Raw genomic sequence first — 55488 nt, 5'->3', positions numbered from 1 at the left:
GGTACGGGACGGACGGTGTGGTGGTCGCCGTGTGGGTGTGGACAGGCCGCGACCCCGGCACCAGGTCGGTGCCGGGGTCGCGATGAGGATCAGTCCTGCTCACCCCGGTAGGTGTAGAAGTCGTCGACGAACTTGCGCCGCAACCGGGGAACCCGGCTGGTGACCCGGAAGTATCCCCGGGCGCCGAGCAACGCGAGCCGTCCGAACACCGGCTGGTACATGCGATCGTCACCGTTGGTGCCGCTACGCCCCAGCGAGTCGGCGACCCGGGCGAAGCCGTACGGCACCATCGCCGCCTCGTAGTCGGCCACCGCCTGCACCAGGTTCTTCTCGCCGGCGGCGGCGAGGATCAGCTGCCGCCGCAGCAGATTCGCGTCGCGCAATGCGGTGTTGGCTCCCACGCCGCGGCCCGGCGTCATGGTGTGGATCGCGTCGCCGAGGAGGGTGACGGTGCTGCTCTTCCAGGGTGGCACCGGTTCCGAGGTGGACACCCGGATCGGCAGGGCGCTGTCCGGGTCCGCCAGGCTGAGCAGTTCGCGCAGGTGGGGGTGCCAGTTCGCGGTAAGCTCCCGGGCCACTTCGATCAACTCCGTGCCCCGACGCCGCATCACGTCCGACGGGAACCGGCGGGCCGTACTCCACACCACCAGGTTGATGTTGTCGCGGGTCGGGTCGTGCCGCAGTCCCGGCCAGTCGGTGAGCAGTTTCGCGTCAGCCGAGCTGGTTTCCGGCTTGAGGCGGCCGTCGCGGTCCCACTTGAACTCCATCACATGCAGTACGCCCATCACCCCGCCGGTGCCGAAGATCAGCGAGATGCCCCGCTGCACGCTCTCCGGCAGCAGGGACCGGGTGTGCGCGGTGAGTGGTACCCGGGTGGCGATGTTGACCGTGCCGGCGTCCCGGATGACGGCGTGCGGCAGGTACTGGCGACGGACCGCCGAGTGCGTACCGTCCGCCGCCACGAGCAGGTCACCGGTGGCGGTGCCGCCGTCGGCGAAGTGGGCGGTGACCGTGCCGTCGTCGTGCTGTTCGTACCGGGTGAAGGTCCGGTCGAAGTGCACCACGTCCTCCAGCCCGGTCAGCAGCACCTGGCGCAGCGTCATCCGGGCCACGGACCGTTCCGTGTCGACCGGGTGGGTGTCCGGTCGCAGCGCGAAGGACGCGGTGTGGCGCATCTTCTCGCTGAGCACGTTGAAATAGCGGGGCGAGCGGGCGCAGGTGGCCAGGTAGATCTCGAACAGCTCGGGCGGTAGGCAGTCACGCAGGGCCCGACTGCCGGTGGGACCGATGCCCACCCGGTAGCCGAGCAGTCCCTCGCCCCTGGCCCGGTGTCGTTCGTAGACCTCGACGCCGATTCCGGCCCGGCGCAGCCCGTGGGCCAGGCAGAGGCCGCCGGTGCCGGCACCGATGACCAGGACGTGCGGTGCTCGGGTCGTCATGTTTCCCGCCCGGTCAGCCGGCCACACGCGGCGCCGGAACGTCCGCGCCGTCCCAGCGGTAGAAGCAGTTGGCGATCGCGTCGCGCGGCGAGCGCCAGGTGGGCAGGTACGGCGAGGTGTGCGCGGACAGCCGTTCGTTGACCTGCTGGAACAACGGATGGTTGCGGGCCGCCGCGAGGGCGTCGGCGCCGACGTCGTCGGTCTCCATGAGGTGTACGCACAAATCGTGCAGGCAGTACAGGGACCGGTGGCGGACCCCGGTCAGGCTGGGCAGTTCGGTCTCGTCGGACTCGGCGAAGATCTGCGCCACGCGACCCTCCGCGCCCGGGATGATTCTGCTGACGATCACTAGACGGCTCATCGGATCCCTCTCACCGGTGGTTCGGCCCGGACGGACACCGGGTGCCGGGCCGCTGTGGCCCCCACCCTGTCGTCCGCGCAGTCACCTGCCCGTCAACGTCCGGGATCGGTGCGGTGACGCATCGTCATCGGGCCGGAGGAGGCGGCGCGGGTGACCATGTGCCGGCGGGGTTCGCTTGTCGGACGGCTGGCCCGTCGGATGGGATCGAGGGTTTCCGCGAGCAGCGCGCTCATCGCCGGCGACGGCTCCAGTCGCAGTTCCCGCAGCAGCAGATCCCGGTAGACGTAATAGGCGTGCACCGCCTCGAAGGCGTTTCCCTCGGCGAGGTGGATGCGCACGACCAGCCGGTGCGGTGTCTCGCGCAGCGGTTCGGCGGCCATCGCCTCCAGCGCCGCCTCCAACGCCTCGCCGTGCCGCCCGGCGGCCAGATGCTGGCCGGCGACCTGTTCGAGCATGTGCAGTCGGAGCTGGCGCAGCCGCTCGCGGTCGGCCAGCACCCAGTCGTCGTACCAGCCGGGCAGCAGGTCGTGCCGGCCGGCGGCGAGGGCCTCCGGGGCGTCGCCCGGGGCGTGGCCGTCGCGAACCCGGCCGGCCGTGTCGACGAGCAGGTCGACATCGACCCGGACCAGCGGGTCGAGGCGGACGGTGTCGGCGGCGGTGGTCAGCGGGCAGTAGGGATCCTGACGCAGTCGCCACAATGCGGTCCGCAGTGACGACAGCGCCCGTTCCTCGGTGGCCTCCGGCCAGAGCAGGCCGGCGAGGTGGGTGCGGGTGGCGCCGGGTCGCAGCCCGATCAGCGCGATGATCCGTTGCAGGCCGCGGGGCACCGACACCGGGGTGTCGCCGTGGGTCAGGCGGAAGCCGCCGAGCAGATGCAGCCGGATGTCGACGTCGTGGGGCTGGCCGGTGGTGGGTGTGGGCGTGGGCGGAACGGCGGCCACGGCGGCACCCCCTGCGGAACGCGTCGGTTGCGGGTCTCGGCCGGGTCCCGGCGTGGCCGCCGTGACGCCACTGTCGACTCGCTGGGCCGTCGCACGCGGGGTGCGCTGCCGGGTCTGACCGCCGTGAAGATTATCAATAGCAGTTACTCTGAGTCAACGATGTTGTCGGCAATGTAACGCTTCTGGTTCTGTGAGACCGCCTCTGAACTGGTCAATCTCGCCGATCATGGTCTCCGTGGCCGCTCAGCTGAACCACAGCTTCCGTCAACTCAGCGTCACCGACCCTCGTTCTTTTCAGGGGTGTCGGTGACGCCCGGGTGACGCGGTGCTCCGCATCGTGGCGGCAGCCGTCCGGGCACCTCCGGTGGCGTCCACCGGCCCATGGGGGGAGGACCAGCATGGACCGAACGCTGATCGTCGCGAAGGTGGTCCCGACCGCCGAGTCGGCGGTCGCCGAGATCTTCGCCGAGTCCGACACGACCGAACTGCCCCGCCTGGTGGGGGTCCGGCATCGCTCGCTGTACCGACTGAATGACCTGTACGTGCATCTCATCGAGACCGAGTCGGCCGGTGACGGTGCCGTGGAGGCGGTTCGGGAGCACCCGGAGTTCGTCCGGGTCAGCAGCCGGCTGAGTTCGTACATCTCGCCGTACCTGCCGGACTGGCGTTCGCCCCGGGACGCCATGGCGCGCTGCTTCTACAGTTTCGACGGGCGCCGGCCGTGACCGCCACCGCGCCCTCGGGCGAGACCCTGTGGTCCCGGTGCGGGGGCTGCGCCGCCCTGCTCTACCGCAAGCGGCTGCGCCGCAACCTCGACGTCTGCCCGGAGTGCGGCCTGCACACCCGACTCGCCGCACCCGAGCGGGTCAGCCAACTGGTCGACCCCGGATCGTTCCGGCCGCTGCCGGACCGCGCGGTCGAGGTGGACCCGATCGGTTTCGTCGACGCCCTGCCGTACCCGCACCGGCTCGCCGCCGCCCGCACCGACACCGGCCTGTCGGAGGCGGTGCTCTGCGGCACCGCCGCAATCGGCGGGTCCCGTTGTGCGCTCGCGGTGATGGACTTTCGGTTTCTCGGCGGCAGTCTGGGCTGCGCCGTCGGCGAGCTGATCACCCGTGCGGCCGAGCAGGCGTTGGAGGCCGGTGTCCCGCTGGTCCTGGTCACCGCCTCCGGCGGAGCCCGGATGCAGGAGGGCGCGCTGTCGTTGATGCAGATGGCCACGGTCAGCCAGGCGATGGCCGCGCTGCGCGAGGCCGGGCTGCTCACCGTCAGCGTGCTTACCGATCCGACCTACGGCGGGGTGGCGGCCTCCTTCGCCACCAGCGCCGACCTGGTACTCGCCGAGAGCGGCGCCCGGATGGGCTTCGCCGGCCCCCGGGTGATCCGCCAGGTGACCGGACGCAACCTCCCGGAGGGATTCCAGACCGCCGAGTTCCTGCTGCGGCACGGCCAGGTCGACATGGTGGTGCCCCGGCACGCGCTGCGCGCCCGACTGGCGACCCTGCTCGCCGTCACCGGCCGCCGAGCCCCGAAGCGGCCCGGCGTAACCGCTCCACCACCCGAGGCGACCCGCCCGGTCCACCCGTCCCGGGCACCGGACCGCGACGCCTGGGAGACGGTACGCCTGGCCCGGCACCCCGGCCGTCCCACCACCCTGGACTACCTGGAGACCACCTTCGACGGCTTCACGGAGCTGCACGGCGACCGGCTGGGCGGCGACTGTCCGGCGGTTGTCGGTGGATTGGCGCGGCTCGACGGCCGGCACCTGATGGTGATCGGCCACCAGAAGGGACACACCACCGCCGAGCTGGCCGCCCGCAACTTCGGCATGGCCACCCCGGCCGGCCATCGCAAGGCGTTGCGGCTGATGCGACTGGCGGCCCGACTCGGGCTGCCCGTGGTGACCCTGGTCGACACCCCGGGCGCCGATCCGGGCATCGAGGCGGAGGAGCACGGCCAGGCGGCGGCCATCGCGGAGAACATCCTGACCCTCAGCGTGCTGCCCACACCGGTGGTGACCGTGGTGACCGGGGAGGGTGGCAGCGGCGGTGCCCTCGCCCTGGCGGTGGCCGACCGGGTGCTGATGCTCCAGCACGCGGTCTACTCGGTGATCAGTCCGGAGGGCTGCGCCGCGATCCTCTGGCCCGGTCGTACCGCCGCGCCGCAGGCGGCTCGGGCCCTGCGGTTGACCGCGCCGGACCTGTGCCGGCTCGGGGTCGTCGACGAGGTCGTTCCCGAGCCGGACGGCTCTGCCGCCGACGACCCCGAGGCGACGGCCCGAGCCGTCCGCCGGGCGCTGCTGGCGAACCTGCTGCCGCTTCTGGAGGTCCCGGCGGTGACCCTCGTCCAACGACGGCGACGGCGCTTCCGCCGCTTCGGCGCCGCGCGCGCCGGTGCCCGAGCGGGGGCCCGATGAGCGCCGTGCCCACGGTCGCCGGTGCCCCGGCGGCCGACGTGGCGGTCTCCCCGCCGTCGTCCGCCGCGCCCTCGCCCGGAGCGGACGAGGCGACGGTCGGCCGGGCCGGCGCCGACGGCACACCCATCCCCCGCACCGCACCGACGACCCGGGCCGACGACGAGACCGGGCACCGGACCGACGGCTTCGCCGGTCCGGAACTCGGCCGGCACCCGGCGGCCGACGCCGCCCTGGCCGAACTGCGCCGACACGCCCAGCAGTTCATCGCCGAACTGACCGACCCGGTGCGCCGCTTGCGGCTGCGCCTCGGCGACGCCGAGCTGGAGGTGGAGTGGGATCGGTCGGTCGGCCCGGACCCGGTCGTACCCTCAGGCACCACGGGTCCCGGCGTCGCCGCCCCCCGTCCTCCGGTCGGACCGGCCGAGGCCCCGCCGCCGGCGACCCCCGCAACCCGCATCAGCGTCCGCTCGCCGATGGTCGGCACCTTCTACCGGTCGCCGCAGCCGGGTGCCGCGCCCTTCGTGGCCGTCGGCGACCTGGTCCGACCCGGTCAGGTCGTCGGCATCGTCGAGGCGATGAAGCTGATGAACGAGATCGTCGCGGACCGGCCCGGCCGGGTCGTCGAGGTCCTGGTCCCCGACGGACAGCCGGTGGAGTACGACCAGCCACTTGTCGCCCTGGATCCGGCATGAGGGTGGTGCGCTGATGTTCTCCAAGGTGCTGATCGCCAACCGGGGCGAGATCGCGCTGCGCATCCTGCGCGCGTGCCGGGAACTGGGCATCCGTACCGCCGTGGTCTACTCCACCGCGGACGCCGACTCGATGGCCGTGCGGCTGGCCGACGAGGCCGTCCGGATCGGCCCCTCCGCCAGCCGGCGCAGCTACCTCAACGCCGCGGCGGTGGTGGAGGCCGCCCGTAAGGTCGGCGCCCAGGCGGTGCATCCGGGCTACGGCTTCCTCTCCGAGGACGCCGATTTCGCGGAGATCTGCGCGGACAACGGACTGACCTTCGTCGGCCCGCCTCCGCACGTGATGTCGGTGCTGGCCGACAAGTCCTCCGCCCGGGCGTTGATGAGCCGGGCCGGGCTGCCGCTGGCGCCGGGTGCCGTGCAGCCGGTACCGACGGCCGCCGAGGCCGCGGCCGTCGCCGCCGAGGTGGGCTATCCGGTCATCATCAAGGCCGCAGCCGGGGGCGGGGGCCGCGGGATGGCCGTGGTCCGCGCCCCGGCGGACCTGCCCCGGGCGTACGCGCGCACCCGCGCCGCCGCCCAGGCCGCCTTCGGCGACGACCGGGTCTACGTCGAGCGCTACCTGACCGACGCCCGGCATGTCGAGGTCCAGCTGCTCTGCGACTCGCACGGCAACGGCGTGCACCTGGGTACCCGGGACTGCTCCGTGCAGCGTCGGCATCAGAAGCTGGTCGAAGAGGCGCCCGCGCCGGCGCTGTCCCCGGTGACGCTGGACGCCATCGCCAGCACCGCCCTGCGCGGCGCACTCGACGTCGGGTTCACCGGTGCCGGGACGGTGGAGTTCCTGGTGGACGCCGAGGAGCGGTTCCACTTCCTGGAAATCAACTGTCGCATCCAGGTGGAACATCCGGTGACCGAGATGATCACCGGGATCGACCTGGTGCACGAGCAGTTCCATGTCGCGGCCGGCACCCCGCTGCGCTGGCGTCAGGAGGACGTCCGGTTCACCGGGGTGGGCATCGAGTGCCGGGTCAACGTGGAGGATCCGGATCGGGATTTCGCGCCCACGCCCGGCCGGCTGGACCGGTTCGTGCCACCCGGCGGCCCGTTCACCCGGGTCGACACCCACGGCCACCCCGGTTACCTGGTGGGTCCGCACTACGACTCGCTGCTGGCGAAGGTCGCGGTCTGGGCCCCGGACCGCGACCTGGCGTTGAGCCGGCTGGACCGGGCGCTCGGCGAGTTCGAGGTCTCCGGGCCGGGGATGCGGACCACCATCCCGTTCGTCCGGCGGGTGCTCGACGACGCCGAGTTCCGCAAGGGGCGTCACTCCACCGGGCTGGTGGACCGCCTGATCGCCGCACCGAAACCCGCACACCCGAGGAGGAAACGATGACCGTCACCGACGGCGGTTCGCTGACCGCGGAGATAACCGACATCCTGGTCACCAACTGCGGACTCGACCCGGATGCCGCCGCCCACGCGCCGGCCGCCTCCCTGGAGGAACTGGGCATGGACTCGCTCGCCCTGCTCGAACTCTCGGCCGTGGTCGCCGACCGGTGGCAGGTGAGCATCCCGGAGCAGGCCGCGCAGTTGAGCATCCCGGCCGTGGCCGACCTGGTCGCCCGGCGGACCGATCCGCCCGGGCACACCGAGAACAGCATCGTCATCGCCGCGCCGATGGAGCTGGTCTGGTCGGTGACCAACGACGTGGCGAGCTGGCCGGACCTGTTCACCGAGTACGCGCGGGCCGAGATCCTCGACCGCGACGCAGACACGGTCCGGTTCCGGCTCACCATGCATCCCGACGAGAACGGTGTCGCCTGGAGTTGGGTGAGCGAACGGACCGCGGACCCGGTCACCCGTCAGGTGCAGGCCCGCCGGGTGGAAACCGGACCGTTCGAGTACATGCGGATCCGCTGGACCTACACCGAGGAACCCGACGGTGTCCGGATGACCTGGGTGCAGGACTTCGCCATGAAGCCGACCGCGCCGGTGGACAACGCCGGGATGACCGAACGGATCAACACCAACAGCGCGGTGCAGTTGGCCGTGATCAAGGAACACGTCGAGCGGCTCGCCCTCGAACTGACGACCACGCCGCCGACGAGCGTCACCCCGACGGGTACGGCGTCGGCGGTCGTGTCGACCGGTACCGGCGCGACAGGAGCAGACGATGAGTGACCTCGCCCTGGTGGCCGCCCGGGACGTGCCCGCCGACCGCCGTCGCGGTGGCGAACTGCGCGTCCTGCTCGGTCCGCGTACCGTCGGCAGCACCTCGGGTTTCATGGGCGTGGCCACGATGGCGCCGGGGGAGCGGATCGCCGAGCACTACCACCCGTACAGCGAGGAGTTCCTCTACGTCGCCCGGGGCGCCATCACCGTCGACCTGGACGACGAGCCGGTGCCGCTGGCGGCCGGTGAAGCGCTGTTCGTGGCCCGCAACGTCCGGCACCGGCTGCGCAACACCGGTCACGTACCCGCCGAGGTGGTGTTCCATCTCGGGCCGTTGGCCCCGCGCCCGGAACTCGGCCACGTCGACACCGAGCTGGTCGAACAGCGGGACCGGTCGTGACCAGCCGGCGCACCGTGGTCACCGGCGTCGGGGTGGTGGCCCCCGGTGGGGTGACCCGGGACCGGTTCTGGAAGGGCATCACCGAGGGCCGTACGGCGACCCGGCGGATCAGCTTCTTCGACCCGTCGCCGTTCCGGTCGCAGATCGCCGCCGAGTGCGACTTCGACCCGGACGCCGCCGGACTGACCCCCGCCCAGCGGCAGCGCGCCGACCGGTACGTGCAGTTCGCGCTGGCCTGTGCCGCCGAGGCGGTCGCCGACAGCGGACTGGAACTCACCGACGCCGAACGGGACCGGGCCGGTGTGGTGCTCGGCACCGCCGTCGGCGGCACCATGGCCTTGGAGCAGGAGTACGTGACGGTCAGCGACAGCGGCCGGCGCTGGTTGGTCGACGCGGCACTCGGCGGCCCGTACCTCTACCCGGCGCTGATGCCCAGCAGCCTGGCCGCCGACGTGGCCTGCCGACACGGCCTGCACGGTCCGGCCCAGGTGGTCTCCACCGGCTGCACCTCCGGCATCGACGCCATCGGGTACGCCCACCAGCTCGTCGTCGACGGCGAGGCCGACATCATGCTCGCCGGTGCCGCCGACTCACCCATCTCGCCGGTCACCGTGGCCTCGTTCGACGCCATCAAGGCCACCAGCCCGGACAACGACGACCCGGCGCACGCCTCCCGCCCCTTCGACGCCGACCGGCACGGTTTCGTGCTGGCCGAGGGGGCGGCGGTGCTGGTGCTGGAGGAGGTCGGGCACGCCGCGCGGCGCGGCGCGCACGTCTACTGCGAGGTGGCCGGCTACGCCAGTCGCAGCAACGGCTACCACATGACCGGGCTGCGACCCGACGGCCTGGAGATGGGGCTGGCCATCACCGACGCACTGCGGCAGGCCCGACTGGCGCCCGAGGACGTCTCCTACATCAGCGCCCACGGCTCCGGTACCCGGCAGAACGACCGGCACGAGACGGCCGCGTTCAAACGGTCGCTCGGCGCGGCGGCCTACCGGGTGCCGATCAGCTCGATCAAGTCGATGGTCGGGCACTCACTGGGTGCCATCGGCGCCATCGAGATGGCCGCGTGCGCGTTGGCCATCGAGTTCGGGGTGGTGCCGCCGACGGCCAACTGGGCCACCCGGGATCCGGAATGCGACCTGGACTACGTGCCCAACGAGGCCCGGGAGGTGCCGGTGGACGTGGCGCTCTCAGTGGGCAGCGGCTTCGGCGGCTTCCAGTCGGCCATGCTGTTCCGTCGGTTGGCCCGGGACGTGACACCGTGAGCACGCGTCGGGTCCGGACGGCCGTCGAGGTGACGGCATGACCGGCGGGCGGGCCGTGGTCACCGGCGTCGGGGTGGTGGCACCCAGCGGCGTCGGCGCGGACGCGCACTGGCGTACGGTCCTGTCCGGCCGCCGCCGTACCGGGCCGATCACCCTGTTCGACGCCTCCGGGTACCCGACCCGGCTCGGCGGTGAGGTGGCGGACTTCGACCCGTCCCGGTACGCCGACAACCGCGCTCTGGTGCAGACCGACCGGTGGACGCACCTCGGGTTCGCCGCCACCGCGCTGGCGCTGGCCGACGCCGGCCTGCCGGAGCGGGCCACCGACCCGTACGGCTGGGCGGTGACCCTGGCCAGCGCCTCCGGCGGCAACCTGTTCGGCCAGCGGGAGCTGCAACGCCTCTGGTCGTCGCCGTCGCGCACGGTCGGCGCGTACCAGTCGATCGCCTGGTTCTACGCGGCCAGCGTCGGACAGCTCTCCATCCGCCATCAGGCGAAGGGGCCGTGCGGGGTGCTGGTGGCGGAGTCGGCCGGCGGCCTGGACAGTCTGGCGCACGCGGTACGGACCGTGCGGCGCGGCGCCTCGGTGGTGCTCGCCGGGGCCACCGAGTGCCCGTTGAGCCCGTACGCGCTGGCCTGCCAGCTGCGTTCCGGCCTGCTCAGCGAGGTGTCCGACCCGGAACATGCCTACCGGCCGTTCGACGCCACCGCCAGCGGCTACCTGCCCGCCGAGGGCGGCGCGGTGTTCGTGGTGGAGGAACTGGACCACGCCCGTGCCCGGGGGGCACGCGTCTACGGCGAGGTGACCGGTTGGGGGGCCACCCACGACGCGGCGCACACCACGCCGGACAGCTCCGGTGACCCGCACCAGTACGCCCGCGCGATGCGGCTGGCCCTGGGCCGGGCCGGCGTCGAGCCCGACGAGGTGGACGTGGTGGTTCCCGACGCCCTCGGGGTGCCCCGCTACGACCGGGCCGAGGCGAGCGCCCTGCGTGCCGTCTTCGGCGCCCGCACGCCGCCGGTCAGTACCCACAAGGAGTTGACCGGGCGGGCGCATCAGGGCGGGTCGGCGCTTGACGTGGCCACTGCCCTGCTCGCCTTCGCACACGACACCCTGCCCGCCTCGGCCGGCCCGGAGGTGGTCGCCGACGGCTGCGAGCTGGACTTCCTGCGGGCCGCCCGTCGCCCGCGTACCCGGTTGGCGCTGATCTGTGCCCGGGGTTTCGACGGATTCAACAGTGCGCTGGTGCTGCGCGGTGCGCCGCCGGCCGGAGAGGAACCGTGATGAATGAATGGGAGCGCGAGGAGCGAGCTGGCGGGTACCGCGGTCCCGACGGGTCGGGGCACCGCGCCCGGGTGGTCTTCCTGGTCCGGGTGCCCGACGAGCGGACCGAGGACTTCCTGCGGGCCTACGAGGCGGTCCGGCACCTGGTCGCCGACGGTGTGCCGGGCCACCTGGTCGACCAGGTGTGCCGTTCGTCGACCGACCCGGAGCAGTGGCTCATCACCAGCGAGTGGGCCAGCCTGGCCGACTTCGAGGCGTGGGAGCGCAGCCCGGAGCATCGCGAACTGGTCCGGCCGATGCGGGATTGCTTCACCGACGCCCGGTCCCTGCGGTTCCACATCCACGCGCAGACCCCGGTGCCGGCTGGAACACCCAGGTGAGAGGATGCACGCTCGGTGTTGATTCCATCACCGATGGCTGACACACGGAATCGATCATCCTCGCCGGGTGACCCGGCGACAATCCGGCCAGTCGCCCTTCTCGGGCATCCATTTGCATGAAGCAATGTCCATCGTGCCTGCCGTAGGGTTCCGGCAGTGCTCCGAGCAGGGCGACCTGCGGCCGGTTCGCGCCGTAGCGACGTCGATGGTGGAGGTGGGGATGTCATGACCGGACCGCTGTTCTCGCCCAGCGAGGCCGATCGGCCACCCCTCGCCGACCTGCCGATCCCCGCCGATCTGTCGTCCGGCGCCGACCAGCAGCCCTCCGCCGACCTGCCGAGCCGGGCTGCGTCCCGGCTACGGACGTGGCCAGCGGGCCCTCAGCGCGACCCGAGGTCGACCTCGGCCAGGTAGACGCAGCTGCGCCCCTCGTGGGAGGAGTAGTAGCTGACGTACAGCCGCTCGTCGTGCCAGGCCAGGCCGGGATAGCTGGAGTCGCCGCCGGAGGGCAGCGTGACCAGCTCCCGCAGCCGGCCCCGGGCCACGTCGACGGCGCAGATGGCGGTCCGCACCGCGCCGTCGTGCAGGCGTACGCCGGCCACGAGGGTGCCGTCGGGCAGCCGGCACAGCGCCGGCCCTCCCACGCGTACCCCGAGGTCCGTCCAGGTCCACTCCCGATACGGCGGGCGGGCACGGCCGAGCTGGGCGGTGGCCGTGCCGCCGTCGCGCCGCAGCAGGCAGGTGGCGGTGCCGTCGGGGTCGAAGACCAGCCCGGACTCGTTCGGATAGCCGCCGGAGAACAGCGTCCGTACCACCGGTCGCAGGTCGAAGCCGTCCTCGCTGCGGTAGAGCCGGACGGATCGTGGCTCCCGGGTGGCGTAGCCGATGCCGTACATCGTGTCGCCGCGCCAGGCGGCCTGCCAGACCCAGACGTCCGGTTCGCCGATCGGCCGTGGTTCGTCCCACCGGTGACCGTCGTCGCTGACCGCGGCGACGGTCCGGAACCGCTTCGGCGTGCCGGTCGCGGCGGCGGCGAGCAGCTGCAACCGTCCGTCGGGGCGCCGGACGAAACGCGGGTCGCGCAGGTCGACACCGGCCTGTGCGAGGACGGCCGCGGTTTGCCAGGACCGACCGTCCGAGGAGGTCAACACCCGCAGGACGCCGTCGTCGGACAGGTGCGACCGGCCCTGGCGGAACGCGCAGAACCAGGTTCCCGCGTACCGGACCAGGTCGGTGAAGGCGCTGTGCGGGGCGGTGTCACCGATACGGCGTAACGCGCGCACCTCGGTGGTCGCCGAACGGATGATCACGTGCGTCGACGGTACGCGGAGCGGGCGACACCGGTGTGGCGGTGGGACGAACAGCGGACGAACGCGACGACCCGGCGGTGGTCTGCCGGTGGCGACGCGGCCGGTGACGCTGCCTGGCGCCGGTGCTCACCGGGCCGCCCGGGTGCGGCGCGCGGCGACGTAGCGTCGGGCCTTCTCGGCGGTCCCGCAGTCGTCCATGCTGCACCAGCGTCGACTCCGGTTCTTGCTCTCGTCGGTGAAGACGAAGCGGCAGCCGCCGCATCCCTTGATCCGGTCCAGCGGGCCGGTGGTGAGCAACTGGATCGCCGCGTGCACCACGGGCCGTAGTGGTCGGACGGCGGTGTGGTCGTCCCGCCAGCTCCAGACGAAGCTGCCGGCCCGGTCGAGCTGCGCGTGACCGAGCGCGTCAGCTTCGTCGTCGCGCAGCTGGGCCAGGGTGGACCTGCTCGGGTTCCGGCCGTTCGCCAGGGCCCGGAACACCTCGTCGAGCCGGTCGCGGGTACGCAGTGACCGTTCGAAGGCGGCCTGCGCAGCGTCCGGGTCGTCGTGGCGGAGACGGTGCGACCTGGTCGCCTCCGCGTCGGTGAGGACGCCTGCGTAGCCGGCCCAGGCGACCAGTGCGGGATAGCCGGTGAGCACGTCGTCGTCCGGCGGCCCCACGGGTGGACCGGTACGGGTGTTGACGAAGTCCAGCGCGAGGTTGCCGCCCACCAGGCGCATCCTCCGGACACCCTCGAATGTTTCCATCAAAAGCGACTTTACCAGTTGACCCCGGGTTGGGCGCTCCCTAGTGTTACCGCCATAAGCGATATAGACGGTAACGCTGGAGGGTGCATGGGACGCGGGCGGGCAACAGTGGTCCTGATCGGACTGTCGGGCGGCACCTTCCTCTACACCACCGCGGAGGCGCTGCCCATCGGGCTGCTGCTGCCGATGGCGCTGGACCTGGCTGTGTCACCCGCGGACGTGGGCATGCTCGTCACCGCGTACGGCGCGGTGGTGATGGTCGCCTCGGTGCCGTTGACCGCGCTGGTCCGTCGCGTGCCTCGCCGGCGACTGTTGTCGGCGTTGCTGGCCGGCTTCGTCGTCAGCAACGCGGTGACGGTGCTCGCGAGCAGCTTCGCGGTGCTGATGGCAGCTCGGATGGCTACCGCGGCGACCCACGCGTTGTTCTGGGCCGTGGTGGTGCCGGCCGCCGCGGAACTGTTCCGGCCGGGGCTCCGTGGCCGGGTGGTCGCGATCGTGTTCGCCGGTGGCAACGTCGCCCTGGCCCTCGGCGTCCCGGCGGGCATCTGGCTGGGCGAGCGGGCCGGCTGGCGGGCCTCGTTCCTGGCGGTGGCCGGGCTCGGTGCGGTGGTGTTCGCGGTGGTCGCCTCGCTGCTGCCCTCGACCCGGCCCGACCAGGGACACGCCACCCGGGGCGCGACCCCGGACGTACGTCGCTTCTGGCTGCTGGTCACCGTGGCCGTTCTGGCCACCGCCGGCGCGATCGCCGCCTACACCTACGTCGCCCTGTTCGTCACCGAGCACAGCGCGATGGCCGCCACCTCGGTCGGTGCCGTCCTGCTCGTCCGCGGCATCGCCAGTGTGCTCGGCATCCTCGCCGTCGGCGTGGTGGTGGATCGCAGCCCCTGGCTCGCCCTGGTCGCGACGGTCGCACTACAGTCGTTGGCCCTGGGCGGGCTGTACACACTGGGTCACCGGCCCGCTGCGGCCGTCGGCCTGATCGCCCTGGCCGGGTTGGCGTTCGCCGCGTTCACCGCGACCCTCGGCGGCCTCGTTCTGCAGGTGGCGCCGGGGCGATCGGATATCGCCGCCGCCACCGTGTCCGCCGCCGTCAACGTCGGCATCACCGGTGGCGCCTTCATCGGCGGGCTCACGCTGCCGAGCCACGGCGTGCACCGCACGGCGCTGATCGGTGCCCTGCTCAGCGCCGTGGCCCTGGTGCTGGCGCTTACCGTTCCGCTTCGGGTGGTGCCGTCTCCGCCTGGTGCAACGCGGCCAACCGTTTCGGGGCGCGGGCGTACCAGGCTTCGACGATCAGCTCGGTCAGTTCGGTGACGTCGATCCGGTCCAGCCGGACCAGGACCGACGGGTAGCCGTCGAAGTGCGGTGTGGTGAAGAAGAGGTCCGGGTCGTCGGCGAGCAACGCCTCCTTGACGCCCAGGTCCGCCACCCGCACCCCGAGGATGGGACCGTCCGGCGCGGCCGAACCGAGATCCTGGAGTTCCTTGCCGCGTAGCGGGCGTTCCCAGACGAACGGCTTGTCCTTCACCCGCCAGGCGGCCACCCCGTCGTAGGAGGGCCGCTCGCTGGTCTCCGGCAGGCCCAGCGCGATCCGGCGTACGTCGTCCCAACTGGCCACCTCCCGACGGTACGCCAGGTGGCGCGCCCGGTGGGTCCCGGGACGCCCGACTCCGCCCGGCCACCTCGCCGCGACACCGCCGCTCCTCCGGCACCGCGCTGGCGTGGCGGGAGCCGGGTCGGCGATGGTGGACCGCATGGAGATCACGCCCGGCCCGGCCCCGGTCTGCCTGGCCGACTTTGCCGCCCTGGCCCGGACGGTGCTGCCGCCGCACGTCTGGGACTACCTGGACGGCGGCAGTGGTGCCGAGGTGACCCTCGGTGCGAACCGCAGCGCGCTGGACCGGGTCGGCGTGTTGCCGAGGGTGTTGACCGGGGTGACCACCCCGAGACTGCGGACCCGGTTGCTCGGCCGGGAGTACGCGATGCCGGTGGGGGTGGCGCCGATGGCGTACCAGCGGCTGGTGCATCCCGACGGCGAACCGGCACTGGCCGCCGCGGCCCGTGCCGCCGACGTGCCGTACCTGGCCAGCATTCTCGGCAGCACCCCGATCGAGGAGGTCGCCGCCACCGGCGCCGAGGTCTGGTTCCAGCTGTACTGGCTGCGTGACCGGTCGCTGGTGGCTGACCTGCTGGCCCGGGTCCGCGCCGCCGGCTGCCGGGCGTTGGTGGTCACGGTGGACGTGCCGGTGCTCGGTCGACGTCTCCGGGATCTGCGCAACACCTTCCGGCTCCCGCCGGAGCTGGTCCCGGCGAATCTGCCCGGTGGTCGCGACGATCTGGCCCACGGCGGTACGCCGGGCGTCACCCCGATGTCCGCCCAGCACGACGCGGCGTTCGCTCCGGCACTGAGCTGGGCGGACCTGCGGTGGCTGGGGGAGAGGTGCGACCTGCCGCTGGTTGTCAAGGGCATCCTCGATCCGGCCGACGCCGTGCGGGCCGTCGAGGTGGGGGCGCAGGCGGTGGTCGTGTCCAACCACGGCGGCCGGCAGCTCGACGGGGTCCCGGCCAGCGCTACCATGCTGCCCGAGGTGGTGGCGGCGGTCGGTGACCGGTGCGAGGTGCTGCTGGACAGCGGGATCCGGGGCGGCGTCGACGTGCTGCGCGCGTTGGCGATGGGTGCCGACGGTGTCCTGGTCGGTCGGCCGATGCTCTGGGCTCTGGCGGTCGGTGGGCAACCGGCGGCCAGCACCGCACTGGCCCTGCTCGCCGACGAGTTGCGGGACGCGCTGGCCCTGGCCGGTTGCGCGGATCCGGCGACCGCCCGCGGGCTGCGCACCGTGCCGGTGAGCTGACCGGTAGGGTGCGGCGACTCATCGCGTTCACCGGTTCGCAACCTGTGACCGCTGTCCTGCCGTCGTCCTCCGTGGACGGTCATAATGGGCGACATGGTTGCCTGGGAGTACGCCCTGCTGGTCCGCCGCTACCAGGGACAGGGCCGCAATTTTCATGTCTCGTTCGTCTGGTACGGCCCGGACGGGTCCCGCAAGGACATCACGGCGTACGGCGACACCGCCATCGCGCATCTGAACCGCGCCGGGCGGGACGGTTGGGAACTCGTCTCCGCCGCCGAGGACGTGAACAACGTGCAGGGCAGCACCGAGGTCCACCGCTACCACCTCAAGCGTCCGCTCGCCTGAGGCGGTTCCACCGCCGCCGCGCCAACAAGGGCTCCGCCGGACGTTCGACCACTCCGGAGCGGGCCGGGATCGCGCCGGGCCGCTACGTCCCGGCCCGGCGCGACCATCGTCAGCCCAGCTCGACGTCCGGGTAGAGCGGGAAACCGGCGAGCAGCTCGCTGGCCTGGCGGCCGACCTTGTCCGCGAGGGCCGGGTCCAGGACGTACTTCGCCTTGGAGGCCGTGCCGTCCGGGCCCACCCCGGCGCTGGTCTGGCTGAGCACGGTGTGGATCAGCTCGGCGGTGGTGTCCATCTCCGCCGTGCCGAGCCCGCGGGTGGTCAGCGCCGGCGTACCCACCCGGATGCCCGAGGTGTACCAGGCGCCGTTGGGGTCCTGCGGCACCGCGTTGCGGTTGGTGACGATGCCCGAGTCCAGCAGCGCCTGCTCGGCCTGCCGGCCGGTCAGCCCGTAGCCGGTCACGTCGATCAGCACCAGGTGGTTGTCGGTACCGCCGGTGACCAGCTTGGCCCCCCGGCGCAGCAGACCCTCGGCCAGTGCCTGCGCGTTGTCGACGATCTGGCGGGCGTAGCCGGCGAAGTCGGGCCGGCGGGCCTCGGCCAGGGCCACCGCCTTGGCGGCCATCACGTGCGGCAGTGGGCCGCCGAGCACCATCGGGCAGCCCCGGTCGACCTGGTCGGCCAGCTCCGGGCCGCACAGCACCAGGCCGCCGCGCGGACCACGCAGCGACTTGTGCGTGGTGCTCGTGACGATGTGCGCGTGCGGCACCGGGTCGAAGTCGCCGGTGAAGACCCTGCCGGCGACCAGGCCCGCGAAATGCGCCATGTCCACCATGAAGGTGGCGCCGACCGAGTCGGCGATCTCCCGCATGATCCGGAAATTGATCTTCCGCGGGTACGCCGAGTAGCCGGCGACAAGCACCAGCGGGCGGAACTCGCGAGCCGCCTCGGCGACCCTGTCGTAGTCGACCAGGCCGGTGGCCGGGTCGGTGCCGTAGCTGCGCTGATCGAACATCTTGCCGGAGATGTTCGGCCGGAAACCGTGGGTGAGGTGCCCGCCGGCATCGAGCGACATGCCGAGCATCCGCTGGTCGCCCAGCTCGCGCCGCAGCGCGAACCAGTCCGCCTCGGTGAGGTCGTTGACGTGGCGGGCCTGCGCCTTCCTCAGCGCGGGGGACTCGACGCGGTCGGCCAGGATCGCCCAGAACGCCACCAGATTGGCGTCGATGCCCGAGTGTGGCTGCACGTACGCGTGCGACGCGCCGAACAACTCCCGGGCGTGCTCGGCGGCGAGCGCCTCGACGGTGTCCACGTTCTGGCAGCCGGCGTAGAACCGGCGCCCGATGGTGCCCTCGGCGTACTTGTCGCTGAACCAGTTGCCCATGGCCAGCAACGTCGCCGGGGAGGCGTAGTTCTCGCTGGCGATCAGCTTGAGCGATTCGCGCTGGTCGGCCAGTTCCGCCCCGATCGCGTCGGCGACCCGCGGCTCGACACCACGGATCACCTCAAGAGCGCTGCGGAAGGCGGTGGATTCGGCGTTGCGCGACATGCGACCTCCAGGTGACGTACGGAAGGCCCAGGCGCTCGGCATGCGTCCTCGTGACGGGGCCGCTCCCCGATGGTTCTCCATCTCCAATGCGCCAGTCACGGCCCGAGGGGATCCTACCGGGTACGCCGGCACGGCGGGCCGCAGCGGGCGACCGTGCGGCGCATGGTGGACCCGCAGCCGGGCAGCGGGATCACCGCCTGCGGCCGGGCCGAGGGCCTGGCGGGCACACTAGTATCGCCGCATGGCCGGGACGGACGATGGTGGCAGTCTCCTGGCCATCAGCGACTTGCACGTCGGGCATCCGGAGAACCGGCCGGTCGTCGAGGGGCTGCGTCCCCGGACGCCGCAGGACTGGCTGCTCGTCGCCGGTGACGTGGGCGACACCGTCGCCGAGGTGGACTGGGCGCTGCGGCTGCTGGCCGGGCGGTTCGCCCGGGTCGTCTGGTCGCCGGGCAACCACGAGCTGTGGACGCCCCCCGCCGACCCGGTGACGTTGCGGGGTGCGGCGCGCTACGCCCACCTGGTCGAGCTGTGCCGTGAACTCGGCGTGGTCACTCCCGAGGACCCGTACCCGGTGTGGGAGGGGCCCGGCGGCCCGGTGACGGTGGCGCCGCTGATGCTGCTGTACGACCACAGTTGGCGGCCGGACGGCTTCGACACGCCCGAGGCGGCGCTGGCCGAGGCGTACCGGACCGGGATCGTCTGCACCGACGAGGTGCTGCTGCACCCCGACCCGTACGAGAGCCGGTCGGCGTGGTGTGCGGCCCGGGTGGCCGAGACCGCCCGCCGGCTCGCCGAGCGTGATCCGGCGCTGCCGACCGTGCTGATGAACCACTGGCCGCTGGTCCGGGAGGTGACGCGGGTCCTGCGGTATCCGATCTTCGCCCAGTGGTGCGGCACCGAGGCCACCGCCGACTGGCACGTACGCTTCGACGCCGCCGCGGTGGTCTACGGCCACCTGCACATTCCGCGTACCACCTGGCACGACGGGGTGCGGTTCGAGGAGGTGTCGGTGGGCTACCCCCGGGAGTGGCGGCCCCGTGGCGTACCCCCGGGCCGGCTGCGGCAGATCCTGCCGCCGCCGGACGGGGTGCCGCCGACGGCCTGGTGAACCGGCTCGGCCGCCACCACCCGGCCGGCTACCACGGAAACCGCGCCTCAGGCTGACGCGTGTGCCGCGGCCGACCGGGGGTATGCGGCCGGCAACCAACGAGCTGGAGGTGAGTCGTGGCCACCATGGTGCAGCGGCCGGACAGTCCGGTGAAGGACAAGAACTACGACCTGATCCACGCGTTGCAGATGTCGCTGGAGAACATCTGGCACCTGGAGATCTACATCGCCGACGCGGACGCCCGAGGTGACGAGGAACTCGCCACCTGGTTCCGCAAGATCCAGGAGAACAACCGCAAGGCGGGCGAGCAGGGCAAGCAGATGCTGGCCGCACGTCTGCAACGCGAAAACGGCTGATCGGCGCGACGACGGCAGTTCCACCAGGTCCGGCCGGCGGCGCCGCGGCCCGGCAGGCTGGGACTCGTCGCGGCCCGGCGTCCGGCGGTGGCCCGCCGCGCCGGGTGCCGCGTCGTACCCTCACAGGTGTGGCGACGGCGGCGGAGGAGATCCAGGTGGGGCGGCGGACGGTCCGCGTCACCAGCCCGGACAAGCCGTACTTCCCCGAGCGTGGGCTGACCAAGCTCGACGTGGTGCGCTATTTCCTCGCGGTCGGCGACGGCATCCTGCGCGCGCTGCGGGACCGGCCGACCATGCTGGAACGGTGGCCGCGCGGCGTGTTCGAGGGCGCGACAATCGCCACCCGGCAGGACAACCGGGGTGACGCGTTCTACCAGAAGCGGGTGCCGGCCGGCGCGCCCGACTGGGTCGGCACCGCCCACATCACCTTCCCCAGCGGACGCACCGCCGACGAGGTCGCTCCGGGGGAACTGGCCGTGGTGATCTGGGCGGTCAACCTGGGTACGCTGCGCTTCCATCCGTGGCCGGTGACCAGGGCGGACGTGGAGCGGCCGGATCAGCTGCGGATCGACCTCGACCCGCTGCCCGGGGTCGGCTTCGACCAGGTGGTGCCGGTGGCGCAGCAGGTGCGCGCCTTCCTCGACGAGTTGGGGCTGACCGGCTATCCGAAGACCACCGGCGGGCGTGGGCTGCACGTCTACGTCCCGATCGAACCGCGGTGGAGCTTCGGCGACTGCCGCCGGGCGGTGCTGGCCCTGGGCCGGGAGATGCAGCGGCGCCGGCCGGACCTGGTCACCACCACCTGGTGGCGGGAGCAGCGGGACCGGCCGGTCTTCGTCGACTACAACCAGATGGCCCGGGACCACACCATGACCTCGGCGTACTCGATCCGGCCGACGCCGGCCGCGCTGGTCTCCGCCCCGTTGGACTGGGCGGAGCTGGACGACGCCCGGCCGGAGGACTTCGACGTGACCACCATGCCGGGCCGGTTCGCCGATCGGGGCGACCCGCACGCGGGCCTGGACCAGCACCGCTTCTCCCTGGCGCCGCTGCTGGAGTTGGCCGACCGGGAGGGCCTGGAGTCCCCGCCCGAGCGCTGAACGGTCACCCCCACGGGCTCCGCACCCCGTCGTACTCCTCGAAGACCAGCCAGCTGCGGGTGGCGAGCACCCCGGCGATGCGCTGCACCCGGTCCAGCACCACGTCCCGCAGGGTGGCGTTGTCCGGCGCCCGGACCAGGGCGAGCACGTCGTGCTCACCGCTGAGCAGCGCCACGTGTTCGACATAGCGCACCCGGGCCAGCTCCGCCGACACCTCCCGCCAGGTGTTCTGCCTGATCGTCAGCGCGATGTACGCCGAGGTGCCCAGGCCGGCCGCCTCCGGGGCGACCCGCGCGGAGAAACCGGTGATCACCCCGTCGCGCAACAGCCGCTCCACCCGGGCGTACGCGTTGGTGCGCGAGACGTGCACCCGTTCGGCGAGCGTCCGAATGGAGAGCCGACCGTCCCGGCTCAGCTCGTCGAGGATGCGCCGGTCCACCTCGTCGAGGGCGACGGCCGAACGTCCCGTTCCGCCCCGCCGGTCCGCCTCCTCGGCGGCCTCCTGGCTCATCGTGGCCTCCTCCGGGTGCCATTCATCCCGCGTTCACCGGGCATCTTGAGTCAATCATCCGACAGCAGGAGCATAGGGCCACCACACGTCCAGGAGGTTCCGCCGTGACCACCACCCCCCAGGCGGCCCGCAGGGCATCTCCGCGCAAGCGGCGGCCGGCCACCCCGACCGCGCCCGATCCCGCCGCCGGCCTGCTGCCCCGGACCGAACCGGTCCGGCTGCTCAACCCGGACGGCACCCTGCTGCTGGCCCGCGCGGACTACCCCGAACCGCCCGTCGAGGCGCTGCGCGAGATGTACCGGCGGATGGTCGTCGGCCGGCGTTTCGACGCGCAGGCCACCGCGCTGACCAAGCAGGGTCGGCTGGCCGTCTACCCGTCCTCCCGGGGCCAGGAGGCCTGCCAGGTCGGCGGTGTCCTGGCACTACGCGACGACGACTGGGTCTTCCCCACCTACCGGGAGTCGATGGCGTTGACCGCCCGCGGCATCGACCCGGTCGAGGTGCTCACGCTGCTGCGTGGCGACTGGCACTGCGGGTACGACCCGGCGCAGCGCCGCACCGCGCCGCAGTGCACCCCGCTGGCCACCCAGTGCGTGCACGCCGCCGGACTGGCCTACGGCGAGTCGTACCAGGGGCGCGACACGGTGGCCCTGGTCTACATCGGCGACGGTGCCACAAGCGAGGGCGACTTCCACGAGGGAGTCAACTTCGCCGCCGTGTTCAAGGCCCCGGTCGTGTACTTCGTGCAGAACAACCGGTATGCCATCAGCGTCCCGCTGTCCCGGCAGACCGCCGCCCCGGCGCTGGCCTACAAGGGCGTCGGCTACGGCGTCCCCAGCGAGCAGGTCGACGGCAACGACCCGGTGGCCGTGCTCGCCGTGCTCACCCGCGCGGTCGCGCACGCCCGCGCCGGCAAGGGACCGTACCTGGTCGAGGCGCACACCTACCGGATGGAGCCGCACACCAACGCCGACGACGCCTCGCGCTACCGCGACGCCGACGAGGTCGAGGCGTGGCGCGACCGCGATCCGCTGGTCCGGCTGGAGACCTACCTGCGTGGCCGGGACGTGCTCGACGACGCGGCCGTCGCCGAGATCGCCGAGCAGGCCGAGACGTACGCGGCCCAACTGCGGGAACGGATGCACACCCAACCCACGGTCGACCCGCTCAGCCTCTTCGAGCACGTCTACGCCGAACCCACCGCGCAGTTGGTGGAGCAGCGGGAGCAGGTACGCGCCGAACTGGCCGCGGCAGCGGAGGAGGACGCCTGATGGCCACCATGACCATGGCGAAGGCGCTCAATGCCGCGCTCGCCGACGCGATGCTCGAAGACGAGCGGGTGCTCGTCTTCGGCGAGGACGTCGGCCAACTCGGCGGCGTCTTCCGGATCACCGACGGACTACAGGCCCGCTTCGGCGACAAGCGCTGCTTCGACACCCCCCTCGCGGAGGCCGGCATCGTCGGGTTCGCCGTTGGGCTGGCCATGTCCGGGCTGCGGCCGGTGGTCGAGATGCAGTTCGACGCGTTCGCGTACCCGGCGTTCGAGCAGATCGCCTCGCACGTGGCGAAGCTGCGCAACCGCACCCGGGGCGCGCTGAGCGTGCCGATGGTGATCCGGGTGCCCTACGCCGGTGGGATCGGCGGCGTGGAACACCACTGCGACTCCTCCGAGGCGTACTACGCGCACACCCCGGGCCTGAAGGTGGTCACCCCGGCGACCGTCGACGACGCGTACTCGCTGCTGCGGGAGGCGATCGACGATCCCGACCCGGTGGTGTTCATGGAGCCGAAGAAGCTCTACTTCGCCGGTGCCGAGACCGCGCTGCCGACGCGGACCGAGCCGTTCGGTCGGGCGGTCGTGCGCCGGCCCGGACGCGACGCCACCCTGGTCGCGTACGGACCGGCGGTCCCGGTCGCGCTGGAGGCCGCCGAGGCCGCCCGTGACGAGGGGTGGGACCTGGAGGTGGTCGACGTACGCACCATCGTGCCGTTCGACGACGCCACCATCGCCGCCTCGGTGCGGCGCACCGGGCGATGCGTGGTGGTGCAGGAGGCGCAGGGCTTCGCCGGGGTCGGTGCGGAGATCGCCGCCCGGGTACAGGAACGGTGCTTCCACGCGCTGCACGCCCCGGTGCTGCGGGTCTCCGGGCTGGACATCCCGTACCCGGCGCCGATGCTGGAGCACATCCACCTGCCCTCGGTCGACCGGGTACTCGACGCGGTGGCCCGGTTGCAGTGGGACGACCAGCCCGACCAGCGTTGGCTGACCGAGAGCAGTGCGGCATGACCGAGAAGGTTTTCCTCCTGCCCGACCTCGGTGAAGGTCTCGCCGAGGCGGAGATCGTGCAGTGGCGGGTCGCGGTCGGCGACACGGTAAGCGTGGACCAGACCGTGGTCGAGGTCGAGACCGCCAAGGCGGTCGTCGACGTGCCCTGCCCGTACGCCGGTCGGGTCGTCGCCCTGCACGGCGTCGAGGGTGAGGTACGCCCGGTGGGCCAGCCCCTGATCACCGTCGCCGAGCCGGTCAGCGGGCGCGCCGACGGCAACGAGCCGACCGGCCACGCGGTCTACCGTGAGGAGGAGCGGGCCGGCTCCGGCAACGTCCTGATCGGGTACGGCACCGGCCACGGTGGTTCCCGCCGCCGCAGGCGGCCTCGGCTCGCTGCGGTCACGCACGCACCGGAAGTGAGTGTCGCCCCGGCGGTCCCGCCCGGTCCGGCGGTGACACCGTCCGGTCCTGGTCGGCCACCGGGGCCGGCCGACCGGGAGCCCGGCCCGTCCGGGGCAGCGCAGCCCCTGGTCATCTCGCCGATCGTGCGGCGGTTGGCCCGCGAGCGTGGGGTGGACCTGGCGACGGTGCGCGGCAGCGGCCCCGGCGGTGTGGTCCGGCGGGCCGATGTGGAGGCGGCGGCCCGCGACGTCACCGGAGGCCCGGTCGGCGTGACTGCCCGGCTCACCGCGGTGTCGGACCGGCCGGCGACGACGGCGCAACACCCGGCGCACGGTGACCCGGCCCCGGTCGGTGCCGAGGATCTGGTCATCCCGTTGACCGGTATCCGCCGGACCATCGCGGACAAGCTGTCGCGCAGCCGGCGGGAGATCCCCGAGGTGACCATCTGGGTCGACGCCGACGCCACCGGCCTGCTGGAGACCCGGGCCGCGATCAACTCCGCCCGCCCGGACCGTCCGGTGAGCATCCTGGCCCTGCTCGCGCGGATCTGTCTGTCCGGGCTGCGCCGCTACCCGCAGCTCAACGCGCGGGTCGACACCGAGGGGCAGCGGATCGTGCAGTCCGCCGGGGTGCACCTGGGTATCGCCGCCCAGACCGACCGGGGACTGGTGGTGCCGGTGCTGCGGGACGCCGAGCGGCTCACCACCACCGAACTCGCGACCGAACTCGCGGCCACCACCGCTGCGGCCCGGGCGGGCGAACTGCCGCCGACCCGGCTGACCGGGGGAACCTTCACGTTGAACAACTACGGGGTGTTCGGCGTCGACGGCTCGACCCCGATCATCAATCATCCGGAGGCCGCGTTGCTCGGCATCGGCCGCATCGTGGACAGGCCGTGGGTCGTCGACGGCCAGCTCGCGGTCCGGAAGGTGACGCAGCTGAGCCTCACCTTCGACCACCGGGTCTGCGACGGCGGCGTGGCCGGCGGGTTCCTGCGGCACGTGGCGGACTGTGTCGAGCAGCCGGCGCTGCTGATCGCCACGGTCTGACGGCCCAGACCGATCGAGCGGGTTCGCCGTCCCGGCTCTCGGACGGGACGGCGAACCCGCGATCCACCGCGCGCCAAGCATGAGCGGCGGCCGGATCGGATCGACGCTGGCCGCCGGCGCGCGGACGCGGGCCGGATCAGTGGTACGGCGCCGGACATAGCGCTACAGGCGGCCGAGTATCGCCCGTATCGTCTTCGCTGGCATTTTCCGTTCGCCTGAGTGCGATTACGGAAAAGGTTCTCCATGCAATGTCCCTGCTCTTTGCCGAAACCGCGAAAACGTCGGTGCCGAGCTAGGGAGAATGTGGCGGAGGAAGCGGCGATAACGGGGGGACGCATCATGATGTTGAGGCGGCGACTGACGCTGTTGGCGGTGAGTGTCGCAGCGGCACCGCTGGCGCTGGGCGCGTGCACCAGCGATCGCCGGGCCGGGCAACCCACCGAGGCGCGAGCCAACCCGGAACTGTCCGTGACGCCGGCCGAGGGGACCCGGGACGTGCCCGTCACCGGGGAGATCGGCACGTCGGTCAAGCACGGGCGGGTGACCACCGTGCGGATCACCGACGACAAGGGCGTGACCGTCGCGGCCGAGCCGCGTGAGGACGGCACCGGGTGGGTGCCGAGCCGGACACTGGAGCCGAAGCGGACGTACACCGCGGAGGTCACCGCGACCGGCAACTCCGGGAAGACGGTCACCCGCAGGACGACCTTCACGACGCAGCCCAAATCATCCAAACCAGCCATTGTCAGCACATTGTATTTTGCCGGTGATCGGACGTACGGAACGGCCATGCCGGTAACCGTCGCGTTCGACCCGCCAATTCCCAAAGAGGCGCGGGCGGATGTGCAGCGCCGTTTGTTCGTGAAAACGGATCCGCCTCAGCCGGGCACCTGGTCCTGGGTGGCCGACGGCAGTCAGGTCTATTACCGAGCGCCCGATTTCTGGCGGCCGGGTACGACGATCAAGGTCCGTTCCGCGCTGGAGGGCCTGCCGATCGGCAAGGAGCATGTCGGTGACACCGACCGGCGGGCCACCTCGAAGATCGGTCGGCAGGTCGAGTTGGAGATCGACAACGCGAGCAAGCAGATGTCGGTGATCCGGGACGGCAAGTTGCTGCGCAAGCTGCCGGTCAGCCTCGGCAAGCCGAGCACGCCCACCTCCAGCGGCAAGATGGTGATCATGGAGAAGCACGAGTTCACCACGTTCGACACGCGAGGCTCGGCCGATCCGTACGTGGTCGACGTCTCCGACGCGCAGCGACTCACCTGGGGTGGTGAGTTCATCCACGGCGCACCCTGGTCGGAGGGGGATCAGGGGTACACCAACGTGTCGCACGGATGCACCAACCTGTCCGCGGCCAACGCGGACTGGTTGATGAGCATCACCCAGGTCGGCGACCTGGTCACCGTCAAGGGCACCGAGGTCGAGCTCGACGAGGGCAACGGCTGGACGGCGTGGAACGTCAGCTGGGAGCAGTTCGCCAAGGGCAGCGCACTGCCGGTGCCGGCCGGTCTGCGGCCCACGCCCACCCAGGCGCCGGACCCGGGGGCGGTCGCCGGAGGTTCGCCCGAACCGCAGCCGTCGGCGAGCGGCGGCTGACCGGGCGTACGCGCCGGGCCGCCCGCCGTGGGTCGGCCCGGCGCTCCGAGGCGGTCCCGACGGTGGTCACCCAGGGGCGGGGATCGTCCCTAGGGTGGACCCGATCGGCCTACGGGTCATGCCCTGGGCTTACCCGGAACCGCCTTCCAGCAGGGTGGAAGTGTCGGTGGCGGGGGATAGGTTCGTCGTATGCGAGAGCGCGAGGAACGGTTCCACGTCGAGACCAGCGTGTCCGATGACGCGGTGTGCGTTCGCGTGGTCGGTGTGATCGACATCGCCACGGTCGCGGCGTTCCGCGCCGCTCTCTGGGCGGCCCCCGCCCGCACCGAGCTGCGGGTGGATCTTTCCGGGGTTCGACTGCTCTCCGCGGCCGGGGTCCGCACACTGGTCGCGGCCCGGCTCTGGGTGCGGTCCCAGGGCGGCAACCTGGTGCTGGTCGACCCGCCGCCCCTGGTGGAGCGGGTGCTGCGGGCCACCGGCCTGGGGCGGGTCATCCCGGTCGTCGCGGCGTCGGAGCGGGTGCTCGCCGCGGCGTGACCGGTCGGCGCCGGTATGCCGCCCGCCCGGGTGGCGCACCCGGTGCGGGGTCCCGACGACGCGTCCGGCGCCGGGCACGGGGCCGGCGCCGGACGCGTGCGGTCAGCGGACGCCGAGCAGATCGACCACGAAGACCAGGGTCTCGTTGGGCTTGATGACGCCACCGGCGCCTCGGCTGCCGTACCCGAGGTGCGGCGGGATGGTCAGCCGACGCCGGCCGCCGACGCGCATCCCCACCACGCCCTGGTCCCAGCCGGCGATGACCCGTCCGCCGCCGAGCGGGAAGTCGAACGGCTCGCCCCGGTTCCAGGAGGCGTCGAACTCCGCGCCGGTGGAGTGCGACACCCCGACGTAGTGCACCCGGGCCACCTGCCCGGGCTGGGCCTCGGGGCCGTCGCCCACGGTGATGTCCTCGATCACGAGGTCGGCCGGCGGGGCGCCCTCGATCGGGCCGATCTCGGGCTTGCTCGCTGCCTGGTTCATGCGGATTCTCCTGGTGCGTCGGTTCCGGTCAGCACAATCCTGCCGGATGCTACGGCCCGGCACCCCGCGGACCGGTGCGGGCCACCCGTGGCCGGGCCGGGCGGACGCGGTGCGGCGGGCGCCACCGGTAGGTGACGCCCGCCGCGGGGGAGGTGATCGAGGTCAGCGGAGCCAGCCGAACCGCTGCACGATCGGCAGCCGGGCCCAGGTGCGGCCGAGGCCCCAGGTGTCACCGGCATTGGTCACCGCGAGCAGGGCCAGCACACCGGCGTAGACGAGGTGGTCGTCCATGAAGGGGTTGTTCTCCGGGGGCAGGACCGCCGTCCACATCAGCACCAGCAGCAGACCGCCGGCCGCGGCGGCGACGCGCACCCCGATGCCGAGCAGCAGTGCGGTACCGATGGCGGCCAAGCCGATCATGAAGAGCCAGTCGGCCCAGACGGCTCCGGCGATTCCGTTGTAGAAGCCCTGGAACGGGCCGGCGGCACCGAAGCTGAGGAAGCCCTTGGTCGGGCTGCCCCCGTTGATCCAGGCGTTCTTCGCCTCGGTGGCGAACCCCAGGCCGAACACCTTGTCCAGGAAGGCCCAGAGGAAAACCCAACCGAGCGCCAGGCGGAGCCCGGCGAGCAGGTAGCGGGTGGCCCGGGTGCGGAGGTTCTGCTCCTGGTTGGTCTCGGCCACCGGGGTCTTGGCGGCGGTGTTCCGCTCGATCATCGCGGTCATCATGTCCACGTCCCTTCTCTGCTTCGCACCGCGTGTCCCGGTGGCACTTCTATTGGACGCCCGGGAAGCACCCGGAGATCAGGGCCGGCGGGCCGTTGCCGGCCGGGACCTTCGACCCGTGTTCACCGGGACCCGCGACCGGTGCCGGCCCTGGACGACCCGCCACCGCAGCGGTCAGTGGGCGACGTACAGGTCGGCGAGTTGGGCAGCCAGCAGTGCGGGAGCCTCGGCCAACGACGGGCCGTACCAGGTCAGGTGCCGACCGGACACCAGGGCGCAGGGAATGCCGGGAAACGCCTCGGGCCCGTCGTCCCGGGTGAAGCGGTACGGTTCGTCCGGCAGCACGATGAGTTCCGGTGCCTGGTCCCGCAGCTGCCGCAGGCTCGGTCGTGGATACCGCTCCGGCTGCTCGGCGTACGGGTTGGCGATGCCGAGCCGGTGCAGCAGATCCCCGGCGAACGCGTCGGCGCCGAGCACCACCCAGGGTCGTCGCCAGACCGGCACCACCGCGCGTCGGCGGACCGGCGTTCCCGGTAGCGCTGCCCAGGCTCGACGGGCCTCCGTGAGCCAGTGCGGTTCCGCTGCCGATCCCAGGTCGCGAAGCAGGTCGGCCAGCTCGGTCAGCGCACCGTCCACGGTGCGCGGATAGGTCACCCGGATCGGTACGCCCGCCGCGGCCAGGGCGGTGGCGTCCGCCCGTCGGTTCTCCTCGACGTTGAGCAGGACGAGGTCGGGACGGAGATCGCGGATCCGGTCCAGGTCCGGGTACTTGGTGCCGCCCACCCGTGGCACGTCCAGGTCCGCCGGGTGGGTGCACCAGTCGGTGGCACCGACCAGCAACCCGGGCAGGGTCGTCGCCACCGCCTCGGTCAGCGACGGCACCAGGGACACCACCCGCACCCGTCCACCTCCTCGGCCCGGGCGCTGGATGGCCCGCTGTCGACCACCGTCCGGTCACCGACCGCCCGCCGGGGAAGCCGCCGGCATGATCGTCATCCTAGACTCGGTCGGCCGGCGGGAGGAGAGCCTTGTCGAGCTGCCCGCGCACCGTTGTCCGGCCTTTGCGGCCGCTGCCGGCCGGCGAGAGAGGTTGAAGAGGATTCATGGGTACGACGATGACCGGTGACCACGATCGCGGGCTGTCGCAGGTGCCGGAGGGGGCCGGGCGGGGCGCCGTGCTGATCCGGGCGGAGCAGCGGGTGCACGCCGGGCTGCGCCTGGGCGAGATCGTCCGGCGCCGGCCACCTGGTCTCACGGCCAGCCAGTGGAACACGGCCAGCCGAACGCTGTTCGACCATGTGGTCTGCACGGCGGCGACCGGACGGCCCGAGTTCGCCGTCGAGTTCCGGTCACCGCCGACCGACGCCACCGCCAGGCGGGCCGAGCGGACCACGGAAGCCGTCGCCGCCGCGATCGGGCTGCCGCTGCTGCGGATCGTCTCCGACACCCTGCGTACCGCCGGACACGGGCCGCGGATCGTCGCGTACCTCGTCGACGCCCGTCGGTACGCCGCCGGTGCCGCCGGCTCGGACGCCACGGACGTCGGGTTCCGGGACATCGTCGGCCGGCTGCCCGACGGACGTGAGGGTGCGGTCAACGACCTCGGCGCGCTCGCCCGCGCCGAAGCGGTGGAGGCGTACGTGGCGCGTCGGTTGACCGACCCCATCCTGCGTGGCTTGCACGTGCGTTGGACGCAGGGGCCGGCCGAGGGCTGGAGTTGGGCCGAGGTGCGTCCGGGCGAGGTGCTGGTGGAGCGGGTGACCGTGCAGGCGTACGGCATCTCCTGTGGCGTCGAACCCGCCCGGCTCGCCGAGGACCTGGCCGTCCTCGCGATCGGCGAGCGGCTGCGGATGATCGAGTCCGGCGCGCCGTCGCTGGTGCCACTCGGGAATCTGCTGGCCGACATTCGGCGGCTACGGGATCGTCGCGACGAACTCGTCGGCGATTTCGCCTACGACCATCTCTGCCAGCAGTGACCGCATCCTGAGCGTCGGTCGGCCGAAGGCGGACGGTGACCGGCCGGGCGCGGAAAGAAACATCGAAAAAAAGTTGGCGGCCTTTGAACCGCCGTCGGAGCGGACCCGTACCTCACCGCGAATGGACAGGATCTCCCCAACCCGCACCGGCCGGTGCGGCAGACGGTGCGGAAAGGGCATCGTCGTTTGTCGACGTGCCACCGGTGCGTTCAGGCGGTCCCCGTCGAGCGTGCCACCAAGATTCCGTTCGGTCCGTCGAGTCACGAATCAGGAACCGGATCGAGAAGGAGAGCAATTCGATGCGCAGGTCAACCCGGTCGCGCCGACCAACCGGTAACGCGCGGACCAAGCGACTTCTGGCCGTTGGCGCCACGCTCGCTGTCTTCGGCGGCGTCGTCGCCGTGACCCAGATCTCGTCGGCCGGTGACCGACGGTCAAACCAGCAGCAGCGACCGGTGGCAGCCGAATGTGTCGCACCCAGCCCCGGCGCCACCGCGCCGGCCGCTCGCGGCGCCACCACGACCCGCACCTGGCAGAACGGCCGCTGGGTGGTCAACCACTGGGGCGACGGGCAGCAGACCGTCGAGGAGTGTCAGGAGACTCGCAACGGCACCGACGGCGCGACCACCGGTGCTCTCGCGGTGGCCTGCCCGGACGTGGTCAGCCGGCTCCCGCAGGTGCCCGACCGGGCCCGCGCCGAGGTGGACCGTAACCTGAACGCGTTGCAGACCCAGATCACCGAGGCGGACGAGCGGCTCGCCGCAGAGGGCGACCGCGGCCAGGGGTTCATCCGTAACGCCATTCTCAACCCGCTGGCCAGCAAGCGTCGAGCGACCCTCGGCCGGATCACGATCGCCATCGACCGCTTCGGCCCCCGGCCGCGCGGTCTCACCAACCTCGCCACCTGCCAGGTGCAGCCGGTCGACAACAACAACGGTGGCGGCGACGGCGGCAACGACGGTGGGAACGACGACGGCGGCAACAACGACGGCGGCAACAACAACGGCCTCGACGTGCTGGCGAACAACTGTGACAACAGCCAGCTGCAGCGTCACGACGGTTTCCAGAACGGCAACCGTTGCATCAGCACCGCCTTCGGCGAGGTCGGTGCCGCGGCCAACAACCCGTCGCTGCTGATCACCGACTTCCCGCAGCAGATCAACCGCAACGAGGGCTTCTCGATCCGGGTCAGCACCCGCAACCTGGTCCGGGACCGGTTCCTCCCGGCCGGGCAGGGCGGCTACTACCTGGAGAGCTCGCTGCTCAACGGGCAGGGCCTGACCCGTGGTCACTTCCACACCGCCTGCCGGATGCTTAACAACACGAACGAGGCTCCTGCGCCTGACCCGGTGCCGGCCTTCTTCGTCGCCACCGAGGACGGCGGCGGCGGTGCCCAGCCGGACGAGGTCACCATCCAGGTTCCGGGCCTGCCGGACTCCGGTACCGCACAGTGCGCGGTCTGGGCCGGAGACGGTTCGCACCGCATCCCGATGTCGGAGCGGGCCAACCAGACCCCCGCCTTCGACGCGGTGCGCATCCAGGTCAACTGACGCCGAGAGCTGAGCCCGTGGGCTGAGATCGAACGGCGGGGCCGTCCGGAAGATTCCGGGCGGCCCCGCTGCATGTCGAAAACCGGTGCAATCCTGCCGTGACCCGAGCCCAGGGGGGCCCAACCGCGCCAGGGCGACATTCCCGCTGTTCAACGGTTCTTGTACGCCTCCACCACCTCGACCGGGATGCGACCCCGCTCGGAAATCTTGTAGCCGTTCCGGACCGCCCATTCGCGGACGGCACGGTTTTGCTCGCGGTTCATTCCCGGCGTGCCCGAACCGATGCTACGACGTGGGTTACGGCCCGTGTCGGCAGCACCACGGCCGAGGCGGCGGCCGGCATCGATAAACGGATCCAACGCCTTGCGCAGGACACCCGCGTTCTCGTCGGAAACGTCGATGGTGTACGCCACGCCATCCAGGCTGAACTCGACCGTACGGTCGGCCTTTCCGCCGTCGAGGTCGTCAGTCAGCACCGTGATTACTTGTTTGGCCATCGTCGATTACTCCCTGTGTCTGACGGGGTGTGCTCAAAGTTTGACTGATCGTCCGCCAATTGCGCAACAAAAGCGCGCCATGCGGCGGTTCGCGTTTTGCGTGGCATCGAAATCCCCGATTTCGGATCTGCTCGACGTGGGCACGGTCGACCCGATGGACGGTGGAAGTGTCACGCGCGGGTTGGCGCTCCGTGTGCTGGGTCACACGGAGGAACAACCGGGACCCGATGCGACTTGAGCCAGACACGCTCAACTCAATGCGATAGCAGGTGTTCGATGGCAACTCTTCCGGTACTTCCACTGACCGACGCCGTACTACTGCCCGGCATGGCCATCCCGGTGACCCTCGACCCGACCACCCAGGCCGCGGTCGACGCGGCTCGTGCCACCGGCGACCGCAAGCTGCTCGCCGTGCCCCGTTTGGACGGCGAGTACGGCTCCGTCGGCGCGATCGCCACGATCGAGAAGGTGGGGCGGCTGCCCAGCGGCGAGCCCGCCGCCGTCATCCGGGGCCTCTCCCGTGCCCGCATCGGCTCAGGTGTACCCGGCCCCGGCGCCGCGCTCTGGGTCGAGGCGACCGAAATCGACGAACCCGACCCCGCCGGCCGGGCCCGTGAACTCGCCCGCGAGTACCGCGCGTTGATGACCTCCGTGCTCCAGCAGCGGGGTGCGTGGCAGGTCATCGACGCGATGGAACGGATGACCGACCTCTCCGAGCTGGCCGACTCGGCCGGCTACGCGCCCTGGCTCAGCCTGGGGCAGAAGACCGAACTGCTGGCCGCGCCGGACGTCACGGCCCGGCTGGAACTGCTCGTCGGCTGGGTCAAGGACCACCTGGCCGAGCAGGAGGTCACCGAGCAGATCAACTCCGACGTCCGGGAGGGGCTGGAGAAGTCGCAGCGGGAGTTCCTGCTGCGTCAGCAACTCGCCGCGATCCGCAAGGAACTCGGCGAGGACGCCCCGGACGGCTCGGCCGACTACCGGGCCCGCGTCGAGGCCGCCGACCTGCCCGAGAAGGTACGCGAGGCGGCGCTGCGGGAGGTCGGCAAGCTGGAGCGGGCCAGCGACGCCTCGCCGGAGGCGGGTTGGATCCGTACCTGGCTGGACACGGTGCTGGAGATGCCGTGGAGCACGCGTACCGAGGACAACACGGACCTGGCCGCGGCGCGGGCCGTGCTCGACGCCGACCACGCCGGCCTGGCCGACGTCAAGGACCGCATCCTGGAGTACCTGGCGGTGCGCAACCGGCGCGCCGAACGTGACCTCGGAGTGGTCGGCGGTCGCGGCTCCGGTGCCGTACTGGCCCTCGCGGGCCCGCCCGGCGTCGGCAAGACCAGCCTCGGCGAGTCGGTCGCCCAGGCCCTCGGCCGGACGTTCGTCCGGGTCTCCCTCGGCGGCATTCGTGACGAGGCCGAGATCCGGGGACACCGCCGTACCTACGTGGGGGCGCTGCCCGGCCGGATCGTCCGGGCGCTGCGCGAGGCAGGCTCGATGAACCCCGTGGTGCTGCTCGACGAGGTGGACAAGGTCTCCGTGGGATACGCCGGCGACCCGGCCGCGGCCCTGCTGGAGGTGCTCGACCCGGCTCAGAACCACACCTTCCGGGACCACTACCTGGAGGTCGACCTCGACCTGTCCGATGTGCTGTTCCTGGCCACCGCCAACGTGGTGGAGGCCATCCCCGGGCCGCTGCTGGACCGGATGGAACTGGTCACTCTGGACGGGTACACCGAGGACGAGAAGGTGGCCATCGCCCGCGACCACCTGCTGCCGCGTCAGCGGGAGCGGGCCGGGCTGACCGCCGACGAGGTCGACGTGGACGCTGCGGCGTTGGCGCGGATCGCCGGGGAGTACACCCGCGAGGCCGGCGTACGGCAGCTGGAACGTGCCCTGGCGAAGATCATGCGGAAGGTGGCCGTCACCCTGGCCGACGACCCGACGCCCGCCCGCGTCGGCGCCGACGACCTGGTCCGCTACCTCGGCCGGCCGAAGCACACGCCGGAATCGGCGGAACGCACCGCGACACCGGGCGTGGCCACCGGACTGGCGGTCACCGGTGCCGGGGGAGACGTGTTGTTCATCGAGGCGACCAGCATGGACGGCGAGCCTGGGCTGACCCTCACCGGCCAGCTCGGCGACGTGATGAAGGAGTCGGCGCACATCGCCCTGTCCTACCTGCGCGCCAACGGCCGTCGCCTCGGCCTGGACCCGAACGCCCTCGCCGGACGGCGGATCCACCTGCACGTCCCGGCGGGTGCGGTGCCCAAGGACGGGCCCAGCGCCGGCATCACGATGGTCACCGCCCTGGCGTCGCTGGCCAGCGGCCGGCCGGTACGCCCCGAGTTCGGGATGACCGGCGAGGTGACCCTCTCCGGGCGGGTGCTGCCCATCGGCGGCGTGAAGCAGAAGCTGCTCGCCGCCCACCGGGCCGGACTGACCGAGGTGATCATCCCGGCCCGCAACGAACCGGACCTGGACGACCTGCCGACCGAGGTCCGCGAGGCGCTGACCGTACACACCCTGGCCGACGTCGCCGACGTGCTCGCCCTGGCGCTGCGCCCGGCTGAGATCGACCCGGCGGCCCTGGGCGGTCAGCGGGTCACCGCCGCCTGAGGGGTGACACCTCAGCGGCGGTCGCGGCGGTCGCCGCCGTCGAAGCGGCCCTCTCCGGGACGTCCTTCGCGGTCACGGCGGACGGTGGCCTTGCGGCCCTTGATGGTGCTGCCGCGCAGCCCGGCGATGATCTCGTCGGCGACGGCGACAGGCACCTCGACCAGGGAGAAGCGATCGGCGATCTCGATCGAGCCGATGTCCCGGCCCCGGACCCCGGTCTCCCCGGTGATCGCGCCCACCAGATCCTGCGGGCGCACCCCGGCCCGCCGGCCCACCCCGATGAAGACCTGGGTGGTGCCGGCGGTGCGGGGCCGCGCCGGCCGGCGCTCACCCCGGCCCTCGTACCCCGTCGACCGGCCCTCCCGAGGTGGGCGGACCGCGACCTGCGGAATCTCCTCCTCGGCCTCGTCGGAACCGGGCAGCGTCGCCTCGTGGGCCAGCTTCACCGCGGCGAGCGCCACCTCCATCAGGTCGAACTCGTCGCTGAGCGTCTCGACGATCACCCGGAACGGGTCGAGATCGTCCTCCAGCAGGCTTTCCCGCAACGCGGCCTGGGTCAGCTCCAGCCGACGGGTCCGTAGGTCGGCGACCGTGGGGATCTTGTCGATCGTGATCCGCTGCCCGGTGACCCGCTCGATGGTCTTGAGCATCCGGTGTTCCCGGGGCTCGGCCAGGGTGATCGCCACGCCCTCCCGACCGGCGCGGCCCACCCGACCGATGCGGTGCACGTACGACTCAGGCGCCGACGGCACGTCGAAGTTGACCACGTGGCTGAGCTGCTCGACGTCCAGCCCACGGGCCGCCACGTCGGTGGCGACCAGCAGGTCCGCGGTGCCGGCGCGCAGCCGCCCCATCACCCGGTCCCGCTGCTCCTGGCTCATGCCGCCGTGCAGTGCCTCGGCCCGGTAACCGCGACCGTTCATCGTCTCGGTGAGCCGGTCGACCTCCTCCCGGCTGCGGCAGAACACGATCGCCGCGGTAGGCGACTCGACGTCAAGAACGCGCCCCAGCGCCGCTGGCTTGTGTGCCCGCGCCACCAGGTACGCGCTCTGCCGAACCCGGGGTGCCTCGCCGGCCACCGGCTGCTCGCGGGCGATCAGGATGCGCACCGGGTCGGTCAGGTGCGCTCGGGCCATCCCGTCGATACGCGCCGGCATGGTGGCGGAGAAGAGCAGCGTCTGTCGCTGCTCCGGGGTGTGTTCCAGGATCGCCTCGATGTCCTCGGCGAAGCCCATGTCGAGCATCTCGTCAGCCTCGTCCAGCACCACGCTGGCGAGGTTGCCCAGCCGCAACGTGCCCCGGGCGATGTGGTCCAGGGCGCGGCCGGGGGTGGCCACGACGACGTCGATGCCGGCGTCCAGTGCCCGCAACTGCCGACCGATCGGCTGCCCACCGTAGATCGGCAGCACCCGCGCACCGAGGTCCTTGCCGTAGCGGTGGAACGCCTCGGAGACCTGCACCGCGAGTTCCCGGGTCGGCACCAGCACCAGCGCGTGCGGGTCGTCACCCGCCCGGTCGTCGGGCATCCGCTGCAACAGCGGCAGGGCGAACGCCGCCGTCTTGCCCGTGCCCGTCGCCGCCTGCCCGAGCAGGTCCCGGCCGGCCAGCAGCGGCGGGATCGCCTCCCGCTGGATCGGCGTGGGCTCCTCGTACCCGAGTGCGGCGAGCGCGGCGAGCAGTTCGGGTCGTAGGCCGAGGTCCGTGAAGGCGGGCGGCTCGGTGGACGGGTCGGGCGATACGGGCGTGGAACTCATGGGTCAAGCCTTTCATCACGCCAAGCGGTCCGCTGCGGCGACCACCCGACTTGTGCGCGGGGTCGCCGACGGCAATCCCGCACACCCGCCCGGTTCCGTCACCCGGTGAGCAGCGCCAGCATGATGGTGATGCCCAACACGGCGTCGATGACGATGCAACACTCGGCGTAGGCTCGCGGCACCACCCGTCGGCTGCGGTGATGGAGCAGGTCCCACCCGGCATGGGCCAGCCAACCGAGCGCCACGAGCCAGTGCCCCACGGTGCCGCCCGCCAGCACGGCGACCAGGGCCAGGGCGGACCAGCCGGCCAGGCCGGTGAGCTGGAGCCGCAGGTTGCCGGGTACGCCCCACTGCCGGCGGACCGTCCCGATCACCAGGTAACCCAGCGGCAGGATCAGCAGCGTGTACGCGCCCAGCAGGGCTGGCGAGGTCCAGCTGTCGGCGGTCACCAGCAACGCCAACCCAGCCGGCCAGCGATGCGCCAGCGCCCGTACCAGCGGACGCCGAACGGCAGGCCGGTTGCCCGGGTGGCGGACGTACTCGGTGGGTCGTCGTAGCATCGCCGCCGCCATCGCCGGCACCATCAACAGGTGGGCGCCGACCAGCAGGAGATTCGCGTCGAGCAGTCCGGCCCGGTAGCCGACCAGCAGGAGCAGGACCGGCGCGTACATGGCCAGCACCATCTCGCCGATCGCCGCGAAGGAGTGCCCTCGGTACACCATCCAGGCGGCCATGCCGATGCTCATGTCGGTGGCCAAGAGCAGCGCACCGACGCCCGGCGAGGCCGGGGCCAGCCCGAGCGTCGTACCCAGGGCGGCTCGCGCCGGACCGAGCACCAGCATGCCGGCCACCATGGCCAGCACCATCTCCAGCAGTTGCCGGGCCAGCGGCCGGAGTCGCCCGACCCGACCCGGCCCGGCCGGCTCGCTGGCCGTCGTGGCACCGGAAGACGTGGGATCAGGGATGGATGTCACGGCGGTTCTCAGCTCTGCCATGTCACCGAGCCTGGTGGCCGCCGCGCGGGGGGAACCATCCCCCAGCGGTCACCGGTCGGCCGGGTGAAACGCCCGGCCGGCCCGGGCAGACCGGCGGGTCCACTGCTGCGGCGGCGCGCTCTACCCTGTCGACCGTGGTGACCGACGCGTTGGTTGCGGGCAGCGGGCGGACACTGTCCCGCGCCCGGGCCGCGACCCTGGTGTCTCTCACCTCGGGCATGGCCGCCACCCTGCTCCTACCGGCGGTCGGGCTGACCCGGGAACCGGACGCCTGGCGGGCGGTGGCGGGCACGGTGGGGCTGTCCGCGTTCGCGCTGGTGCTGGCGGTGGCGCTGTACGCGGCGGTCACCCCGGCACCGCCCGCCCGGCTGCGCCGGTGGTTGCTGGCCGGTTACGCCTCGGTGGCGGTGCTCAGCGTGCCGCTCGTCGCGCCGGTCGCCGGTGCCGCGTGGCCCACGTGGGCCTGGCTCGGCGCGACGGTCGTCGGTGGGCTCCCGTTGCTCGCACCGTTACGGTCGGTGATGCCGGCGGCGCTTGTCACCGTTGCGGTGTCCGGGGCGGTGGCTGCGCTCACCGGCATGTCCGTCGGCCGGTCGGTGCTGCTCACCGGATCTGTCGGCGTCGGCATCGCGCTGGTGAACGGCTTCCAGGTGTGGTTCTGGCGGCTGCTGGTGCAGGCCGAACAGGGACGGGCTGCGCAGGCCCGGCTGGTCGCCGCGCAGGAGCGGTTGCGCTTCGCCGCCGACGTGCACGACCTGCTCGGACATCATCTGACCGTGATCGCCCTCAAGTCCGAGCTGGCCGCCCGGCTCGCGTCGGACGACCCGGTGCGCGCGGGCCGGGCGGCGGGCGAGGCGCAACGGTTGGCCGCCACCGCACTGACCGAGCTGCGGAGGACGGTGCACGGTTACCGTCGGATCGACCTGACCGAACAGCTCACCGCCGTGGCGCAGGTGCTGCGCTCGTCCGGGGTGCGGTGCACCGTCGCACCGCCCGACGGTGAGCTGCCGCCGGAGGTGGCGACCCAGCTCGCGGCGGTGCTTCGGGAGGCCGGCACCAATGTGCTCAGACACAGCCGGGCAGGCTGGTGCCGGATCGAGTTCACTCAGGAGGAGCAGGTGACGCGGATGATCGTGACCAACGACGGGGTGCCCGACACGGCGGAGCCCGACCGGCACAGCCATGGACTCCGCGGGCTGGCCGACCGGCTGGCCGGTGCCGGTGGGCAGGTGCGTACCCGCTGCGCAGACGGTGTGTTCACCGTCGAGGCGACCGTACCGACCGTCGTATGATCCGCGTCCTGCTGGCCGACGACGAGGAGTTGATCCGTACCGCTCTCGCCGCGCTGCTCGATCTCGAGGAGGATCTGTCGGTCGTCGCCCAGGCGGCCGACGGCGAGGAGGCGGTGACCGCCGCTCTCGCCCATCGACCCGACGTGGCGGTGATCGATCTGACCATGCCCCGACGGGACGGGTTCCAGGTCGCCGCCGAGCTCGCCCGGGCGCTACCGGCATGTGCCGTGGTCATCCTCACCGGCCAGGGCCGGCCGGCGCACCTGACCCGCGCGCTCGGCGCGGGCGCCCGCGGCTACCTGCCCAAGGGTGCGCCGGGCGGTGCGCTCGCCGACGTGATCCGCCGGGTGCACGCGGGTGGCCGGTACGTGGACCCGGCCCTCGCTGCCGATGCGCTCACCATCCCGCCCTGCCCGCTGACCCCGCGTGAACTGGAGACGCTGCGGCTCTCCGGCGACGACGCACCGGTCGCCGCGATCGCCCGCCGGGCACACCTGTCGCCGGGGACGGTGCGCAACTACCTGGCGCTGGCGGTGCAGAAGCTCGACGCGGGAAGTCGGGCGGAGGCGCTGCGGATCGCGCGGGACAACGGCTGGTTGTGATCCGCCCGCCGGTACTGGTGCAGGAAAGTGGATCGACCCTGACCTAGCATCGGGTGGTGACAGTCACCGTGCCGGCCGGCGGCCCGCAGGAGGCTCTCCTGCGGCGGGTGATCGCGTACTTCGCCGTCAACGGCGTCGGCGACACCAGCCTGCGTACGCTCGCGGCGGAGATCGGCACCAGCCATCGGATGCTGATCTACCATTTCGGCTCCCGCGAGGGGCTGCTCACCGCGATGGTCGAGGCCGTCTGGCGGGCCCAGCAGGAGTTGCTCGAATCGCTGCTGCAGGAGGCGGTTGACGACCCCTACGACGGTGCCTGGCGTTTCTGGGTCCGGCTCGCCGACGACCGGGCGTTCGCGCCGCTGTTCTTCGAGATGTCGGCGGCGGCGATGCAGGGGCACGCGTGGGCCAGTGCGTTGCGCACCTGGATCACCGTCTGGACCGACCGGCTCGGCTCGTTCTTCGAGGGGGTGGGGCACCCGCCAGCGCAGGCACGGACCCAGGCGCGGATGGCGATGGCGATGACCCGGGGCGTCCTGTTCGAGTTGGCGCTCACCGGCGACCGGGCGACAGCCGACGCCACCATGGCGGCCTTTCTGGATTCCACGCGGCCGACCAGCCGAGCGGGTGACGCTCCGCAACGGCGGTGACCCGGCGGCGCGTGCGGTGCGTCCGGGCCAGCGGGCGGGGCTCAGGGGCGCGGGCCGCGCACCTCGGTCGTGACGAACCGGACGAGCTCCGCCGCGAGCCGCCGGGGCTGGTCCTCGGGCACCAGGGTGTAGCTGTCGTCGATCTCGACCAGCCGGCCCCGGGGAAACAGCGCCGCCAGCCGGGGCCCGTGCGACGGGGGCATGAGCTTGTCCTCGCGGGCCCAGGCCACGAGGACCGGGCGGTCGAATGACGCCAGCCGGCTCGGCAGGGCCCGCAGTTCCGCCTTTGACGGAGTGGACAGCGCGAAGGTGCGCAGGTCCCGTCGGATCGCCCGGTCCTGCTGCGCCGGTCGGAACCAGGCGTCCATCACCTCGCCGGGGATCGGGTACTTGCTCATCCATCCCCAGGCGCCGGGGGCACGCCGGAACCAGCCGAACCGTTGAAGTTGCATCGACAGCCACAGCACACCGGGAACTCGCGCGCTCATCGCCACCGCCTTGCCCGGCTTTCCGGGCGGGAAGTTGCCGAACGCCTCGCAGGCGACCAGCGCCAGACCGGCGATCCGGTCGGTCGGACCGTCGGCCACGAGGAACTGGACGCCACCCCAGTCGTTGGCGACCAGGGTCACCTCGCGCAGGTCCAGTGCGTCGAGCAGTTCCCCCACGAGCGCGGCGACGCCCCGGTGGGTGACCAGTTCCGGCCGATCCATCGGTCGCCGGTGGCTGCCGAGCGGCAGGGTAGGGCAGATACAGCGCACCGTCGGAGCGACTTCGGCGACCACCCGACGCCACAGGCTCGCGTCCATGTTCACACCGTGCAGCAGCACCAGGACCGGCCCGTCACCGCCGGTGTCGGTGTAGTCGATCGTCCCTGCGGTCAGGCTGATGGTCGGCATCGACGTCCCTCCCGTCCATCGACCGCACCTACGCGGCACGGTGCATGTACCGAATGGTACATGCAGTTGTCTGTCGGCCATGCCCGGTCTGTGTGCCGCAGGGGCGACGCGCGCCTGTGTACGAGGTCTGCCACGCCTTAGGGGGATACGGGAGTATTACTCGTACTCATCCGGATCGGTGTCATTACGTTCTGTCACAGGCGACCGTTGCGGCGGCTAGAGAGGACCGATCATGCGAGTGCCCAGCCGAAGCCCGGGACACCGACCCGGTCTCCCCGTCACCCCGGCCCGTCGACGCCCACCGGGCACCGTGCGCCCGCTCACCGCGGCCCCGCCCGACCTGGTGGCCTACCGCGACGCCGTGGCCGAACTGCTGGTCGAGGTGAGCGCCCTCGCCGGGGTGGGTAGCGCGAAGGCTCGACAGGTGCTGATCGACCAGCGGCTCCGGGAACCGGCCATCATGCAGGTACTCGACGCCACCTCCCAGGGTCTGATCGGAGCCCGCGAGACGCTGCTGCTGGAGATGGCCCGGTACCAGCCGAACGAACGCAGTTCCGCCGCTGACCTGGCCGCGCTGGTGCGCATCTACCTGCTGTCCCGCATCGACGTGATGTGGTGGCGCGACGCCGCCACGTTCCTCACCGACGCGGAGGTCAACCACAGCGCCGAACTGGTCGACCTGGAGTGGCTGCGGCGGCGAGGGCTGCTGCGCTTCCAGTACACCGAGCAGCCCCGCACGGTCGTCGGCCGGGGCGTACGCGCGCTGCGCCGCCGGATGCTGCCCGACGCCACCCCGCATACCGCCGGGTTGCTGTTCCGCCGGGCCCGCCGTGAGGTGATCGCCCTGCTCAACGACATCGGTCGCGAGTTCGCCGCCGCCACCCCGGCGGGCACCCCGCCACTGTGGGTGACCAGCCTGGTCCGCAGCGCCGAACACCAGTACCGGTTGCGGCGCCTCGGGTACGCCGCGATGGTGCCCAGCGGCCACTGCCTGGGCTGGGCGGTGGACGTGGAGATGGCCTGGTACCGCCGCTTCGGGGTCCGGGACACGCTGGCCGGGCTGCTGCTGAGCCGGCAGCGGGCAGGCGAGATCAACGTGGTGGACGAGGGTCAGGCGTGGCACATCTGCCTCGCGCCGTCCGCGACGCTGCGGCTGCGCCGGGCGTACGAAGCCGAAATGGGGATCTGACCATGTGCGGGATCATGCTCAGCATCGGCCCGGAGGCGGACCCGGCGATCTTCCGGCGGATGCTCGGCACACTCGCGCCACGGGGCGAGGTGACCGAGACCCGGCACGAGAACGGTCTGCTCGCCGGAACCCGGCGGCTGCGGGTGGTGGACCGCGAGCGCGCGGTGCAGCCCTGGGTCTCCGCCGACGAGCGCTGGCTGCTCTGCTACAACGGCGAGGTCTTCAACCACCACGAACTGCGGGCCGAGCTGACCGCCCTCGGCCACCGGTTCCGCAGCGCCAGCGACACCGAGGTGGTGCTCGCCGCGTTCGAGCACTGGGGCGAGCAGGTGGTGACCCGGTTGCGTGGCGAGTACGCCTTCGTCGTGGTGGAGCGGGCCACCGGGCGCGCGTACCTGGCCCGGGACCCGCTCGGCGTGAAGCCCCTGTACTGGGCGCGGACGCCGGGATGCCTGCACCTCGCCAGCGAGGTCAAGGCGCTGGTCCGGTTGGGCGCGCCGGTGGCCGAGGTGCCGCCGGGGCACCACGGTTGGGCCGACGTCGACGGCCGCCCCCAGCTGCGGCCGTACGTGGACCTGCTCGCCCTTGGTGCGGGCCGGCCGGTGGTGGCGGACCCGGACGAGGCCGCCCTGCTCGTCCGTGCCGCCCTCACCGACAGCCTCCGGGTGCGGTTGGACACCGACCTGACGGTGGGCGTGGTGCTCTCCGGCGGACTGGACAGCTCGCTGGCGCTGCTGCACACGGCTCAGCTGCACCCGGACTGTGTCGCCATCACCGTCGGGGTGCCGGAGAGCCCGGACCTGGCGTACGCCCGGCGGTTGGCCAGGGACCTCGGCGTGGCACACGAGGTGGTGGAGCTGCGCCCGCGCGACATCCGGCTCGCCGACGTACGGGAGGCGATCCGGATCTCCGAGCTGACCGAGTACGGGGACATCATCAACGCGATCGTCTCCGTGCCGATCTTCCGGCGGCTGCGGGAGTTGGGCGTCAAGGTGGTACTCACCGGCGACGGCTCGGACGAACTGTTCGGCGGCTACCCCATGTACCACGAGGTCGGTCCGGAGGCGTCCCGGAGACTCTTCCTGCACAAGATTCGCAACCTGTGCCGGACCGAGCTGCAGCGGGTCGACCGGACCAGCATGGCCTTCGGCGTCGAGGCCCGGGTGCCCTTCCTCGACCTCGCGCTGGTCGAGCTGGCGATGCGGGTGCCGATCGAGTTGAAACTGCGCGACGGCCAGGAGAAGTGGATCGTCCGCCGGGCCTTCGCCGACATGCTGCCCGACTACATCCGGCGCCGGCCGAAGAACCCCATGTCGTACTCCTCCGGGCTGCACGAGCGGGCCCGGTTGTACAAGCCACTCTTCGCCCGCCTGCACCGCTCGTTCGGCTACCACCTGCTGGAGCCGGTTCGCCGCGACTTCGACAGCGTGCTTATGCGTTGTGGCAACGACCTGGACGCCGCGCTCGCCGCCGGCCGGGCGAGACCCGACTACACGGTCCTCGAACACGCCCGCGACCTGGTCGGCGCGGCGAAGTGGAATGCCACCCCGATCATGCGCCGGCTGGTGTCCCCACGCCGCAACCGCGGCGACGAGGCCCCACTGCCCGGCTGAGTCGTTGCCGCTCCCCGGTGGCCCAGGATTGACTCTGACACGGTGTCAGCGCCCACCGTGGAGGAGCCATGTTAACCATCGGAGACTTCGCCAGCCTGGGCCGGGTGTCGGTACGGATGCTGCGGCACTACGACAGCATCGGGCTGCTCCCGCCGGCCGCCGTCGACCCGCACAGCGGCTACCGCTACTACACCGCCGCCCAACTGGGTCGGCTCAACCGGGTGATCGCTCTGAAGGACCTCGGCCTGACCCTGGCCCAGGTGCGGGCGATCCTGGACGAGGCTGTCGATCTGGTCGAGCTGCGGGGCATGCTGCGGCTGCGTCGGGCCCAGTTGGCGGCTCAGTTGGCGGCGGACACCGCCCGCCTGTCCAGCGTCGAAGCGAGGCTCCGCATGATCGAAACGGAGGGTCGGATGACCAGCCAGGATGTCGTGCTCAAGCAGGTGCCGCCGATCCGGGTCGCGGAGCTGAGTGCCGTTGCCCGCAGCTACGACGCCGCGGACATCGGTCCGGTGCTGACGCCGCTCTACCCGGAGCTGTTCCGCCGGCTGGAGGCCGCCGGGGTCAACCCGTCCGGCCCGGCGGTGGCCTGGTACGACCAGGCCGCCGACGGGGAAGGCGTCGTCGTACACGCCGGGGTGGGTATCGAGGGCGGCCGGGCGGCGGCCGGCGGCATCGCCGTGGTGGAACTGCCGGCGATCACGGCGGCGACGACGATCCACCACGGCCCGATGGACACGGCCGACCGGAGCCTGCAGGTGCTGGCTCGGTGGATCGAGGAGAACGACTGGCGCACCGACGGCTACGCTCGCGAGCTCTACGTGGAGTACTGGCCGGAGGAGGCCGACAAGGGGGTCACCGAGTTGCAGCTACCGGTGCGCCGGGTCTGAACTGGACGGCCGGCGGCGGCTGGCCGTAGGCCGGCCGGTGAGCAGCAGGGCACCGACGGCGGCGACGGTGCCGAGCACGCGCCCGGCCACCGGCGACAGTGGAGCCGTGACGACGGCGGCCTGCCGACAGCACCCGGGGTGGATGGTGTCGGCAGGCCGCCGCTGGTGTGGCCCGTTCAGCCGGCGGGCGGGTACGGGTCGTCCCGGTAGGTGTACTCGGTCTCGATCTTCCCGTCGGCCGTGTGCACCACGAGCTGACTGGGCTCGTTGCCGTGTGCCGTCTCGCGTCCGGCCTCGACCGCCCGCTGCTTGGTGTCGTACGTCCCGACGACGGTGTTGCCCTGCTCGACCTTCCAGCCGGCGCCGTCGGGCACCACGTGGTACTCGTTGCGCGTCATCTCACACCCCTTCCTGCGTGACGGACGAGGTACCCGGGACAGGCGGGAGGAAACGCGACAACCGATGCGACTGTCAACGCGATCGGGCCCGGCCACCCCGTACGGGGGCGACCGGGCCGGATCGGTGCGTTGGACCTACCAGCTCAGGTAGCTGGGCTGGGTCTGGACGTTCAACTCGCGGAAGTGGGCCAGCTTGGCCGTCCACGTCCGCCAGTCGTTGAGCGCGAGCACGTCAAGCCCCTTCTGGATGTCGGAGGAGTAGATGTGCCCGTTGTAGTAGTAGGCCGACCAGGAGCCGCCCACGATGAGCTGGCTGTCCGACAGCGGGCCGCGCTCCCAGTAGCCGATCTCCTTCGGCTTGCGGGAGTTGGTGAAGTCCCACACCGAGACGCCGCCCTGGTACCAGGCCTGGACCATGATGTCCTTGCCGAGGACCGGGATGAGCGAGCCGTTGTGGGCCACGCAGTTCTCGGTGTCGCCGTTGGTCCGGGGGATCTTGTAGTAGCTGCGGAACTCCAGCTTGCGCTTGTCGCCCCGACCGGTGATGTCGTAGATGGCGTTGGCGCCGCGCTCCGGGCCCACGGTCTCGTTGCAGGTGGCGCCGCCGCCCCCGCCCAGCTCGTCGGTGAAGACGACCTTGGTGCCGCGGTTGTTGAAGGTGGCCGAGTGCCAGAACGCGAAGTTGGTGGTGTCCCGCACGGTGTGCAGCACCCGCGGCGCCTCCCGCTTGCTGATGTCCAGCAGCACCCCGTCACCCATGCAGGCACCGGCGGCGAGGTCCTTCGTCGGGTACGCGGTGATGTCGTGGCAGCCCGAGGTCGCCGAGCCACCGCTACGACCCTCGTAGCCACCGTCGGGGAAGAGGTTCGGCGTGGCGACGACGGCCGCGTCCGTCGGCTTCTTCAGCGGCACCTTGACGATGCTTATCGAGTCGTGCGGCGGCTGGCAGTCCGGGAAGGCGGCGTTCGGGCTGTACGACGAGACGTACAGGTAGACCGATTTCTTGTCCTTCGCCGGTACCAGCGTGTGGGTGTGCGAGCCGCAGGCCGTCTCGACCGCCTTGATGTACCGCGGGCTGGCCTTGTGCTTGATGTCGAAGATCTTGATGCCCTCCCACGATTCCTTGATCGTGGCGGACTGGGAGGTGCTGCTGCACGAGTCGTCGTTGCGGGACGCGTCCGTCGACAGGAAGAGCAGGTCACCGTAGACGGAGACGTCGTTCTGCGCGCCCGGGCAGAGCACCTGCGAGACGATCTTCGGCTGGCTCGGCTTGGCGACGTCGTAGATGACGAAGCCGTCGTAGTTGCCGACGAAGGCGTACCTGCCCTGGAAGGCGATGTCGGTGCCGAGCGCCGCGGTGGTGTTGAACGGCGCCTGCTTCGGCAGGTTGGCGATCAGTTTGAGGTTGGGGCTGCTGGCGATCTCGTCGACACCGAGCGGTGCCTCGACGGCTGCGGCGGACTCGCTGGCCGCGGCGGAGACGGTCTGCGCGTTGCCGGGTGAGGCAACGGCGATGCTGGCGAGGAGGAGCCCGGTGGCGGCCACACTGACGATACGCAGTTGCCGCCCCCGTGGCAGGGTCAATCCGACCATCGGCGACGCCCTTCGAAAGGGTAGTGACGTTGGCCGTACCCTACTCGCAGATGAGATCCATCGATGTGACCCAGATCACATTTGGCGTCCAATGTGAATGGATACGATCGCAGCTACCTCGACCCGGAGGGGGTGTGGCATGACCGCCCGGCGCGGACAGCTACTCGCCGCCGTCACATCGGTTTCCGTGGCGCTGGCCGTCGGAGCATTCGTCTTGGGGCTCGACCTGACCGTGGAGCAGTTCGCCACCTCCGTCGCCAGCGAGCAGTCCGTCGAGATCGCCCGGATGCGCGACCTGCTGCCGTCCTGACCGGTCCCGCTCCGGAGGCCGGGAACACCTTCGCGTCCGTCGCCGGGATGCCTCGTACGCTGGGTGCACGATGAATGCGATGATCTTCGGCCGGCGGTTGCCCGCGGTCGCCTTCGACGTGGCCCTTGCCGGCCTGGTGGCCCTGGTCAGCGTGGCCGGCGGGCCGGTGCAGCCGGGCGGCTGGTGGTCCACCTCCATCGGTGTCGCGATGGCGCTGGCGCTGCTGTTCCGCCGCGTCCGCCCGGTGGCGGTGACCGTCGTGGTGGCGGTGCTGGCCTTCGCCCAGGTGGCTCTCGGCTGGGCACCGATGCTCTACGACGTGGCGGTCCTGATCGCCCTCTACGGCGTGGTCAAGTACGCCGAGCGGCTACGCGACGGCGCCATCGCCGGAGTGGTGGCCATGATCGGAGCGGTCTTCGCCGCCGTGCGGGATCCGTTGCCGGCCGCCTGGTACTACGCCGCCATCTACTACACCCTGCTGACCGGGGCGGTCTGGCTGGTGGCCCTGAACGTCCGTACCCGCCGGCAGTACGTGCTCAGCCTGGAGGAGCGGGCGGCCACCCTCGAACGGGAGCGGGAGGCCGAGGCGCGGGCGGCGGTGGCGGAGGAACGCACCCGCATCGCCCGCGAACTGCACGACGTCGTGGCGCACAGCATGGCCGTCATGATCGTCCAGGCGGACGGGGCCCGGTACATGATCGACCAGAATCCCGACACCTCCCGGGACGCCCTCAAGATCGTTGCGGACACCGGCCGGCAGGCACTTGAGGACATGCGTCGGCTGGTGGGCGTACTGCGCGAGGCGAACCCGCCGGAACCAGTGCCCACACCGGCCGTACGACCCGTGCCCGACCTGGCCGGGCCCGACCACCGGCGACCCTCGGTGGCCGAGCTGCCCGCCCTGCTCGACCGGTTCCGGGAGGCCGGGTTGCGGGTGCGCTACACGGTCACCGGCAGACCCGTCCCGCTGCCGCCCGCGCTGGAACTGACCGTGCACCGGTTGGCACAGGAGGCGTTGACAAACGTGCTCAAGCACGCCGGGGTGGGAGCGAGCGTGGAGCTCACTCTGGCGCACACCGCCGACGGTGTCGCGCTCGTGGTGGTCGACGACGGTCGCGGTCACGGACCGCTCACCCCGACACCGCCGGGTGGTCACGGGCTGGTCGGCATGCGCGAACGGGTCTCGGTGTACGACGGCACCATCACCGCCGGTGCCCGACTGGCCGGTGGCTGGCAGGTACGGGCGTGGCTGCCGCTGCCGTCGTCCCCGGGCTCGGAGGTGATCGCGGCATGACGATCCGGGTGGTGATCGTGGATGACCAGGCGCTCGTGCGAGCCGGCTTCCGGATGGTGCTGGACTCCCAGCCCGATCTTGAGGTGGTGGGCGAGGCGATCGACGGCGCGGACGCGCTGCGGGTGCTCGACCGCGTCCCGGCGGACGTGGTGGTGATGGACATCCGGATGCCCACCATGGACGGTGTGGAGGCCACCCGGCGGCTCTGCGCCGACCGGCCGGCCGGCGGACCGAGAGTGCTGGTGCTGACCACCTTCGACACCGAAGCGGACGCGTTCGCCGCGCTGCGCGCGGGAGCCAGCGGTTTCCTGCTCAAGAACGTCCCTCCGGAGGAGCTGCTGACCGCGATCCGGGTCGTCGCGGGCGGCGACTCGGTGGTCGCCCCGTCGATCACCCGCCGGCTGCTCGACCGGTTCGCCGGACAGCTCGGCAGCGGACCCACCGAGGACCCCCGGCTGGCCCAGCTCACCGACCGTGAACGGGAGATCCTGCTGCTGGTCGCGCAGGGTCTGGCCAACGCGGAGATCGCCGCCCGGGTACACGTCGCCGAGGCGACGGTGAAGACCCACGTCGGCCGGATCCTGGCCAAGCTCCAGCTCCGCGACCGGGTACAGGCGGTGGTGCTGGCGTACGAGAGCGGCCTGGTCACCCCGGGCGCCGAGGGCCCGCGTACGACCTGAGGCGTACGGGTGTGCCCGGTGCGGGACGACCTGAGGCGTACCGAGGTCGAGCGTCCGGGTTGATCTCGACGGGCCGGTGGTCTCCATAGCGTCGGGGACGTCCGACATCCACCGTCCCACGGAGCAGCACGTGTCGATCGCACCACCCGTCCACGTCACCGCCGGTGTCGCCGTCACCGCCCGGAGCCTGCGCAAGCAGTACGGCACCGGCCAGGCCGCCGTCGTCGCCCTCGACGACCTCGACGTCGACTTCGCCGCCGGCCGCTTCACGGCCATCATGGGCCCCTCCGGCTCCGGCAAGTCGACCCTGATGCACTGCCTGGCCGGCCTGGACCGCCCCACCGCCGGAACGGTACGCGTAGGCGACGCCGAGCTGGGCCGCCTGGACGACCGTCGGCTGACCCTGCTGCGCCGCGACCGGATCGGCTTCGTGTTCCAGAAGTTCAACCTGCTGCCGGCGCTGCGCGCGGCGGAGAACATCACCCTGCCGCTGGACATCGCCGGACGGCGGCCGGACCCGGCCTGGCTGCGGCAGGTGGTCGCGGCGGTCGGACTGACCGACCGGCTGCGGCACCGTCCGGCCGAGCTCTCCGGTGGCCAGCAGCAGCGCGTCGCGGTGGCCCGGGCACTGATCACCAAACCGTGGGTGATCTTCGCCGACGAGCCGACGGGCAACCTGGACTCCCGCGCCGGGGCAGAGGTGCTGCTGTTGCTGCGCGAGGCGGTCGACACCCTCGGGCAGACCGTGGTGATGGTGACCCACGACCCGGTCGCCGCCGCTCACGCCGATCGGGTGGTCTTCCTCGCCGACGGCCGGCTCGTCCGGGAACTGGCCGAGCCGACCGCCGAGCGAGTCCTCGACGTGCTCGGCCGTCTGGACACCGACGGCGCGGCCCCGGTCGGAGGGCGCTGACATGATCCGGCTGACCCTGCGCTCGTTGCGCGCCGAGGCGGCGCGCATGCTGCTGTCCACCCTCGCCGTCGTCCTCGGGGTGGCCTTCATCGCCGGCACGTTGATCTTCGTGGACGGGATGCGGGCCGGCGCCTACGACCGGGCCGGCACCTTCGACCGACCCACCGACATCGGTGTCTACCGGGACGAGGTGATCGACGCGTCCCTGGTCGAGCGGGTGCGCGCGGTCGACGGGGTACGCGCCGCCGAGGGCGAGCTGATCGGCACCGGCGGGCTGGTCGGCTCCGACGGCCGTCCGGTGCTCGGCTACGGGGTCCTCGCCGCGATCCCCACCGATCCCGCCCTCCAGTCGTACGACGTGGTGGCCGGCCGACTGCCCGCCCGCACCGGCGAGCTGGTGCTCGACCAGCGGACCGTCACGGCGCAGGGGTTCGACCTCGGCGCGCCGGTACGCGTCGGCGGCGCCAGCGGCGCGGCCCGCCCGTACACCCTGGTGGGCACGGTCGACGTGGCCGGTACTTCGCGCGACGTCGGTGGTCCGTACATCGGACTGGTGGGTGCCGACGCCCTCGCCGTGACCGACCGCGGCGGCTACGACCGGATCATGGTGGCGGCCGAGGCGGGAACGACCGATCGGTTGCTCGCCGAGCGGATCGCCGAGGCGGTCGGCGCGGACACGACCGTACGCACCCGACCGGAGATCCTCGACGCCGCCGTGGCCGAGGAGGTTCGCGACCTGAGCCAGTTCAACATGGTGCTGCTCACCTTCGCCGGGGTGGCCGTGGTGGTCGCCGCCTTCGTCATCGCCAACACGTTCACAATCGTGCTCGCCCAGCGCACCCGGCGGACCGCGCTGCTGCGCCTGGTCGGTGCCACCCGGGAACAGGTGTTCCGGGCCACGCTGCTGGAGTCGGTCGCGGTCGGGCTCGCCGCCTCGACCATCGGCGTGGGGCTCGGTGCCGGGCTGGCGGCCGGCCTCAACCTGTTGATGGCGCGGCTGGACACCCCGTTGCACGGCGAGCCGACACTCACCGTCGGCACCGTGCTGGGTTGCCTCGCCGCCGGCACCGCCCTCACCGTCGGCGCGGCACTCGTACCGGCCTGGCAGGGCACCCGGGTCGCCCCGGTGGCCGCGTTGACCGACGCCGCCGTCCAGGTCGCCCGCCCTGCCGGCCGGGTACGCCTGGCGTTCGGCGCGATCGTCCTCGCCTGCGGGGTGGCGGCACTGGTCGGCGCGGCCTCGGCGGGGCAGGTCGTGCTGGTGGCCCTGGGTGGGGTGCTCGGCTTCCTCGGCCTAGTCCTGTTCGGTCCGGTGCTGGTGCCGGCGTTGGTGCGGCTGTTCGGCGTCCCGGCCCGCAGGATCTTCGGGAAGACCAGCTCCCTCGCCGTGGCCAACGCGGTCCGCAATCCGCGACGGCTCGCCGCGACCGCCACCGCGCTGGTGATCGGGATCGGCCTGGTCTCCTCCTTCGTGGTGGGCGCGCAGAGCACCAAGGCGGCCATCGAGCGCAGCGTCGACGCCGAGGTGGGCGTGGACTTCGTGGTGACCGGGATCGGGGTGGACCTGCCCGCCGGGGTCGTCGCCGCGCTGGCCGACCGTCCGGAGCTGGGCACGGTGCACGAGTCGCGTACGCACGTGGTCGACGACGTCGAGTTCCGGGCCGCCGCCCCGGAGCTGGTCGGTCACCGGATCGACCGGGTGCTCACCGGGCAGCTCGACCGGTTCGGACCGGGTCGGCTGCTGGTGCATCGGGAGCTGGCCGGGCGGCGCGGTTGGTCGGCGGGGGAGACGGTGACCCTGCACGGACGCCCGTTCGAGGTGGCGGCGGTGGTTGCCGGCACCGGATCCGAGGCGAGCACCGGGCGGGCACCGGAGGGCCACGTCGTCGAACTGGACGACGTCGACTTCACCCGGCTCTTCCCCGACGAGCGGGGCTACCTGGCGGAGGTCGACCCGGCGGCGGGGGTGTCCGCCACTGCGGCCCGGGCCGCGATCGAGGCGGTCCTGGTCGACTACCCGACGGTCAACCTGATGGACCAGGCGGCGTACAAACGGATGCTCACCGGCACCGTGGACATGCTGCTGGCGTTCGTGGTGGCACTGCTCGGCCTGGCGGTGGTGATCGCGTTGGTCGGGGTGGCGAACACACTGAGCCTGTCGGTGGTGGAACGCACCCGGGAGAACGCGGTGCTGCGGGCGGTCGGTCTGACCCGTGGGCGGATGCGGGGCATGCTGGCCGTCGAGGCGCTGCTCACCGCGCTGGTCGGCGCGGTGCTCGGCGTCGCCCTCGGCACCGGGGTCGCCGCCTCGGCGATGGCCATGCTGTCCCGGATCGCCGGCGAGTTCACCCTCGTCGTGCCGTGGGGACAGCTCGGCGGCATCCTCGGGATCGCGGTGCTGGCGGCGCTTGTCGCGTCGGTGCTGCCGGCCCGCCGGGCCCTGGCGCTGCCCGTCGTCGAGGCACTCGCGGACCGCTGATCAGAGGCGTTCCACGGTGGGGCCGGTGCAGCGGTTGCGGGTGTCGAAGACGTATCGGGCATGCCGGACCACAAGGTCGTAGTCGAAGACGTCGTGATCGGTGACCACCACGACACCGTCGGCCTCGCGCAGCTCGCGCTCGGTCAGGCTCACCGTCAGTACCCCGGCGGGCAGGTGGTGCGCCTCGGCGTACGGCTCGACCGCCCGGACCTCGGCACCGAGTTCCCGCAGCCGCCGGGCGACCTCGACGGCCGGCGAGTCGCGCATGTCCCCGGTGTTGCGCTTGTAGGCCAGCCCGAGCAGCAGCAGCCGGGCGTCCTTGACCGCCCGCCCGGAGCGGTTCAGCCCGGCCATCACCCGTTGCGCCACGTGCTCGGGCATCTCGTGGTTGACGTCGTTGGCCAGTTCGATGAACCGGAACTGCCGGCCGAGGCGGCGCTTGACCTGCCAGGAGAGGTAGCAGGGATCGATTGGCAGGCAGTGCCCGCCGACACCGGGCCCGGGCCGGAACGGCATGAATCCGAACGGCTTCGTCTCGGCCGCTTCGATGGCCTGCCACACGTCGATGTCCAACTGGTGCGAGAGCATCGTCAGCTCGTTGACCAGCGCTATGTTGACCTGCCGGAAGGTGTTCTCGATGAGCTTGGTCAGCTCGGCGACCCGGGTCGAGTCCACCGGCACCGTCCGCTCCACCAGGCGCCGGTAGAACGAGTCGACCCGGGTCAGCGCGGCGGCGTCCACCCCGGAAACCACCTTCGGGGTGTTCGCCAGCCGCCAGGTCGGGTTGCCCGGGTCGATGCGCTCGGGGCTATACCCGAGGTGGAAGTCCCCGGGGCTGCGCAACCCGCTGGCCGCCTCCAGCAGCGGTCGGAGCAGTTCCTCGGTGGTGCCGGGATAGGTGGTGGACTCCAGGACCACCGTGCAGCCGGGCCGCAGGTACGGTCCGATCCCGGTACCGGCCTGCTCCACGAAGCTCAGGTCGGGCGTGCCGTCGCGTAGCGGGGTGGGCACCGTTATTACGCAGATGTCGAAGTCCTTGGCATCGGCGTACTCGGTGCTCGGGCGGTACCGACCGGTGGCCAGCGCGCGGCCGAGCCGGTCGGCGGGAATGTCCGACACGAATGACTCGCCCGAGGCGAGTCGCTTGATCCGGTCGGCGTCGACGTCGAGGCCGACCACGTCCAGGCCGGCTTCGACGGCCTGCATGGCCAGCGGCAGACCGACATAACCCTGGCCGACGACGACCAACTTTTCCACGCTCACCCGAACTCCCGAACAGTAGGAGATAACTGCTGGTGAGGAGCCTAGAGCGAGGTGTGATGCCGTACGTCCGTTTCGGGAATTTAGGGGAGGTTGCGGCTGGTGGGGTCAGCCGCCTTCGCCCTCGCCGGTGCCCGGCGGCTCATTGTCTGGCGGTGTGGTGGATGTCGACGACGTGGTGGGTGTCGACGGCGTCGGGCTGCTGGTCGTGCCCGTCGGCTCCGGGTCGGGGCTGGGTGTCGTCGGCTCCGGCGACGCGGGTTCGCTCGACTCGCTGGGTTGCGGCGAGGACGGCTCGGGCGACGGTGAGCCGGTCGGCCGGGTCGTCGAACCGGCCGGACGCAGCGACGGCACCTGCGCCGGTGCGCTCTCCTCCGGGTTTGTTGGTGCCGCTTCCTCGTCGGTGGACTCGACCGTCGGTGCGGTGGTCGGCAGCTTGACCGCCGGGGTGTTGGCCTCCTGCGTGGCGCCGAGGGCCGCGCCGAGCGCCGTCATCCCGACCAGCACGGCGGTGAACGCCCCCACCAGCTTGCCGCGGCGCCGTCGGCCCGGTGGCGGTGCGTCGACCACCGGCAGTCCGGTGCGCGTGTCCGGCCCGGCATCGCGCAGTGCCGTGGCCATCGGGACCACCGTGGTGGGCAGGGAGCCCTCGGAGACCGCGGCCCGTGCCGCTTCCGCCATCGCCGCGCCACTGCCGAACCGGTCGGCCGGGTCCTTGGCCAGGGCTTGGTCGACCAGAACCCGCACCGCTTCCGGGATGTCGTGCGGCAGCTCCGGTGGCGGATCGTCGAGATGCCGGACGGCGACCTGGAGGGGGTTGTCGCCGGTGAACGGTGGACTGCCGGTCAGGCAGCAGTAGGCGACCGCACCGAGCGCGTACAGGTCGGTCGCCCCGGAGACGGGTCGGCCGGCGGCCTGCTCGGGAGCCATGTACAGGGCGGTGCCCGGAACGGCGTTCGTGCTGGTGATGCTCGTTACGTTCGTCGACCGGGCCACGCCGAAGTCGACCAGGACGACCGTGCCGTCCTCCTGCATCAGCAGGTTGCTCGGTTTGACGTCGCGGTGCACGATCCCGCCGACGTGCGCGGCGTGCAACGCCTGGGCCGCCTGTGCCACCACCGACATGGTCACGCCCACGTCCAGGCGGCCCTCGGCCTCGATCCGCTTGGACAGCGGCTGACCGGTGACGAACTCCATGACCAGGTAGTCGGCCCGGCCACCGTTGGGCAGATCATCCTCACCGCAGTCGTAGACCTGCACGATGCCCGGGTGCCGCAGGGCCGCCATGATCCGTGCCTCGGCGCGGAACCGGGCGATGAAATCGGGGTCGGAGACGAGGGCGGGCAGCAGTACCTTGACCGCGACCTGCCGTCCGAGGATCAGGTCGGTCGCCCGCCAGACGTCGCCCATGCCGCCGGTGGCGACACGCTCGTCCAAGCGGTACCGACCGCTGAGTACGACCTCCGAAGACAACACGGCACCACCGTACCCACACCGGGCCCGAACGGCGCGTCGGCGGGTCGGGCCGTGCCGATGGTCGTCCCGGTGTCTCGATCGACGGATCCGTCGGTCGCGGACCGAGAATGCCCTACGGTGACCGTGTCCGCACGGGGTGCCACATTGGCGTCGGTGTCGCTGCGGCGCGCCTGTCCGTAGCGTCGTGGGCCTCCGCCGCGTTACGGCGAACCGCGGTGGGGTGAGTAGACAATTCTCACTGCGGGTGTGCCCGTCACATCTCGTCCGAGGG

Annotated in this window: 53 protein-coding genes and 1 riboswitch; of the genes, 34 read left to right on the top strand and 19 right to left on the bottom strand. The window is 72.0% G+C overall.

The window, feature by feature from the left end:
* Positions 1-89: 89 nt before the first annotated feature.
* From AB0J93_RS09120 to AB0J93_RS09110, 3 genes are all read right to left on the bottom strand, one after another.
* Positions 90-1439, bottom strand: coding sequence for an NAD(P)/FAD-dependent oxidoreductase (locus AB0J93_RS09120; protein WP_363919793.1), 1350 nt, complete (start codon positions 1437-1439; stop codon positions 90-92).
* A 13-nt stretch (positions 1440-1452) separates the two neighbouring features.
* A complete protein-coding gene (locus AB0J93_RS09115) occupies positions 1453-1800 on the bottom strand; it encodes a TcmI family type II polyketide cyclase (protein ID WP_155220223.1) in 348 nt (115 codons plus the stop codon).
* 92 nt (positions 1801-1892) lie between these two features.
* On the bottom strand, positions 1893-2741 hold the full coding sequence (locus tag AB0J93_RS09110) for a BTAD domain-containing putative transcriptional regulator (RefSeq protein WP_363919790.1): 849 nt from the start codon (positions 2739-2741) through the stop codon (positions 1893-1895).
* Positions 2742-3139: 398 nt separating this feature from the next.
* Here AB0J93_RS09110 and AB0J93_RS09105 point away from each other — a divergent pair, with 398 nt between their 5' ends.
* The 9 genes from AB0J93_RS09105 to AB0J93_RS09065 are packed head-to-tail and all read left to right on the top strand — an operon-like array spanning position 3140 to position 11357.
* A complete protein-coding gene (locus tag AB0J93_RS09105; protein ID WP_363919788.1) occupies positions 3140-3466 on the top strand; it encodes a TcmI family type II polyketide cyclase in 327 nt (108 codons plus the stop codon).
* The gene (locus AB0J93_RS09100; protein ID WP_363919786.1) at positions 3463-5157 is read left to right on the top strand and encodes an acetyl-CoA carboxylase carboxyltransferase subunit alpha; all 1695 of its coding nucleotides are present in this window, start codon (positions 3463-3465) and stop codon (positions 5155-5157) included. The genes AB0J93_RS09105 and AB0J93_RS09100 overlap by 4 nt, the downstream gene beginning before the upstream one ends.
* A complete protein-coding gene (accB, locus tag AB0J93_RS09095) occupies positions 5154-5849 on the top strand; it encodes an acetyl-CoA carboxylase biotin carboxyl carrier protein (protein WP_363919784.1) in 696 nt (231 codons plus the stop codon). Before AB0J93_RS09100 ends, accB begins: the two co-directional genes overlap by 4 nt.
* Positions 5850-5862: 13 nt before the next feature.
* On the top strand, positions 5863-7242 hold the full coding sequence (locus AB0J93_RS09090) for an acetyl-CoA carboxylase biotin carboxylase subunit (RefSeq protein ID WP_363919782.1): 1380 nt from the start codon (positions 5863-5865) through the stop codon (positions 7240-7242).
* Positions 7239-8030: an SRPBCC family protein gene (locus AB0J93_RS09085; RefSeq protein WP_363919780.1), complete on the top strand. Its 792-nt coding sequence runs from the start codon at positions 7239-7241 to the stop codon at positions 8028-8030. Before AB0J93_RS09090 ends, AB0J93_RS09085 begins: the two co-directional genes overlap by 4 nt.
* Positions 8023-8421 (top strand): cupin domain-containing protein, encoded by a 399-nt coding sequence (locus AB0J93_RS09080; RefSeq protein ID WP_164450155.1) that lies wholly within the window; start codon positions 8023-8025, stop codon positions 8419-8421. Before AB0J93_RS09085 ends, AB0J93_RS09080 begins: the two co-directional genes overlap by 8 nt.
* Entirely contained in the window at positions 8418-9692 is a 1275-nt protein-coding gene (locus tag AB0J93_RS09075) for a beta-ketoacyl-[acyl-carrier-protein] synthase family protein (RefSeq protein ID WP_363919778.1), read from the top strand. The genes AB0J93_RS09080 and AB0J93_RS09075 overlap by 4 nt, the downstream gene beginning before the upstream one ends.
* Before the next feature lie 37 nt (positions 9693-9729).
* Positions 9730-10977, top strand: a complete 1248-nt coding sequence (locus AB0J93_RS09070) for a beta-ketoacyl synthase N-terminal-like domain-containing protein (RefSeq protein ID WP_363919776.1) — start codon at positions 9730-9732, stop codon at positions 10975-10977.
* Complete coding sequence (locus AB0J93_RS09065) at positions 10977-11357, top strand: antibiotic biosynthesis monooxygenase family protein (protein WP_363919773.1); 381 nt, start codon at positions 10977-10979, stop codon at positions 11355-11357. The genes AB0J93_RS09070 and AB0J93_RS09065 overlap by 1 nt, the downstream gene beginning before the upstream one ends.
* A gap of 380 nt (positions 11358-11737) precedes the next feature.
* Here AB0J93_RS09065 and AB0J93_RS09060 read toward each other — a convergent pair whose 3' ends face one another.
* Both AB0J93_RS09060 and AB0J93_RS09055 read right to left on the bottom strand, forming a co-directional pair.
* Entirely contained in the window at positions 11738-12667 is a 930-nt protein-coding gene (locus tag AB0J93_RS09060) for a sialidase family protein (RefSeq protein WP_363919771.1), read from the bottom strand.
* Between the two features lie 126 nt (positions 12668-12793).
* Complete coding sequence (locus AB0J93_RS09055; RefSeq protein ID WP_363919769.1) at positions 12794-13414, bottom strand: ABATE domain-containing protein; 621 nt, start codon at positions 13412-13414, stop codon at positions 12794-12796.
* A gap of 87 nt (positions 13415-13501) precedes the next feature.
* On the opposite strand from AB0J93_RS09055, the gene AB0J93_RS09050 reads away from it, so the two are divergent.
* Positions 13502-14728 (top strand): MFS transporter, encoded by a 1227-nt coding sequence (locus tag AB0J93_RS09050; RefSeq protein ID WP_363919767.1) that lies wholly within the window; start codon positions 13502-13504, stop codon positions 14726-14728.
* Here the strand turns inward: AB0J93_RS09050 and AB0J93_RS09045 are convergent.
* The gene (locus AB0J93_RS09045) at positions 14622-15032 is read right to left on the bottom strand and encodes an MmcQ/YjbR family DNA-binding protein (RefSeq protein WP_363919765.1); all 411 of its coding nucleotides are present in this window, start codon (positions 15030-15032) and stop codon (positions 14622-14624) included. The two genes, AB0J93_RS09050 and AB0J93_RS09045, sit on opposite strands and share 107 nt — an antisense overlap.
* 124 nt (positions 15033-15156) lie before the next feature.
* Between AB0J93_RS09045 and AB0J93_RS09040 the strand changes: the two genes are divergently transcribed.
* Positions 15157-16266 carry an alpha-hydroxy acid oxidase gene (locus AB0J93_RS09040; protein ID WP_363919763.1) on the top strand — a complete coding sequence of 370 codons (1110 nt, stop codon included), beginning with the start codon at positions 15157-15159 and terminating at the stop codon, positions 16264-16266.
* Between the two features lie 84 nt (positions 16267-16350).
* Entirely contained in the window at positions 16351-16611 is a 261-nt protein-coding gene (locus AB0J93_RS09035) for a hypothetical protein (RefSeq protein ID WP_091088513.1), read from the top strand.
* A 109-nt stretch (positions 16612-16720) separates the two neighbouring features.
* Here AB0J93_RS09035 and AB0J93_RS09030 read toward each other — a convergent pair whose 3' ends face one another.
* Positions 16721-18157 (bottom strand): glycine hydroxymethyltransferase, encoded by a 1437-nt coding sequence (locus AB0J93_RS09030; protein WP_363919761.1) that lies wholly within the window; start codon positions 18155-18157, stop codon positions 16721-16723.
* A gap of 18 nt (positions 18158-18175) precedes the next feature.
* Positions 18176-18266, bottom strand: a riboswitch (ZMP/ZTP riboswitch).
* A 132-nt stretch (positions 18267-18398) separates the two neighbouring features.
* Here AB0J93_RS09030 and AB0J93_RS09025 point away from each other — a divergent pair.
* From AB0J93_RS09025 to AB0J93_RS09015, 3 genes are all read left to right on the top strand, one after another.
* Positions 18399-19268, top strand: a complete 870-nt coding sequence (locus AB0J93_RS09025; protein WP_363919759.1) for a metallophosphoesterase — start codon at positions 18399-18401, stop codon at positions 19266-19268.
* A gap of 125 nt (positions 19269-19393) precedes the next feature.
* Entirely contained in the window at positions 19394-19624 is a 231-nt protein-coding gene (locus AB0J93_RS09020) for a hypothetical protein (RefSeq protein WP_363920235.1), read from the top strand.
* Positions 19625-19752: 128 nt separating this feature from the next.
* Positions 19753-20724: a DNA primase small subunit domain-containing protein gene (locus AB0J93_RS09015; protein ID WP_363919757.1), complete on the top strand. Its 972-nt coding sequence runs from the start codon at positions 19753-19755 to the stop codon at positions 20722-20724.
* Between the two features lie 4 nt (positions 20725-20728).
* On the opposite strand, the gene AB0J93_RS09010 is transcribed toward AB0J93_RS09015, so the two are convergent.
* Positions 20729-21235: an Lrp/AsnC family transcriptional regulator gene (locus AB0J93_RS09010; RefSeq protein ID WP_363919755.1), complete on the bottom strand. Its 507-nt coding sequence runs from the start codon at positions 21233-21235 to the stop codon at positions 20729-20731.
* 104 nt (positions 21236-21339) lie between these two features.
* On the opposite strand from AB0J93_RS09010, the gene pdhA reads away from it, so the two are divergent.
* The 5 genes from pdhA (at position 21340) to AB0J93_RS08985 (ending at position 27091) form a co-directional block, all read left to right on the top strand.
* Positions 21340-22506 carry a pyruvate dehydrogenase (acetyl-transferring) E1 component subunit alpha gene (pdhA, locus tag AB0J93_RS09005; protein WP_363919753.1) on the top strand — a complete coding sequence of 389 codons (1167 nt, stop codon included), beginning with the start codon at positions 21340-21342 and terminating at the stop codon, positions 22504-22506.
* Entirely contained in the window at positions 22506-23522 is a 1017-nt protein-coding gene (locus tag AB0J93_RS09000; RefSeq protein ID WP_363919751.1) for an alpha-ketoacid dehydrogenase subunit beta, read from the top strand. The genes pdhA and AB0J93_RS09000 overlap by 1 nt, the downstream gene beginning before the upstream one ends.
* Positions 23519-24955 (top strand): dihydrolipoamide acetyltransferase family protein, encoded by a 1437-nt coding sequence (locus AB0J93_RS08995; protein ID WP_363919749.1) that lies wholly within the window; start codon positions 23519-23521, stop codon positions 24953-24955. Before AB0J93_RS09000 ends, AB0J93_RS08995 begins: the two co-directional genes overlap by 4 nt.
* 339 nt (positions 24956-25294) lie before the next feature.
* Positions 25295-26554, top strand: coding sequence for an Ig-like domain-containing protein (locus tag AB0J93_RS08990; RefSeq protein ID WP_363919747.1), 1260 nt, complete (start codon positions 25295-25297; stop codon positions 26552-26554).
* 189 nt (positions 26555-26743) lie between these two features.
* Positions 26744-27091 carry an anti-sigma factor antagonist gene (locus tag AB0J93_RS08985; RefSeq protein WP_363919745.1) on the top strand — a complete coding sequence of 116 codons (348 nt, stop codon included), beginning with the start codon at positions 26744-26746 and terminating at the stop codon, positions 27089-27091.
* Between the two features lie 102 nt (positions 27092-27193).
* On the opposite strand, the gene AB0J93_RS08980 is transcribed toward AB0J93_RS08985, so the two are convergent.
* From AB0J93_RS08980 to AB0J93_RS08970, 3 genes are all read right to left on the bottom strand, one after another.
* A complete protein-coding gene (locus AB0J93_RS08980; RefSeq protein ID WP_363919743.1) occupies positions 27194-27574 on the bottom strand; it encodes an FKBP-type peptidyl-prolyl cis-trans isomerase in 381 nt (126 codons plus the stop codon).
* Positions 27575-27736: 162 nt separating this feature from the next.
* Positions 27737-28306, bottom strand: coding sequence for a hypothetical protein (locus AB0J93_RS08975; RefSeq protein ID WP_363919741.1), 570 nt, complete (start codon positions 28304-28306; stop codon positions 27737-27739).
* A 165-nt stretch (positions 28307-28471) separates the two neighbouring features.
* Positions 28472-29197 (bottom strand): helical backbone metal receptor, encoded by a 726-nt coding sequence (locus tag AB0J93_RS08970; protein ID WP_363919739.1) that lies wholly within the window; start codon positions 29195-29197, stop codon positions 28472-28474.
* A 203-nt stretch (positions 29198-29400) separates the two neighbouring features.
* On the opposite strand from AB0J93_RS08970, the gene AB0J93_RS08965 reads away from it, so the two are divergent.
* Together AB0J93_RS08965 and AB0J93_RS08960 are read left to right on the top strand one after the other, a co-directional pair.
* Positions 29401-30273, top strand: a complete 873-nt coding sequence (locus AB0J93_RS08965) for a DUF2726 domain-containing protein (protein ID WP_363919737.1) — start codon at positions 29401-29403, stop codon at positions 30271-30273.
* A 299-nt stretch (positions 30274-30572) separates the two neighbouring features.
* Positions 30573-31823, top strand: coding sequence for a hypothetical protein (locus AB0J93_RS08960; protein ID WP_363919735.1), 1251 nt, complete (start codon positions 30573-30575; stop codon positions 31821-31823).
* A gap of 149 nt (positions 31824-31972) precedes the next feature.
* Here the strand turns inward: AB0J93_RS08960 and AB0J93_RS08955 are convergent, their stop codons facing one another.
* Positions 31973-32320, bottom strand: a complete 348-nt coding sequence (locus AB0J93_RS08955; protein ID WP_363919733.1) for an Lsr2 family protein — start codon at positions 32318-32320, stop codon at positions 31973-31975.
* 276 nt (positions 32321-32596) lie between these two features.
* Here AB0J93_RS08955 and lon point away from each other — a divergent pair, with 276 nt between their 5' ends.
* The gene (gene lon / locus AB0J93_RS08950) at positions 32597-34933 is read left to right on the top strand and encodes an endopeptidase La (RefSeq protein ID WP_363919731.1); all 2337 of its coding nucleotides are present in this window, start codon (positions 32597-32599) and stop codon (positions 34931-34933) included.
* 11 nt (positions 34934-34944) lie between these two features.
* Here the strand turns inward: lon and AB0J93_RS08945 are convergent, their stop codons facing one another.
* Together AB0J93_RS08945 and AB0J93_RS08940 are read right to left on the bottom strand one after the other, a co-directional pair.
* Positions 34945-36687: a DEAD/DEAH box helicase gene (locus tag AB0J93_RS08945; RefSeq protein ID WP_363919729.1), complete on the bottom strand. Its 1743-nt coding sequence runs from the start codon at positions 36685-36687 to the stop codon at positions 34945-34947.
* 98 nt (positions 36688-36785) lie between these two features.
* Positions 36786-37682, bottom strand: a complete 897-nt coding sequence (locus AB0J93_RS08940; RefSeq protein ID WP_363919727.1) for a hypothetical protein — start codon at positions 37680-37682, stop codon at positions 36786-36788.
* 134 nt (positions 37683-37816) lie between these two features.
* Here AB0J93_RS08940 and AB0J93_RS08935 point away from each other — a divergent pair, with 134 nt between their 5' ends.
* From AB0J93_RS08935 to AB0J93_RS08925, 3 genes are read left to right on the top strand one after another with little or no spacing between them, the layout of a single operon-like run.
* Positions 37817-38974: a histidine kinase gene (locus tag AB0J93_RS08935; protein WP_363919725.1), complete on the top strand. Its 1158-nt coding sequence runs from the start codon at positions 37817-37819 to the stop codon at positions 38972-38974.
* On the top strand, positions 38971-39576 hold the full coding sequence (locus AB0J93_RS08930) for a response regulator transcription factor (protein ID WP_363919723.1): 606 nt from the start codon (positions 38971-38973) through the stop codon (positions 39574-39576). The genes AB0J93_RS08935 and AB0J93_RS08930 overlap by 4 nt, the downstream gene beginning before the upstream one ends.
* Before the next feature lie 56 nt (positions 39577-39632).
* Positions 39633-40226, top strand: a complete 594-nt coding sequence (locus AB0J93_RS08925) for a TetR family transcriptional regulator (protein ID WP_363919721.1) — start codon at positions 39633-39635, stop codon at positions 40224-40226.
* Between the two features lie 41 nt (positions 40227-40267).
* Here AB0J93_RS08925 and AB0J93_RS08920 read toward each other — a convergent pair whose 3' ends face one another.
* On the bottom strand, positions 40268-41122 hold the full coding sequence (locus AB0J93_RS08920) for an alpha/beta hydrolase (protein WP_363919719.1): 855 nt from the start codon (positions 41120-41122) through the stop codon (positions 40268-40270).
* Positions 41123-41354: 232 nt separating this feature from the next.
* On the opposite strand from AB0J93_RS08920, the gene AB0J93_RS08915 reads away from it, so the two are divergent.
* The 3 genes from AB0J93_RS08915 to AB0J93_RS08905 all read left to right on the top strand — a co-directional run bounded on the left by AB0J93_RS08915 (position 41355) and on the right by AB0J93_RS08905 (position 44814).
* Complete coding sequence (locus AB0J93_RS08915) at positions 41355-42311, top strand: DUF5715 family protein (protein WP_363919717.1); 957 nt, start codon at positions 41355-41357, stop codon at positions 42309-42311.
* Positions 42312-42313: 2 nt separating this feature from the next.
* A complete protein-coding gene (locus AB0J93_RS08910) occupies positions 42314-43924 on the top strand; it encodes an asparagine synthase-related protein (protein ID WP_363919715.1) in 1611 nt (536 codons plus the stop codon).
* Positions 43925-43992: 68 nt separating this feature from the next.
* Positions 43993-44814 (top strand): MerR family transcriptional regulator, encoded by an 822-nt coding sequence (locus tag AB0J93_RS08905; RefSeq protein ID WP_363919713.1) that lies wholly within the window; start codon positions 43993-43995, stop codon positions 44812-44814.
* A gap of 176 nt (positions 44815-44990) precedes the next feature.
* On the opposite strand, the gene AB0J93_RS08900 is transcribed toward AB0J93_RS08905, so the two are convergent.
* Together AB0J93_RS08900 and AB0J93_RS08895 are read right to left on the bottom strand one after the other, a co-directional pair.
* Positions 44991-45212 (bottom strand): DUF2188 domain-containing protein, encoded by a 222-nt coding sequence (locus tag AB0J93_RS08900; RefSeq protein ID WP_363919711.1) that lies wholly within the window; start codon positions 45210-45212, stop codon positions 44991-44993.
* 135 nt (positions 45213-45347) lie between these two features.
* The gene (locus AB0J93_RS08895; protein WP_363919709.1) at positions 45348-46805 is read right to left on the bottom strand and encodes a hypothetical protein; all 1458 of its coding nucleotides are present in this window, start codon (positions 46803-46805) and stop codon (positions 45348-45350) included.
* 139 nt (positions 46806-46944) lie between these two features.
* On the opposite strand from AB0J93_RS08895, the gene AB0J93_RS08890 reads away from it, so the two are divergent.
* The 5 genes from AB0J93_RS08890 to AB0J93_RS08870 all read left to right on the top strand — a co-directional run bounded on the left by AB0J93_RS08890 (position 46945) and on the right by AB0J93_RS08870 (position 52481).
* Positions 46945-47115, top strand: coding sequence for a hypothetical protein (locus AB0J93_RS08890; protein ID WP_363919707.1), 171 nt, complete (start codon positions 46945-46947; stop codon positions 47113-47115).
* A 70-nt stretch (positions 47116-47185) separates the two neighbouring features.
* Positions 47186-48409, top strand: coding sequence for a histidine kinase (locus AB0J93_RS08885; protein ID WP_363919705.1), 1224 nt, complete (start codon positions 47186-47188; stop codon positions 48407-48409).
* The gene (locus AB0J93_RS08880; RefSeq protein ID WP_363919703.1) at positions 48406-49089 is read left to right on the top strand and encodes a response regulator transcription factor; all 684 of its coding nucleotides are present in this window, start codon (positions 48406-48408) and stop codon (positions 49087-49089) included. Before AB0J93_RS08885 ends, AB0J93_RS08880 begins: the two co-directional genes overlap by 4 nt.
* A gap of 130 nt (positions 49090-49219) precedes the next feature.
* Positions 49220-50002 carry an ABC transporter ATP-binding protein gene (locus AB0J93_RS08875; RefSeq protein ID WP_363919701.1) on the top strand — a complete coding sequence of 261 codons (783 nt, stop codon included), beginning with the start codon at positions 49220-49222 and terminating at the stop codon, positions 50000-50002.
* 1 nt (position 50003) lies between these two features.
* Positions 50004-52481, top strand: coding sequence for an ABC transporter permease (locus tag AB0J93_RS08870; protein WP_363919699.1), 2478 nt, complete (start codon positions 50004-50006; stop codon positions 52479-52481).
* Here AB0J93_RS08870 and AB0J93_RS08865 read toward each other — a convergent pair whose 3' ends face one another.
* Together AB0J93_RS08865 and AB0J93_RS08860 are read right to left on the bottom strand one after the other, a co-directional pair.
* Complete coding sequence (locus AB0J93_RS08865) at positions 52482-53744, bottom strand: nucleotide sugar dehydrogenase (protein WP_363919697.1); 1263 nt, start codon at positions 53742-53744, stop codon at positions 52482-52484.
* Positions 53745-53849: 105 nt separating this feature from the next.
* Complete coding sequence (locus tag AB0J93_RS08860) at positions 53850-55217, bottom strand: protein kinase (RefSeq protein WP_363919695.1); 1368 nt, start codon at positions 55215-55217, stop codon at positions 53850-53852.
* Positions 55218-55488 lie beyond the last annotated feature (271 nt).

Origin of the sequence: Micromonospora sp. NPDC049374 (assembly GCF_040677165.1) — a bacterium.
Lineage (GTDB): Bacteria > Actinomycetota > Actinomycetes > Mycobacteriales > Micromonosporaceae > Micromonospora.
The sequence above is the reverse complement of the archived record's forward strand: the minus strand, read 5'-3'. Positions and strand labels throughout refer to the sequence as shown.

Excerpts from the sequence above, each read along its gene's own strand:
- AB0J93_RS08965 (WP_363919737.1), top strand. The coding sequence starts at position 29,401 with ATGGGTACGACGATGACCGGTGACCACGATCGCGGGCTGTCGCAGGTG.
- AB0J93_RS08905 (WP_363919713.1), top strand. The coding sequence starts at position 43,993 with ATGTTAACCATCGGAGACTTCGCCAGCCTGGGCCGGGTGTCGGTACGG.
- AB0J93_RS08990 (WP_363919747.1), top strand. The coding sequence starts at position 25,295 with ATGATGTTGAGGCGGCGACTGACGCTGTTGGCGGTGAGTGTCGCAGCG.
- AB0J93_RS08900 (WP_363919711.1), bottom strand. The coding sequence starts at position 45,212 with ATGACGCGCAACGAGTACCACGTGGTGCCCGACGGCGCCGGCTGGAAG.
- lon (WP_363919731.1), top strand. The coding sequence starts at position 32,597 with ATGGCAACTCTTCCGGTACTTCCACTGACCGACGCCGTACTACTGCCC.
- AB0J93_RS08915 (WP_363919717.1), top strand. The coding sequence starts at position 41,355 with ATGCGAGTGCCCAGCCGAAGCCCGGGACACCGACCCGGTCTCCCCGTC.
- AB0J93_RS08880 (WP_363919703.1), top strand. The coding sequence starts at position 48,406 with ATGACGATCCGGGTGGTGATCGTGGATGACCAGGCGCTCGTGCGAGCC.
- AB0J93_RS09115 (WP_155220223.1), bottom strand. The coding sequence starts at position 1,800 with ATGAGCCGTCTAGTGATCGTCAGCAGAATCATCCCGGGCGCGGAGGGT.
- AB0J93_RS08910 (WP_363919715.1), top strand. The coding sequence starts at position 42,314 with ATGTGCGGGATCATGCTCAGCATCGGCCCGGAGGCGGACCCGGCGATC.
- AB0J93_RS08985 (WP_363919745.1), top strand. The coding sequence starts at position 26,744 with ATGCGAGAGCGCGAGGAACGGTTCCACGTCGAGACCAGCGTGTCCGAT.
- AB0J93_RS09070 (WP_363919776.1), top strand. The coding sequence starts at position 9,730 with ATGACCGGCGGGCGGGCCGTGGTCACCGGCGTCGGGGTGGTGGCACCC.
- AB0J93_RS08870 (WP_363919699.1), top strand. The coding sequence starts at position 50,004 with ATGATCCGGCTGACCCTGCGCTCGTTGCGCGCCGAGGCGGCGCGCATG.
- AB0J93_RS08895 (WP_363919709.1), bottom strand. The coding sequence starts at position 46,805 with ATGGTCGGATTGACCCTGCCACGGGGGCGGCAACTGCGTATCGTCAGT.
- AB0J93_RS09000 (WP_363919751.1), top strand. The coding sequence starts at position 22,506 with ATGGCCACCATGACCATGGCGAAGGCGCTCAATGCCGCGCTCGCCGAC.
- AB0J93_RS08945 (WP_363919729.1), bottom strand. The coding sequence starts at position 36,687 with ATGAGTTCCACGCCCGTATCGCCCGACCCGTCCACCGAGCCGCCCGCC.
- AB0J93_RS08940 (WP_363919727.1), bottom strand. The coding sequence starts at position 37,682 with ATGGCAGAGCTGAGAACCGCCGTGACATCCATCCCTGATCCCACGTCT.
- AB0J93_RS09030 (WP_363919761.1), bottom strand. The coding sequence starts at position 18,157 with ATGTCGCGCAACGCCGAATCCACCGCCTTCCGCAGCGCTCTTGAGGTG.
- AB0J93_RS09020 (WP_363920235.1), top strand. The coding sequence starts at position 19,394 with ATGGTGCAGCGGCCGGACAGTCCGGTGAAGGACAAGAACTACGACCTG.
- AB0J93_RS08920 (WP_363919719.1), bottom strand. The coding sequence starts at position 41,122 with ATGCCGACCATCAGCCTGACCGCAGGGACGATCGACTACACCGACACC.
- AB0J93_RS09055 (WP_363919769.1), bottom strand. The coding sequence starts at position 13,414 with ATGGAAACATTCGAGGGTGTCCGGAGGATGCGCCTGGTGGGCGGCAAC.
- AB0J93_RS09105 (WP_363919788.1), top strand. The coding sequence starts at position 3,140 with ATGGACCGAACGCTGATCGTCGCGAAGGTGGTCCCGACCGCCGAGTCG.
- AB0J93_RS09090 (WP_363919782.1), top strand. The coding sequence starts at position 5,863 with ATGTTCTCCAAGGTGCTGATCGCCAACCGGGGCGAGATCGCGCTGCGC.
- AB0J93_RS08960 (WP_363919735.1), top strand. The coding sequence starts at position 30,573 with ATGCGCAGGTCAACCCGGTCGCGCCGACCAACCGGTAACGCGCGGACC.
- AB0J93_RS09025 (WP_363919759.1), top strand. The coding sequence starts at position 18,399 with ATGGCCGGGACGGACGATGGTGGCAGTCTCCTGGCCATCAGCGACTTG.
- AB0J93_RS08955 (WP_363919733.1), bottom strand. The coding sequence starts at position 32,320 with ATGGCCAAACAAGTAATCACGGTGCTGACTGACGACCTCGACGGCGGA.
- AB0J93_RS08885 (WP_363919705.1), top strand. The coding sequence starts at position 47,186 with ATGAATGCGATGATCTTCGGCCGGCGGTTGCCCGCGGTCGCCTTCGAC.
- AB0J93_RS08890 (WP_363919707.1), top strand. The coding sequence starts at position 46,945 with ATGACCGCCCGGCGCGGACAGCTACTCGCCGCCGTCACATCGGTTTCC.
- AB0J93_RS09080 (WP_164450155.1), top strand. The coding sequence starts at position 8,023 with ATGAGTGACCTCGCCCTGGTGGCCGCCCGGGACGTGCCCGCCGACCGC.
- AB0J93_RS08995 (WP_363919749.1), top strand. The coding sequence starts at position 23,519 with ATGACCGAGAAGGTTTTCCTCCTGCCCGACCTCGGTGAAGGTCTCGCC.
- AB0J93_RS09050 (WP_363919767.1), top strand. The coding sequence starts at position 13,502 with ATGGGACGCGGGCGGGCAACAGTGGTCCTGATCGGACTGTCGGGCGGC.
- AB0J93_RS08930 (WP_363919723.1), top strand. The coding sequence starts at position 38,971 with ATGATCCGCGTCCTGCTGGCCGACGACGAGGAGTTGATCCGTACCGCT.
- AB0J93_RS08980 (WP_363919743.1), bottom strand. The coding sequence starts at position 27,574 with ATGAACCAGGCAGCGAGCAAGCCCGAGATCGGCCCGATCGAGGGCGCC.
- accB (WP_363919784.1), top strand. The coding sequence starts at position 5,154 with ATGAGCGCCGTGCCCACGGTCGCCGGTGCCCCGGCGGCCGACGTGGCG.
- AB0J93_RS09040 (WP_363919763.1), top strand. The coding sequence starts at position 15,157 with ATGGTGGACCGCATGGAGATCACGCCCGGCCCGGCCCCGGTCTGCCTG.
- AB0J93_RS09085 (WP_363919780.1), top strand. The coding sequence starts at position 7,239 with ATGACCGTCACCGACGGCGGTTCGCTGACCGCGGAGATAACCGACATC.
- AB0J93_RS09065 (WP_363919773.1), top strand. The coding sequence starts at position 10,977 with ATGAATGAATGGGAGCGCGAGGAGCGAGCTGGCGGGTACCGCGGTCCC.
- AB0J93_RS09010 (WP_363919755.1), bottom strand. The coding sequence starts at position 21,235 with ATGAGCCAGGAGGCCGCCGAGGAGGCGGACCGGCGGGGCGGAACGGGA.
- AB0J93_RS09035 (WP_091088513.1), top strand. The coding sequence starts at position 16,351 with ATGGGCGACATGGTTGCCTGGGAGTACGCCCTGCTGGTCCGCCGCTAC.
- AB0J93_RS09120 (WP_363919793.1), bottom strand. The coding sequence starts at position 1,439 with ATGACGACCCGAGCACCGCACGTCCTGGTCATCGGTGCCGGCACCGGC.